This is a genomic window from Gemmatimonadota bacterium, assembly GCA_016720805.1.
Taxonomy (GTDB): Bacteria; Gemmatimonadota; Gemmatimonadetes; order Gemmatimonadales; family GWC2-71-9; genus Palsa-1233.
In genome coordinates this window covers 1-57,098 of record JADKJZ010000006.1, presented here as the reverse complement: position 1 = coordinate 57,098, position 57,098 = coordinate 1, and the positions used below count along the sequence as shown (strand labels likewise).

Below are 57,098 nucleotides of genomic sequence, written 5' to 3'. Positions count from 1 at the left end.
GCTCCCGGCAGCAGCACCAGAACGGTACGCGGGGCGCCCCGCAGGAGTCAGAGGGACCATGGCGAAGACCAGCTGGATCGAGCGCAACGAGAAGCGGAAGACGCTCACCGCACGGCACCGCGAACAGCGGACCAAGCTCAAGGCCGTCATCCGGTCGTTGACCGCGAACGAGGCCGAGAAGGATGCGGCGATGCGCAAGCTGCAGGCGCTGCCGCGCAACTCGTCGCCGGTCCGCATCAAGAACCGGTGCCAGGTGTCGGGCCGCGCGCACGCCTTCGTGCGTCGCTTCGGGCTGTCGCGCATTGCATTCCGTGAGATGGCGCTCGAGGGGAAGATCCCCGGCGTCCGCAAGGCCTCCTGGTAAGGCCGAGGAGACGACACCATGGCGAAGAAGGGACGTGTGCAGGTCAAGCTCCGCAGCAGCGAGAGCGCCTACATGTACGTGACGACGAAGAACCCGAAGAAGCACCCTGAGCGCATGGAGCTGCGGAAGTACGATCCGATGCTCAAGCGCCACGCGAACTTCAAGGAAGAGAAGTAGTCGTCGCTGCACTGTGGATGTGAAGCAACTGGACGGGCCGCCGAGTTGATGTAGACTTCGGCGGCCCGTCGTGCGTTCGGGCTGGTCCCCCCAATCCCCATCCGAGGTTCCCCGCGATGCGCTCTGCCCTCGTCCGCCTGCTGCTGCCCGCCCTCGTCCTGACCGCGGCCGCCCCGCTGGCAGCCCAGATCAGCTCGCCCGGCGGACCGGTGCCGGTCGAACTGCTCCAGAAGCGTCGTGCCGCCTTCCTGGCGACGATGCCGAAGGGCGTGGCCGTGATCGAGTCGAGCAAGATCAAGAGCATCGATCGGGGGGAGTACCCGCAGGACGCCGACTATCGCGAGAACGCCAACTTTTTCTACTTCACCGGCGTCGAGAGCCCCGGCGGTCGGCTCGTCTTCATCCAGCCCGACTCGGGGAGCGCGCAGGGAAGCATGACGCTCTACCTCCCCGCGCCGCCGGCCGTCCGCGATGCGTGGAGCGCCGCGCGCGTGTATGCCGACACGATGGCCGTGCGTGTCACCGGCCTCCCGATGGCGTCGATCAAGCCGCTGCCGACCCCGGTGCGCGCTGCCCGCGTCGCCGGTGCGCCCATTCCGACCACGCCGCCCGACGCCTTCGCGCCGACGGTCGATTCGCTGCTCACCGCCACCGGGCTGACGCGGATCAACGAGCGACGCACCCTGGCGCCGCTGCGCTGGGTCAAGGATGCCGACGAGATCCGCCGGCTGCGGCTCGCCTCGTCGATCACCGCCGAGGCGCACAGCGCCGCCATGCAGCAGAGCCGGCCTGGGATGTGGGAATACGAGATCGAAGGGATCGTCGAATACACCTTCCGTCGGCGCGGCGCCGAGCGCGTCGGCTATCCGAGCATCGTCGGCTCGGGACCGAACAGCACCATCCTGCACTACGACATCTCGCGTCGGCAGAGCAAGCCGGGTGAAGTGGTCCTGATCGATGCCGCCGCCGAGTTCGGCTACTACAGCACCGACCTGACGCGCACCTTCCCGATTAGCGGGAAGTTCACGCCGCGGCAGAAGGCGGTCTACGAGCTCGTCCTCGGCGCGCAGCAGGCGGCGATCGACTCGGTGAAGCCGGGGACGACGTTGGCACGGCTGGAGCAGATTGCGCGCGGCTGGATGAAGGAGCACTCGGGGACGATCTGCGACCCGACCATCACCTGCGAGAATTGGAAGTTCTTCATTCACGGGCTCTCGCACCCCGTCGGTCTGGACGTGCACGACCTCAATCCGCAGTTCGCCACGCTGCAGCCGGGGGTGACCTTCACGATCGAGCCCGGCATCTATCTCCCGGCGGAGTCGCTCGGCGTGCGGATCGAGGACGTCGTGCTGGTGACCGACAACGGCTACGAGATCCTGACCAAGGGCGCCCCGCGCACCGTCGCCGACATCGAGAAGTTGATGGCGCAGGGACGGAGCGGCGTGGCCAAGCCGGCCGCGACCCGGACGCCTTGATGCAGCCGGAGGAATTCCGCCGGCACGGCCATGCCATCGTCGACTGGCTGGCGGATTACCTCCGCGACATCGAGCAGCAGCGCATCGTCCCGGACGTCATGCCGGGAGCGTTGCGTCGCGCGTTGCCGACCACCGCGCCCGAAGGCGGCGAGCCGTTCGACCAGATCCTCGACGATTTCCGCACGCAGATCGTCCCGGGGATGACCCACTGGGGTCACCCGGGGTGGTTCGCCTTCTTCCCGTCGAACGCATCGCCGCCGTCGATCCTCGGCGAATTCCTCACCGCCGGGCTCGCGGCGCAGTGCATGAGCTGGGTTACCTCGCCCGCCGCGACGGAACTCGAGCAGGTGGTGATGGCCTGGTACCGGCAGCTGCTCAGCCTGCCCGACGGCTTCACCGGCGTGATCCAGGACACGGCGTCGTCGTCGACGCTGGTGGCGTTCCTGACGGCACGGCAACGCGCGGGGGCCAACCTGTCGCGCTGCACCGCCTACTGGTCGAGCGAGGCCCACTCGTCCGTGGCGAAGGCGGCGCGATTGAGCGGGCTCGCCGACTCGCACTGCCGCGTGGTTGCGGTCGATGGCGACTTCGCGATGCGCCCCGAGGTACTCGCCATGATGATGGCGGATGATGTGGCCGCCGGGCTGGTGCCACTGATCGTCTGCGCGACGATGGGGACGACGTCGTCGACCGCGTGCGACCCGCTCCGCGCCATCGGGGAGATTGCCCAACGGCACGGCGCCTGGTATCACATCGACGCGGCGTATGGTGGGTCGGCCGCGATCGTCCCCGAGTTCCGTCCCTTGCTCGATGGGGTCGAGGTGGCCGACTCGATGGTCACGAACCCGCACAAGTGGTTGATGACCAACTTCGACTGCAGCGCGTATTTCGTGCGCGACGTCGATGCGCTGCTGGAGACCTTCGCGACGGCACCGGCCTACCTGCGCACGCGGCACGATGCCGACGTGGTGAACTATCGCGACTGGGGCATTCCCCTGGGCCGGCGCTTCCGCGCGCTCAAGCTCTGGTTCGTGCTGCGCAGCTACGGCGCCGAGGCGCTGCGTGCGATGATCCGGACGCACATCGCGCTGGGCCACGAGCTCGCGCGCTGGGTCGATGCCACGCCGGAGTGGGAGCGCCTCGCCCCTGCGCCACTCGGGCTGGTGGTGGTGCGCCACGTTCCGCCCGTGCTGGCCGGCGACGAGGCCGCGCTCAGCGCGCACAACGCGCAGATCGTCGCGCGCGTCAACGCCATTGGCACGGTGCAGGTGACGCAGACGACACTCGGCGGGCGGTATGCGATCCGCGTGGCCATCGGCGCGTTCAGGACCGAGGAAAGGCATGTGCGGGAAGTGTGGCGGGTGATGCAGGAAGCAGGGATGATGGATGATGGATGATGGATGATGGATGATCGATGATCGATGATGGATGATCGATGATCGATGATCGAGTACACCTCACATTACGGGAGTACCCATGCGTCGTCGAAGCTTGCTCCTCCTCCTCCTCCTCACGCTGATCGGCAACACCGCGCTCACGGCGCAAGGCACTCGCCCCGCCACCTCGTGGAACCCGGCGCTGATGCAGCGCCCCGACATGAAGGCGGCACTGGCGCAGCTGGACCGCGGCTTTCCGGCGCAGGTGGAGGAGTGGATCGCGTTGACCCAGATGCCGGGTCTGTCGCGCCATGAGGAGGTGCGCGGGGCGTACGTCCGGAAGGTGATGGAGGCGGAGGGGCTCGAGGTCCGCACCGATTCGATCGGCAACGTGACCGGCGTGCGTCGGGGGCGCGGTGGCGGTCCCTCGGTGGTGATCGCGGTCCACATGGATGTGGTGCACGATCCCTCGGTGGTCGGCACCGTCCGGCGGATGGGTGATAGCCTGCATGCGCCCGGCATCTTCGACAACACCGCCGGCGTGGCCAACATGCTGGCGATGATCCGGGCGATGAATGCGGCGAAGGTGGTGACGCGTGGTGACATCGTCTTCGTCGCCACGACGCAGGAGGAGATCGGCCTCAAGGGGATGGAGTATTGGCTGCAGCATAACGCCCGTCCCGACCTGCTGATCGCCATCGACGGCGGGCTTGGCCCGGTCAACTATGGCGCGCTCGGCATCTACTGGACCCGCTATGTCTACACCTCGCCCGGCTCGCACACCCTCTTCTCGCGCGGACGCGCCACGCCGGTGAAGGCTATGGCCACGGCCATCCGCGACATCTACGCCCTCGAGTTCGGCCCGCTGCCCGATGGCGCCGTGATCAATGTCGGCCAGGTGCACGGTGGCGTGATCTACAACGGAATTCCGCAGGAGATGGCGTTCACGGTCGATCTGCGCTCGCCCGATCCGGTGCTGCTCGATTCCCTCGACAAGCGCATCGAGCGGATCGCGCGCGAGGCGGCCACGAAGGAAGGGGTCGGGTTCCGGATGGAAGCAGAAGTGCGGAATGGGGCAGGGGGCACCGCGGCGATGCTGGCGGGCGCCCGGGCGCATCCGCTGGTGCAGACGGCGATCGACATCCACCATGCCCTCGGCATCACGATGGCGATGCCCGGCGCCGAGGAGGCCATCCCGACGGGCAGCACCGACGCCAACCTGGGCGTGGTCCGGAAAATTCCCAGCATCTCGATCGGGCGGGCCGCCGGCACCGGCCAACACACGCTGACGGAATCGGCGCAGTGGCCGAGCGCCCTGCCGGCGACGAAGATGGCGATGCTGCTGGCGGTCACCATGGCCGACATGGCGCGCGCCGTGCCCTGAACTCAGCTCTCGACGAGAACGTCCTTCAGGTAGCGCCCCGTGATGCTCCCCTTGGTCTGCGCCACCTCTTCGGGAGTGCCCATCGCGACGACGCGACCGCCGGCGGGTCCGGCCTCGGGGCCGAGATCGATGACCCAGTCGGCGCGCTTGATCACATCGAGGTGGTGTTCGATGACCACCACGGTGTGACCGGCGTCGACCAGCTTGTCGAGCACGGCGATCAACACGCGCACGTCCTCGAGATGGAGGCCGGTGGTCGGTTCGTCGAGCAGATAGAGCTTCCGGCCGCCGCGCTTCTGCGCGGCGAGCAGTTCGCGCGCGATCTTGAGCCGCTGCGCCTCGCCGCCGGAGAGGGTCGTGGCGGGCTGGCCGAGGCGGAGGTAGCCGAGACCGACCTGCTGCAGTTGCCAGAGCGCGGCGCCGAGCTTCGGCTGGTGGCGGAAGCGCAGCATCGCCTCGTCGACCGACCAGTCGAGGACGTCCCGCACCGACATCCCCTGGATCTTGACCTCGAGCACTTCGCGCTTGAAGCGCGCGCCATTGCAGACTTCGCAGGGGACGAAGACGTCGGCGAGGAAGACCATCTCGACCTGCACCTGCCCGGCGCCGTCGCATGCCTCACACCGCCCGCCGGCGAGGTTGAAGGAGAAGGTCGCCGGCGTGTATTTCCGTTGCCGTGACAGCGGTTGCGAGGCGAAGAGTTCGCGCACCTCGTCCCACGCCTTGATGTAGGTCACCGGATTCGAGCGCGGCGACCTGCCGATCGGACTCTGATCGACCAGCACCACGTCACTGAGCAACTCCCAACCGGTCATCGCGTCGACTTCGCCGACGGCCTCGCCGAGGTGGAGCTTGGCCGAATGTTCGCCGCTCAGGCGCCGTTCGAGCTGCCGGTGGAGGACATCGTACGCGAGCGTGCTCTTGCCAGAGCCGGAGACGCCGGTGATCACCGTCAGCGTCCCGAGCGGGATCTTCGCGTCGATCCCCTGCAGGTTGTGCAGGCGGGCGCCCTTGATCTCCAGCCAGCGGGGGCCGAGGTCGCGCCGGGCACTCGGGATGCCGATCCGCCTGGTGCCGTGGAGGTACGCCGCCGTGAGCGTGTCCTTCGCCTCGTCGACCGGACCGCTGTGCACCAGATAGCCGCCTTTCTCGCCGGCGCCGGGCCCGAGTTCGATCATGTGGTCGGCGCCGCGAATCGCGGCCGGATCGTGCTCGACGACCACCAGCGTGTTGCCGAGGTCGCGCAGGCGGCGCAGGAGGCCGAGGAGGCGGTCGGTGTCGCGCGGATGGAGGCCGATCGACGGCTCGTCCAGGACGTAGAGGGCGTCGACAAGGCGCGAGCCGAGCGCATTCGAGAGCGCGATGCGCTGCGCCTCGCCGCCGGAGAGTGTCCGCGTCTGCCGATCGAAGGTGAGGTAGCCGAGGCCGACGTCGCGGAGGTAATCGACGCGGGCCATCACCTCGATCATCACCAGGTCGGCGACGATGCGCGCGGTCTCGCCGAGCTCGAGGCCACCGAGCCAGGTGGCGAGATCGTCGACGGTGAGGGTGGTGACGTCGGCGATCGAGCGGCCATTGAGCTTCACCGCGAGCGCTTCGGGGCGGAGTCGGGCGCCACCGCAACTGGTGCACGTCTTGGCCAGTTGGTACTGTCGCAGGAAGACGCGGATGTACTGCTTGTAGCGCTTCTCTTCCAGTCCCACGAGGAACGGAAAGATTCCCTGGTACCGGCCGCTCTTGCCGTGCAGCAGCACCTCGCGGACGTCGGCGGGGAGGGATTCCCACGGGGCGTCGGCAGAGACGCCGAGCTTCTTCGCGGTGCTGACCAGCAGCGAGCGACGCGCCTCGTAGCGCGGCTTGGTCCACGGGTCGATCGCGCCATCGCGCAGCGAACGCGTCGGGTCGGGAACGACCAGCGAGAGGTCGTACTCAAGCGTGGCGCCGAAGCCGTTGCAGGTGGGGCAGGCGCCGCGCGGATTGTTGAACGAGAAGAGCGCCGGCGAGACGGTGGTGCCCGGCGTGTCGCAGAGGCTGCACGACGGGAACTCGGTGAAGCGGCGCCGCGAGCCATCGCGCAATGCCAGCGCGACGCCTTCCCCTTCGGCAAACGCCATCGACAACGCCTCGGCGAATCGACCGCGTTGCGCCTCGGTGGCCACCAGCCGATCGACGATCACCAGCACTTCGTCGGCGGTGGTGAGGTCGAGTGCGGGGGGGAGCTCGTCGAGGTGGTGCGTGGTGCCGTCGACCTCGAGGCGGAGGAAACCGAGGGCGCGGAGATTGTCGACCGTGACCGCCTGCGCGCGACGGCTCCCCGGCGGCAGCGGGAAGGCGATCCGCAACCGGCCCTCACCATCGGCGAGGATGGTACTCGCGGCGGATTGCGGCGTGTCGCGCGCGACCGGACCGCCGCAGACCACACAGCGCGGCTCGCCGATGCGCGCCCAGAGGAGGCGGAGGTAGTCGTAGACCTCCGTCGCTGTTCCAACGGTGGAACGCGACGACATCGCCGGTGCACGTTGCTCGATGGCGACGGCCGGGGCGATCCCCTCGATCCGGTCGACCAGCGGCTTCGGCATCCGGTCGAGGAACTGCTTGGCGTACGTGGAGAGCGACTCGATGTAGCGCCGCTGCCCCTCGGCGTAGAGCGTGTCGAAGGCGAGCGAGCTCTTGCCGCAGCCTGACGGCCCGGTGACCACGGTCAGCGCGCGGCGCGGGATCTCGACCGTGATCCCCTTCAGGTTGTGTTGGCGCGCGTTGATGACGCGAATGACGGGGCGAGGCACGGGGGAAAGGTAAGGGGGGGCGGAGTTGGGGGCGTGAAACGTGAGACGTGAGACGGGGGGCGTTCAGCGACACCCGTTTCACCTCTTACGTCTCACGGGCCGCCTCCCTCGCCCAATCCCCGCTCCGCTCTTAGTTTTGGACCCCAATGGCCTCCCTCCTCACCCCCACCACCCTGCGACGCGGCTTCGGGTTGTTCGTCGCCGTCTCGGTGGTCAGCTACGTCGGCGTGCTCGTCTATGGCAACGACGCCTCGGCGTTCCTGCCGTCACTGGCGCGACTCCACTGGGGGTGGGTGCTGGTCGGGGCGGGGCTCGCGTCGCTCGACTGGATCGGCGGTGGCCTCCGCCTCTGGGTGCTCACCCGGGAAATCCATCCGAATCCCTCGCTCCCCGGGATGATGATCGCCGGCGGAATGGGGGCGTGGGGATCCTACGTCACGCCGCTGCAGGCCGGTTCGTCGCCGATGACGGTCTACTCGATGAAGCGGACCGGCGTGCCGGTGCCGAAAGCGATCACCGCGACGATCATGTCGTTCATCGCGACGGTCGTCTTCTTCGCGATCGGCGGCCCGCTCGCGCTGCTGTTCGGCGCGGGGAAGGCCCTCGGGACGCGCGGGGATGTCCTCGGCCTCTCCCTGCTGGACCTGTTCAAGGGGAGCATGGGGATCTTCGCGATCCTCGGCGTCCTGCTGATCACGGTGATGGTGGCACCGAAGTTCATGTCGCGGGGCATTCACAAACTGGCCGAGGCCCTCGGCCGGCGGAGCCGTCGAGTCGGTGCACGGATCGAGGGGCTGCGCGCGGGGATCGATCAGGCGAGCGAGAGCATGAACGCCTTCAACACCCCGCGCGGCTGGATCGCGCTCGGCTGGGCCACGCTGATCTCCGGACCAAGTCATGCGAACAAGCTGCTGGCCGGGTATGTCGCGCTGCGCGCGGTCGGGATCGAGGCCAACTTCGTCGACGTGCTGCTGGTGCAGACGCTGATCACCTTCCTGCTCTACTTCGCGCCGACGCCTGGGGCGAGCGGTGTGGCGGAGGTCCTCTCGGCGGCGGTGATGAGCGTGTACGTGCCTCGTGGCATGGTCCCGGTGTACACGATCGTCTGGCGCTGCATCCTCTCGTGGTTCACGATCGCGTTCGGCTTCGTGGTGTTCTCCGGCTGGGTGCGCAAGGGACTCAAGGGGATCGAGGTCGAGTCGCCGTGAGCGCGGTGGCGACGGATGATGTCGCCGCCAGCGGAGGCGATCGCGGTCTGGGCCGCCGCCTGCTGGCCTATGTGCGGCCGTATCGACTCGGCGTCGCCGGGGCGGTCGCGCTCCTCCTGCTCGAAGCCGGCCTGGCCCTGGTCGGCCCCCTGCTCACCCAGCGCACGATCGACGTGGCCATCCCCGCCCGCGACGCCGATCTCCTGCTCCGACTCGGCCTCTGGTTTCTGGCGGCGCTGCTGCTCTCCTTCGTGGCGGAGTACGCGCAGACCGTCTTGACCGCGTGGGTCGGGCAGCGGGTGATGTCGGACCTGCGCCGGCAGATCTTCGAGCGGCTGCAGCGTCTCTCGATTCCGTTCTTTGATCGGCAACCGGTGGGCCGCCTGGTGACGCGCGTCACCTCCGACGTCGAGACCCTCAACGAGCTCTTCTCGTCGGGCGTGGTGACGGTGATCGGCGACCTCGCCACCCTGCTGGCCATCAGCGCGATGATGCTCGCGATCGACTGGCGCCTGGCGCTGGTGGCGTTCGCAGTGCTGCCGGCGATGGGGCTGGTGGTCGCGATCTTCCGGCGTGCCATGCGCGAGGCCTTCCGCGACATCCGCGGTGCGGTCGCGCGGATGAACGGCGACCTGCAGGAGTATCTCTCCGGCGTGCGCGTGGTGCAGCTCTTTCATCGCGAGGCGGCGGTGGGGACGGCGTTCGACGCGGTCAACCGCGCGCATCGCGACGCGCAGTTGCGCTCGATCACCCTGTACGCCCTCTTCTTTCCCGTGGTCGAAGTGCTCACCGCGACGGCGGTCGCGCTGCTGCTCTGGTACGGCGGGTTGCAGCATCTCGGCGGCACGCTGACGGTCGGCGTGTTGGCCGCGTTCATCCAGCTGGTACGACGGTTCTTCCAGCCGCTGCAGGACCTCGCCGAAAAGTTCAACCTGCTGCAGAGCGCGATGGCGAGCGGCGAGCGGATTTTCCTGTTGCTCGACACCCCGGTCGAGGTGCCGGAGCCCAGCGCGCCCATGACGTTGCCACTCCCGGCTCGCGGCGAGGTGGTCTTCGAGGATGTCTGGTTCCGCTATGCCGACGATGCGCCCTGGGCGCTTCGCGGGGTGTCGTTCCGGGCCGCGCCGGGGGAGACGATCGCGCTGGTCGGGCACACCGGGGCGGGGAAGAGCACGGTCCTCTCCCTGCTCCTCCGCTTCTACGCGCCGACCCGTGGCCGGATTCTGGTCGACGGCGTCGACCTGGCCGAACTGGCCCACGATGACCTCCGCGGGCGGATCGGGCTGGTGCCGCAGGATCTCTTCCTCTTTCGGGGTGACCTCTCCCGGAATCTGGTGCTGGACCGGGCCATTCCCCCCGCCCAGCTGGACCGGGCGCTGGCCGCCGTCGGGGCCGACACGCTCCTCGAGCGGCTCCCGGGGGGGCTCGCCCACCAGCTCAGCGAACGGGGGCGGTCGCTCTCGGTCGGGGAACGGCAGATCCTCTCCTTTGCCAGGGCGCTCGCTGGCGAGCCCACGATCCTCCTGCTGGACGAGGCGACCTCCGCGGTGGACCCGGAGTCGGAGACGCGGCTCCAACGCGCCCTGGGCCGCCTCAGGGCCGGCAGAACCGCCCTGGTGGTGGCCCATCGCCTCGGTACCATCGTCGACGCCGACCGGATCCTCGTGTTCCACCATGGGGAACTACTGGAGACCGGCAGTCATCGGGAGCTGTTGCGGCAGGGCGGACTCTACGAGCGACTGGTGCGGCTGCAAGGCGGGGAGCCACGCCGGGCCGTCGGCGCCTGAATTCGCTTGCCCCCGGGCCATCCCGACGGATAGCTTTCCCGGTCACCTTTCGTCCCATGTCACCGACGGAGTCTCCCCTGATCGGACCGCACGCGAGCGACCCGATGTCCAGCGCCGCGACCCTGCCATTTGGCGGGGTGCCGGCGCAGGAGGGCGCGTTGCTGGCGGTGCTGATCCTGCGGGGTGGTGGCGGCGCTGCGGGGCACATCAGCGTACGGCAGCCGACGGTTCGGATCGGGCGCGAGGCGGGCAACGACGTGGTGCTCTCGGCGGCCAGTCTGAGCGCGACGCATGCCGAGTTGCGGTTGCGTGGCGGCGTGTGGACGCTCACCGATCTCGGCTCCATGCATGGCAGCTGGGTCGACGGGGAGCCCGTCTACGGCGCGGTCCCGCTGGGCCCCGGCTCGACGATCCGGCTCGGCGATGTCGAGGCGGTCTTCTCGCCAAAGGATCGCTGGGAGGATTCGCCCAGCACCCTGATCGTCGAAGCGGCACCACTCGACCCCACGCCGGGTCCGCCGTTGCCGGACGCGGCACCGGCCGTCGTGGTGCGGCCGCCGCGGGGCCGCTTTCTTGATGACGACGTCCCGACGTTCGTGCTCCCGGACACCAGTCGACGTCCCGGACCCTTGCTCTTCATTGCGATCGCGTTGGCCATCGCCGCGGTCGCCTACTTCCTCCGCCAGGTTTCCTGAATGCGCTTCTCCTGCGCCGCGCGCACCGATGTCGGAGTGGTCCGGTCCGGCAACGAGGACATGTATCTGATGGCGGCCGAGCGTGGGCTTTTCATCGTCGCTGACGGGATGGGTGGCCACGCCGCGGGCGAAGTCGCCAGCGAGATGGCGACCCAGTTGATCGCGCAGGAATTCCGGCCGGTCCGTGGGATGAGCGACGACGAGTTGATGGCCCAGATGGTCGGCGCCATTCGCGCCTCGAACGCGGCGATCTTCCAGCGGACGATGTCGGAGCACGACAAGCGGGGGATGGGCACGACGACGACCGTCCTGTCGCTGCTGCCCCGCCGCTACCTGATCGGCCAGGTCGGGGACTCACGGGCCTACTTGCTGCGCGGCACCGTGCTCTCCCAGCTCACCAAGGACCACAGCTACGTGCAGGAACAGGTGGACGCCGGACGCCTCTCGCCGGAAGAGGCCCGGGTCCACCCATATGCCAACGTGATCACGCGCTGCGTCGGCTCCAGCGGCGACGTCGTCCCCGACCTCTACCTCGGCACGCTCGAAGTCGGCGACCTGATCCTGCTCGCGTCGGATGGGCTCACCGGCATGCTCGAGGATGAGCAGGTGCGCGACGTGCTGACGATGGATGGCGACCTGGAGCAGATGGTGGATCGACTGATTGCCGACGCGAATCGCCGCGGCGGGCTCGACAACATCACCGTCATCCTGATCAAGATCGAGGAAGTGTCGCCGCCGACGGGGGAGATTCCGGCGCTTCGCGCCTGAGTCGTTAGCTGTTAGTCGTTGGTCGTTAGGCCTCGTAGGGCACCACCGCCCCTAACGACTAACGACTAATGACTAACGACCTAGGAGAGCAACATCTCCGGCACCCTCTCCAACCGCACCCCACCCACCGCAAAGATCCGCAGCCGCCGCGCGCTCCGATAGAGCTCCGCGGCGATGCGCGGCAGGCCCAGCTGTCCGGCGCGGCCTTCGTCCGTCAACTGCTCCACCGTGCCGCCCCGTGTCAGCAGGGGCAGGTCCACCGACAGCATCGATGAACGGGCCGGGAAGTCGATCAGCGCGCCGCCGGGTGGCAGCCCGAGGTCCGCCGCGAGGGCGTCCTCGGCGCGTTCGAGGGCGTCGGGGTCGTCCCAGATCCACGAGGGCAGCTCCGGCACCTCACTCGCGGGGAGATCGAGCGCGCGCTTGTGTAGCTGACGGCGCTGGAGCGCCGCCGTGAGCCCGGTGGAGTCGTGCGCCTGCATCGCGGTGGTAAGTGAGCCATCGGTGGCGTCGGCCACGCTCGCGGGATCGAGCTGGCCGCTGGCGACCGCCGTGCGCACGGCCCGCTTGAACATGCACGTCGCGCTGCGCACGGCGTGGTGCCAGTAGACATTGCGGTACATCTGGTACTTGGCGAAGAGCAGTGATTCGAGCGCCGAGACGCCCTTCTCGTGGACGCCCACGGCACGATGGCCTGCGCCATCGGTCACCAGGCAGAGCGAGGCCAGCAGCCGGTCGACGTCGACGGTGCCGTAGGGGACACCGCACTGCCGCGCGTCGCGCGAGAGGTAATCGATCTTGTCGAGGTCGAGCGAGCCGGAAATCAGCCCGCCAAGCGGTGAGACATGATCCCCCTGAATGATGCCCGCGATGCGGGCGATGAACGCGTCGCCCCCGATGCCACGCAGGAGCACGCCGAGCTCCCCTTCGCCCAGCCGACGGACACCAAGGGCCTCGTGCGAGGGAAAGCCCGCCTCCTCCAGGGCATGCGAGAAGGGATAGTGGCCGATGTCGTGAAGCAGCGCCGCGAGGCGCACCGCGAGCCGCTCCTCTTCGGGGACGGCGGCGAGGTCGCCGCGTTCCTCGAGGGTCGCGAGGGCGCGGCGCGTCAGGTGATAGGCACCGAGGGCGTGTTCGAAGCGCGAGTGCGTCGCGCCGGGATAGACCAGGAAGGCGTGGCCGAGCTGGCGCACGTACCGCAGCCGCTGCACCGCCGGCGTATCCATGGCAGCGGCGGCGGCTGGCTCGAGGCGGATGTTGTCCCAGAGAGGGTCGCGGATGACTTCAAACTGAGTCATGAGTCGTTAGTCATTAGTCGTTAGAGGGACCTGTCGACTTCACTTGCATCCTGAAGCGGTTCCAACCGCCACGAACACCGAGAGCTCCGCTGGCACCCTAACGACCAATGACTAACGACAAACGACTAACGGCAGTTACGCCTCCGCTTCCAACCGCCAGTGCTCCGGACTCCGCCACAACGCCGAGAGAATCAGCTCACGCATGTACATGAACTCCTGCGGCAGTCGGTCGTAGAGCTTCTCGAACAGTTCGCGATGGCCGAGGAGCTCGGCCTTCCACTGTTCGCGATCGACCTCCATCAACTCCAGGAAGGTCTCCTTCGGGAAGGACATTCCGTCCCAGCGGAGATCTTCATAGCGCGGCATCCAGCCGATCGGCGACTCGATCCCCGAGGCGCGGCCGCGGACCCGGCCGACGATCCACTCGAGCACGCGCATGTTCTGCCCGAACCCGGGCCAGATGAACTTCCCGTTGGCGTCCTTGCGGAACCAGTTGACGCAGAAGATCCGCGGCGGGTCGGAGAGGCCGCGGCCCATCTGCAGCCAATGGTTGAAGTAGTCACCCATGTGATAGCCGCAGAACGGCAGCATCGCGAACGGGTCGCGGCGCACCTGTCCGGTGGCACCCGCCGCGGCCGCCGTGGTCTCGGAGCCGATGGTGGCGCCGAGGTAGACGCCGAAGCTCCAGTTGAAGGCCTGGTGCACCAGCGGGACGGTGGTGGCGCGACGGCCGCCGAAGATGAAGGCGGAAATCGGCACGCCGGCCGGGTCCTCCCACGCGGGGTCGATCGACGGGCACTGCGACGCCGGCGCGGTGAAGCGCGCGTTCGGGTGCGCCGCGGGCGTCTTCGACTCCGGCGTCCAGCGATTGCCGCGCCAATCGGTGAGCGTGGCGGGCGGGGTGTCGGTCATTCCCTCCCACCAGACATCGCCGTCATCGGTGAGGCCGACGTTGGTGAAGATCGCGTTCGCGCGGCAGGACGCCATCGCGTTCGGGTTGGTGGATTCGGAAGTGCCCGGCGCGACGCCGAAGTAGCCCGCCTCGGGATTGATTGCGTGCAAGCGCCCGTCCTCACCGGGACGGATCCAGGCAATGTCATCGCCGACGGTGGTGACCTTCCAACCGGCGTAGACCTCGGGCGGGATCAGCATGGCGAAGTTGGTCTTGCCGCAGGCGCTCGGGAAGCCGGCCGCCACGTAGGTCTTTTGCCCCTGCGGATCTTCCACGCCAAGGATGAGCGTGTGCTCCGCCATCCAGCCGTCGTCGCGCCCCATCACCGAGGCAATGCGCAGCGCGAAGCACTTCTTGCCGAGCAGCGCGTTGCCGCCGTAGCCCGAGCCGTACGACCAGATCTCCCGGTCCTCGGGGAAGTGGACGATGTACTTCTCGGGATTGCAGGGCCACTTCGTGTCGGCCTGGCCGGCGGTGAGCGGCGCGCCGACCGAGTGCATCGCGGGAATGAAGTCGTCCTCGCCGAGCGCCTCGAGCACCGCGCGGCCCATGCGGGTCATGATCCGCATGTTGACGACGACGTACGGGGAGTCGGAGAGTTCCACGCCGATGTGCGAGAGGGGCGAGCCGATCGGTCCCATCGAGAAGGGCACCACGTACATCGTGCGGCCGCGCATCGAACCCGCGAACAATCCCTTCAGCGTCGCCCGCATCTCGCGCGGCTCGACCCAGTTGTTGGTCGGGCCGGCGTCGCCCTTGCGCTCGCTGCAGATGAAGGTGCGGTCCTCGACGCGGGCCACATCGCTCGGGTCGGAGAGCGCCAGGAAGGAATTGGGGCGCTTGACCGGATCGAGGCGCACCAACATGCCGGACGCGACCATCTGCTCGCAGAGCGCGTCGTACTCCGCCTGCGAACCGTCGCACCAATGGATCTGGTCAGGTTGAGTCAGGGCGGCCATCTCGGCGACCCAGGCCTTCAGGCGGGGGTGCCGGACCCAATCCGGCGCGGCGACAGCAAGCGGCGTGGCGGTGGTGTGCATCTGCTCTCCCTAAGGGGCGGTCACGCTGCCCGGGGGAGGGCGGCGAGGCCCGAAAAATGGCCGCGCCGGCCCCCCCGAGCAAACCCGGAGGGACCGTCGCGGCCTCGCGGGCTACGGCCGGGGGGCCGCGATCAATGAGGTGGGGCTGTGGTAGAGGCGCTCGATCGTGCTCACGTCGCGCTCACTCAACCCATCGAGCACTGGGTCGCGGTACATCACATCGCTCGGCGTCGCCCCGGTGTGGCCAGGCGAAATGATCCCGAGCGCGTGGCCGAGCTCGTGCGTGACGGTGATCGAGTAGCAGGTCTCGATGCCCGGGGCGGTCGACGAGGACGCCGGCCAGACGTAGATCCGCCACGGCAGCTGGAGGGTGCCGGGCGCGGTGCCGAGCTCGAAGTTGGTCTCGCCGATGCACTGCGGTGCGAATGCGTTCAGCGCGCGCGCCGCGCCGTTCACGAAGGACGGCGTGTTGCGGACAATGATATCGGCGGCATTGGAATCGGCGACCAACGTGGCGCGGAACTCCCCATAGAGGAAGGCGCGTTCCCAGCGATCGATCGCCGTGACCAGGTGCGGGCGGAGCGGTGAGTCGTCCGCGACGTAGATCTTCACCGGCAGGTCGCTCGGCCGCCACTTGAAGGTCAGCGAATCGAGGCCGTCGATCGCCGCGTACTCGTAGTTCGTGAGCACCGCGCGTGGCGGCACGATGTCGGCACACCCGACGAGGGCGAGCAGGGCGATGGCGGGCGCGACGCGGCGCATCAGAAGCCTCGCTCGATGCCGATGGTGAGGGCGACGCGGTGGATCCGCTGCGCCAGCGACCAGCCGCGCCGCTCGAGCGCCGCGGTGGTGAATTCGTGCAGATCCCAGCGCGCCGAGGCGCTGAGGTCGAGTCCCGGCCGGAGCGCCTTCACCCAACCCAGGCCGGCCGTGGCCATCGGCTTCATCGGCGCGTCGTCGGCGAAGACGCCGGTCGCCTCCGACGGCGAATACTTGATCATCCCCCCGCCCACCTGAAAGCGGAGGTGGTACGGCAGCGGGCCCTCGGCGAGCAACGCCACGGTGACCGTGCGGAGCGTCCCCAGGTCGTTGCTGCCTGCGTTGCTCGTGGCCGTCATGCTGCTGCTCGCGACGCGCGCCTCCGCGACGAGTCGGTACCTCGGCGCAATCGGGTAGCCGAGCCCAACCACGAGGGTCGGCGCGGTGCCGGTCTTGAGCGACACCAGATCGTCGTAGAGCGTCGCCTGCGACACCAGGCTGTGGCCAAGGGTGGCACCGGCACCGAGCCGCACGGAGAGTTGGGCCGTTGCCGGAAGGGGAGACGCGGCAACGGCGAGGCCGACCAGGAGGGGGAGTCGCATCCGACGAAGATGCCGCCTCGGGGTGGCGGCGGTCAATTCGGTTCCCGGAAGGAACGGAGCAGCCCCAGCATGCGGCGATCGTTGGTGACCTCGTCGTCATCGCCCTTGGGTGTCTCCAGCAGCTTGGGGATCGCCACGAAGCGGCGGTCCGTCATGATTCGCCGGAAGGGCTCGGTGCCGAGCGAGCCGTCGCCAATCAGTTCGTGCCGGTCCTTCTTCGAGGCGAAGGGATTCTTCGAGTCGTTCAGGTGCAGGCAGCGGAGGTGTGCCAGGCCGATGATCCGGTCCCAGGCCGCCCAGACCCCGTCGAAGTCGTTCACCAGGTCGTACCCGGCGCTGTACAGGTGGCAGGTGTCGGCGCAGAAGGCGACGCGATCGCGGACATCCGACCCGATCAAAGCCCGAATGTCCCTCAGCTCCTCGAATGACCGTCCCAATACCGTCCCGGTGCCGGCCGTGGTCTCCAGGAAGACCATGACCTCGCCGGGGACGGCACGGAGGGCTTCCGTGATCGCTGCCGCATTCCGCTCCAGTCCGGCGTCGTGGTCGTCGATGTAGTTCCCCGGGTGGGAGACGATCCCCTCAAGGCCAAGTGCTTGGGAACGCGTCAGTTCACCGGAAAACGCCGCCAGGGACTTGGCCCGGAGGTCGGGGTCTGGGGAGGCGAGGTTGATCAGGTACGAATCGTGCGAAACGATCGCCCCGACAGGATGCTCAGCCCTCGCACGCTGGAACGCGGCGGCAATCTCCGGCGTCACCACAGGTTCCCGCCACATGTTCGGGGTCTTGGTGAAGAGCTGGAGTGCCGTGGCCCCGATCGCCGCCCCGCGGCCCGGGGCAGTGGCTGGGCCGCCTTGGGTCGAGACGTGGGCGCCCAGCAATTCCCCTGGGCGGCCCACGGCCTCGGCCACCATCCCTTCGGTACGAGGTTCCGTGTCGGATATCTTGCGCATTGATCCCTTGCCTCAGCTGTTGGCGGGTGTGGCCCGGAGTACCGGACCGCGGCCGTTGGTGGTGCTGGTCGGCTCGCCCGACGAGCGTCCCATCGGGCTCGAAGGCGAGTTGGTGCGGGCCGGCTTCCAGGTGGCGGAGGCGGCCGATGTCCGCGCGCTGCCGGAAGACCGTCCCGCCCTTGTCCTCGCGACCTGCCGCTCGCTCGCGCTCGGTGGCCGCGAAATGATCGATGCGCTCGGCTCGGCTCGCCGCAGCGGTGCCCAGATCATCTGCCTCATTTCCAGCGACGATCCGACCGACCTGGTGCGCGCGGCGGAGGCGGGTGCCGACGAGGCGATCCTGCTTCCGCTCGAGGGACGGCAGTTGGTCGCCCGACTGCGCGCCCGCCTGGTGGCGCCGCGCGGGAGCGAATCCCAGGGCCGTGGCCACGATCTCCGGCTCTTCGAACTGCTGCAGCTCGTCGCGACCGAACTCTATCGCGAAGATATGCTGCACGCCCTCGTCCACGGCCTGGCACGGTCACTGGACCTCGCCTCGGTCAGCTGCCTGCTCCACCATCCCGAGGCGGCCGGTGGGCGGCTGATCGCGGCGACGGACTTGCCGAAACTTCGCGACGCCGACGTGGAACTCGAGAAGTGGCCGGAAGCCGTCGCCGCGGCGGCGTCCGGGCTGACCTGCTACCTGCGCGACGTTCGCGAGAGCCCGCTATTCCGGAGCACGCCGCGGCCCGGGGTGATCGCGCCGCCGACCGATCTCATCAGCACGGCGGCGATCCCGCTCCGCCCGATGGGACGCAGTGTCGGTTCGGTCGTCCTGCGCGCGCGGCATGGCGCGCCTCCGCTCACGCCAGGGCAGGTGGAATTTACCGAACTGGCCGTCGCGGCGACCGCCCGCCTCCTCGAGACCGAGGAGCGACGCGGCGCGATCGTGCGCCGGCAGGCGATCACGGCCCACGTCGATCCGCTCACCGGCTGCGGCACCCTCGATGCGCTCGATCGACGGATTCGGGAGGAGTTCGATCGCGCGCGCCGCTACGATGTCACCTTCGCGCTGGTGCTGCTCGACGTCGACGGCATGCGCGTGATCAACGAGCGCCTCGGCCGCGACGGCGGCCACCGCGTCCTGGCCGACCTCGGCCGCTTGCTCCAGCGCGAACTGCGCGCTCCCGACTTCGTCGCCCGCTATGGCGGCGAAGAATTCCTGCTGTTGCTGCCCGAGACCGATCTGGTCGGGGCGCGGGACACGGTGCATCGGATCCGGGAACGCCTCGATTCGGCCGGACTCGGCGAACTCCAGCTCGGCGTGCGTTGCCGCCTCACGGCTGGCGTTGCCGTCTATCCGCACCCCGGAGTCCATCGGCCGGAAGATCTCTTTGCCCGGGTCGAAGCGGCGCTGCTCGAGGGGAAGGGACAGGACGTCGACCGGATCGGCAGCGCCGCCTGAGCGCGGCGACTATCGCCTCCGGCGGAGCCAGACGAGCGGATCGAGCGCGATCTGCTGCTCCCCGCGAATCTCGAAGTAGAGGTGCGGCCCCCGATCCGAATTCGCGCCACCCACCGCGCCGATCACCTGCCCCCGCGTCACCTGCTGCCCCTCCGTCACCGACGCGCTCTGCAACTGCATGTAGAGCGAGTAGTAGCCGTCACCGTGCTGCACGAAGACCGAGAGGCCGTAGGTCGACAGGCGGCGCACCAACACCGCGGTCCCCGCTTCGACGGCTTTCACCGGCGTCCCCACCGGCGCACCGATCCCGATCCCCTGATTCCGCACGACCCCGCCGTTCTTCAGCGTGTCCCGCCCGAATTCGAAGAGGATGTTGCCTTCCACCGGCCACTCGAGCTTGCCGAGGTCGGCGGTCGAGAGGTTGCGGCCGGATGGCACCGGCGCGACGGCGCCGGGGCGCGCGGCACGATTGGCTTCCGTCGTGCGCCGGGTGCGTTCCAGCGAGGCGAGCAGGTCGTTGACGCGGGCCTCGTCGCGCTCGAGGGTGGTCAGCCGTTGCTGAGTCTGCGCCGAGGAGCGCTGCAGCGTCTTGAGCTGGGCCTGTCGCTCGTCGGCGAGATTCGCGAAACGCTCGAGCTCGGCCTCGCGCTCGTCGCGACGGCGGTCCAGCTCGGTGCGGATGCCGAGCAGCTCGCTGCGCTGCCCACTGACCCGCTTGGTCAGTCGCTCGACGTCGCCGACGAGGGCGCGGTCCTGGCGCGAGGTGAGGTAGAGATACTTGTAGCGGGTGAGGAGGTCGCCGAACGACTCCGCGGCGAGCAGCACCTGGAAGGTGTAGAGCGGGCCGCGTTTGTAGATGTCGGCGAGCCGGCGCCGCAATACGGCCTTCCGGTCGGCCAGGTTGTCCTGGGCCAGCGTCATCTCGGCGGCGGAGCGTTCCAGCTGCGAGCCGAGTCCGCCGATCTGTTTCTCGATCTCGCTCACCAGCCGCGTGGTGGCGTCGCGCTGCCGTTCGATGTTGCGGAGCGCCGCCCCGACGTCGCTTACCTGGCCGGTGATGCGTTGCTGCTGCCGCTGGAGCTGCTCGCGCTCCTGCCGGATCTGGTCAAGGCGGCGGCGGGAGGCTTCGAGGTCGGGGTTGGCCTGGGCGGCGAGCGAAGCCGAGCACAGCACCATGAACGCGAGTACGTACGCGAGGATGATCGATGATCGATGATCGATGACCGATACGCGGGAGGCGCGATCACCTTGCGCACCGCGGCCGGGTTGATCGATCATCGACCATCGATCATCGATCATCGTTCTCACACCTTCTTCAGGTGCCGACCCACGCTCACGAGCGAGCCCGTGAGCCCGAGCAGCATCCCGAAGAGCAGGAGGAGCACCACGTCGAGCGGGCCGAAGAAGGTCAGGCCCATGCCGAGGCCGAACTGGCCCGCTGCGAAGGCGCCGAAGACCGCCCCACAGAGGATGGAGGCGATGATCCCGCCGACGAGACCCTTGATGATCCCCTCGAGCAGGAAGGGGCCGCGGATGAACCAGTCGGTGGCACCGACGAGCCGCATGATCCGGATCTCGCGGGCACGGTGGAGCACCGTCATCCGGATGGTGACGCCGATGATCACGATGCTCACGAGCGCGAAGGCCAGCCCGATCGCGAGGCCGACGAAGGCCGCGATTTGGCGCAGGGCGTCGAGGCGTTCGACCCAGTCGCGACCATAGCGCACGTCCTCGACGAACTCGAAGCCGCGCAGCCGCTCGGCCACCTCGCCTGCGTGCTCCGCATCGCGGAACTCGGGTCGGAGTCGGATTTCGAGCGAGGGCGGGAGCGGGTTGATCTCGAGGTCCTGATAGGCCTCCTGGAACTCGACCAGGTCACGCCGGGCGGCGCTGAGGGCCTCCTCCTCGGAGACGTAGCGGACCTCGAGGACCTCGGGGAACGCGGCGATGTCGGAACTGGCCACCGTCAGCTGCTGCGACGGCGTGCCGCGATAGACGAACGCGACCACCTCGACGCGTTCGGCGACGTTGCGCAGCGCCGACCGGAGGTTCAGGGCCACGAGGCCGAAGAGGCCGGTGACGAAGAGGGCAAAGGCAATGGTGGTGATGGACAGCACCGAGAGGGTGCGGGTCCGCTGGAAGGCCAGCAGCGCTTCGCGCCAGAGCAGCTTCATCCCGGGCCCCCGTCCCTGCCGGAGTCGAAGACCAGCTTGCCGTCGCGCAGTTCGAGGGTGCGTTGCCCACCCATCCGGACCAGGTCGAGGTCGTGGGTCGCCATCACCACCACGGTGCCCTGCGCATTGATGTCGGTGAGGAGCTGGAAGACGCCGCGCGTCGCGCGCTCGTCGAGGTTGCCGGTGGGCTCGTCGGCGAGGAGGACCGGCGGGTCGTTGACCAGCGCCCGGGCGATGGCGATGCGCTGCTGCTCGCCGCCGGAGAGTTCGCGCGGGAACGCCTCGGCCTTGTGGAGCAGGCCGACCTGCGCGAGCACCTTGGTGACGCGCGCGGGAATCACGTCGGCGCGCGTCCCCGTCACTTCGAGCGCGAAGGCGATGTTCTCGCTGGCGGTCCGGTCCTCCAGCAGGCCGAAGTCCTGGAAGATGATCCCGAGGCGCCGGCGCAGGCGCGGGACTTCATCGCGCTTGAGCGCCCCGATGTGGAAGCCCGAGACGCGGACATCGCCGCTGCTCGGCTGCTCGCCACCGTACATGAGCTTCAGCAGCGTCGACTTGCCGGCGCCGGAATGCCCGGTGAGGAAGACGAATTCACCGCGCGCGACGTGAAAGGTCACGTCCGCGAGGGCGGGCCCGGTCCCGTTGGGATAATTCTTGGCGACCTTCGTGAAGCGGATCACGAGGGAAAGATAGTGGGCACCCTACAGGGCGCCGGCAAGGTCGGCCAGTAGATCATCGGTGTCCTCGCAGCCGCAGGAGAGGCGCAGGAAGCCATCCGGAATGCCCAGCGCGGCGCGCTCTTCGGCACCAAGGGCCTTGTGGGAGGTGAGGCGCGGTTCGGAGACGAGCGATTCGACGCCCGCCAATGACGGGGCGTGCGTGACCAGGCGGAGATGGGAGAGGAATCGTTGCGTGGCCGCCGTGCCGCCCTCGAGCACCAGCCCGACCATGCCGCCGTACCCCTGAAAGAGCCGCGTCGCGAGCTCATGGTCGGGGTGCGTCACCAGCCCGGGGTGGTGCACCGCGCTGAACTCCGGCCTGCCGGCGGCCCACTGGGCCACCGCCAGCGCGTTGGTGTGGTGGCGCTCGATGCGGAGCCCGAGCGTCTTGAGTCCGCGCTCCGTCAGCCAGGCCGCGTGCGGGTCGATCGCCGGTCCCCACAACCGCATCAACCGGGTAACCTCTTCGATCACGGCCGACGTGCCGGCGATCGCGCCCGCAATGATGTCGCTGTGGCCATTGAGGTACTTGGTGGCGCTGGTGATCACGATGTCGGCGCCGTGCTCCAGCGGCCGGAACATGACCGGCGAGCAGAAGGTCGCGTCGACGAGCAACGCGAGGCCGTGTTCGCTGGTGATCTTGGCGATCGCCGGGACGTCGACGACGCGCATCAGCGGATTGGTCAGCGCCTCGACGAAGATCGCGCGAGTCGTGGGGCGGATCGCCTTGCGCCATTCGCGCGGCTTGTCGGGATCGATGTAGGTCACCTCGATGCCGAGGCGGGCGAACTCGGTGTCGTACAGGACCCGGGTGCCGCCGTAGATCCAGCGCGAGGCGAGGAGGTGGTCGCCGGGGCGCAGGACGGCGAGGTGGGCCAAGGCCGTCGCCGCCATGCCGCTGGCCAGGAAGAGCGCATCCTCGGCGCCTTCCAGGGCGGCGTACCGCGCGGCCAGTTCGAGCTGATTGGGGTTGTTGCCGTAGCGCGTGTAGAGCACCTCCGCGTCGCTGCCGAGCGGATTGCGAAAGGTGGCGCTCTGATAGATCGGCGTCACGGCCGGGGTCCAGTCGGCACCGCGATGCGGCTTGCCCCCGTGGATCGCGATCGTGGACGGCCCCAAGCGTGGCGTGGTCATGCGACGGCTCCCAGTTCGTACGTGTCGTCGGGGTGCGCGAGGAGGCAGCCCCGTTGGGCGAGCGCGGCCAGTGCGTCGTGGGCGCGGGCCGCCGGCCAGGCCAACCGCTCGGCCACCGGCGGGGGCGCGGCGCGACCGAGATCGCCCAGCACGGCGAAGACCTCGCGCCAGTCGTCCGGGACGCGGCCAAGCAGTCGTGGGCGAGGCGAGTCGGCAAAGAGCGCCACCACCGCGAGGCCGTGGCAGTGCAACGCATTCTCGATCGCCTCGGCGTGGTCCTCGCGCAGGCCGCGCAGTCCCAGTCGGAGGATCGGCAATTGTGCCAACTGATTGAGCAGCTTGGCCACCACTTCGTCGGCGCAGGAGAAATCGACCAGCCCGACCGCTGAGAAGTCGAGCTGGGCGTCCTGCCCTGCGGCTTCACGCAGCGCGTCGAACACGCGCTGGCGCACGGCAGCCCCGGTGGGGCGCGTGACGAGGTCGGAGTACGGCGTGGCGATCGTCTCGTGCAACAGCCGCTCGAGGTGGATGACCGCGCTCATCCTGCCATCTCGCGGGCCGGGATGATGATGGTGACCTGCGAGCCGGGGAACCACGCGAGCCCTTCCGACATCGGCGGTTCATCATCCCACGGCTGCGGGATGCAGACGCGCGCGGTGCCGGAACGGATCGAGATCTTTCCCTGCCAGCGCGCGAGGTAGCGCTTGGTGCCGGCAAGTCCTTGTCCGCGGCCCGGATCGCGGAAGCGGGAGATGTTGTGGATCAGCGCCGTCTCGATCGCGAGGCCGTCGCCCCAGCGATCGCCGAAGCGCTTGGCCTGTGTGGCCTCGAGCGACCGGCGGAAGCCGATGCCGGCATCGCTCACGGCGATGACGACCGCTTTGCGGCCGAGTCGCTTGCGGAAGTTGTAGACGTGCACCGCCACCCAGCCGCCGGTGCCGGCGTGCTCGGTGATGTTCTGGCAGGTCTCCGAGAGCGACTGCCCGAAGCCGCCGACGACGCTGGCCTCGAGGTCGAGCTCGCGCTTGAGGATCTGGGTCGAGCGCTCGTTGATCCGTCCCACCACTTCGTGGACATCCTTCGATTCGCGAATCGGCGTCACATCGAGCAGCGTCTCGCTCGCATCATCGGGACGGCGGCGCGGCACCTTGCCGTGCAGCTCGAAGAGGGCATCGGCGTGATGGAGAAAGCCGGCCTTGGCCCAATAGGAGGCGACGCTGTCGTTGCCCGGCAGCGTGAGTCGCGGCTTCGGCGCTCCGAGCTCGGCCAGCGACTGCCCCAGCGTCAGGAGGGCGGTGAAGCCGGCCGGTGACGACCATTCAGTCGCGTGGGCGTCGACCAGCAGTCGGCCCTCGGGTGGCCACGGCGGCAACTGCGCCGCGAGGTGATCGAGGCTGCGATCATCGAGAAAGGCGGGTACCGGGACGACATGCATCAGGCGAGCACCAGGTCGCCGCGCAGCTGGCGGGCCAGGAAGGTGGCGCCGCGGAAGGCGGCGTTGCGCGCAGCAGCGCGATTGGCTGCCGTCACCGCGCCGGCAACATCGTCGCCGGCCAGGAGATGGGCGAAGCAGGTCGCACCGAACACATCGCCGCATCCGGTCGGGTCGATGGCATCGACCGCTGGCGGGGCGAGCAGCGCCGTGCGCACGGCACCGCCGGCCGCAGCAAGCGACGCGTTGCCGAGGTCGGCGAGCCGATCGAACCCCGGCCGCGCCACGTAGATCGCACCACGCGGGCCGACCGTGACCGTCAGCAGCGACACGCCCGCACGCAGCGCCTCGGCCGACACGACCAGCGGATCGGCGGCGAGCTGCAGCATCTCATCCTCATTGAGCTGCACGCAATCGAAACAGCCCAGCCACGCCGCGGCATCGGGCAACGGTTGCAGCGAGCGCATGCCGTCACTGCCCTTGGCAAGAAAGAGCGAGTGCAGGTCTGCGTAGATGGGCCCCGTGAAGCCGTGCCCCAGTTGTTGCGCCGTGAAGAGGCAGCACTCGAATCCGGAAATGAAGTTGACGTACAGCGCGTCGAGGTCGGCGACCATCGGGCCGAGCTCGGGCCAGGTCCAACCGGGGACGCCGCCGGCCATCTGCTCGCAGCGTCGGTCGGTCGACTCGTAGCGCAGGGTGACGCGATTGTTCGGCACCGGCACCTCAATCGGACGCGTGCCGGGGGCGAGCCGCTGCAGCGAGCGGTAGAACTCGGCAGCCTTCGGTGCGAGATCGGCACCCACCTTGATGAGCGGCACCATCTCCCAGTCCGCCGGGAGCGCGGCGTCCATCGCAGCCAGCGCGTAGGCGATCCCGCCCCACTCCTCGACTGGCGCGGCGAGTGGGTCTCGGCCGTGGATCTCGTCCCAGACGAGGGAACCGAGCACACCGACGCGTGGCATCAGAGCAGTCCCTGCTCGCGCTGGTTCAGGAAGGCGCGCGCGGCACCATAGACCCCGGCCAACCCGCCCAGTTCACCCGGGACGATTCGGCAGGCCTGGACCGCCGGCTTGAAGGCGCGGCGCGCCACCTCGCGGCGGAGCGGCTCGAAGAGATTCTCGCCGGCCTGGGTGACGCCGCCGACGATCACGACCAGGTCGGGATTGAAGATGTTCAGCAGGTTGGCCACGCCGGTCCCGAGATAGCGTGCCGTGGTGCGGACGACCTCGTCGGCGACGGCATCGCCCTGCTTCGCCGCCTCGTACACCGTGGCGGCAGTGACCTTGCTCAGGTCGCCCCCGACCAACTCGGAGAGGATGCTCTCGGAACCCGATTCGACCTGCTCGACGGCTCGGCGGGCAATCGCCGGACCCGAGGCATACGCCTCGAGGCAGCCGTAGTTGCCGCAGCCGCAGCGTCGGCCGTCGAGGTCGATGGTCACGTGGCCGATCTCGCCCGCGCAATCGGACGCGCCGTGATGGAGCTTGCCGTTGAGGACGATCCCGCCGCCGATCCCCGTCCCGATGGTCATGCCGATCACGTGCGTGCCGCCGCGCGCCGCGCCGACCCACGCTTCGCCGAGGACGGCACAGTTGGCGTCGTTGTCGAGCGCGGTGACGAGGCCCAGCCCCTCGGCCAGCCTGGCCCGCAGCGGCATGTTCACCCAGCCGAGGTTTGGCGTGAGCAGGACCACGCCGGCGCGCGTGTCGAGTGGTCCGGGGGCACCGACGCCGATGCCGAGCACCTCGGCGCCGGGCACGGCGGCCTCGAGCGCGGCAAAGGTCTGGCGTCCCATTTCGGTCAGATCCTGGACGATCGCGTCCGGGCCCCGACTCGGATCGGTCGGCCGCGCGTGGTCGCCGATGACTCGCGAGCCATCGGCGGCGACGGCCCCGACGACGAGATTGGTGCCACCAATGTCAATGCCGAGAACCCACTTCACAGGGTGGTCTCCAACGGGGGTCTGGGGGTGGCAGCCGGCAGGTGCGTGTCGGGTCCGTCCGGGAGCGGACCGCCCGAGACTACTGCATCGTAGACCGAGAGGAGCCGTCGCGCCAGCGCGGGCGTGTCGAAAGTCGCAGCATGCCGCGTCCCGGCGCCGATGGCCGCGCTCCGGTGGTCGCTGGATTCGAGCAGCCCGAGGATCGCGGCAGCCAGCGCCGCCGGGTCGTCCGGGGCGACCGGGACCGCCGCATCGCCGCCCGCGTCCCGGAGGTGCGGGCCATTGGCGATGACCACCGGCACGCCCGCGCTCATCGCCTCGACCACCGGCATGCCGAATCCCTCGGCGCGGGAGAGGTAAAGCGCCAGCGTCGCCCCCTGGAGCAGCGACGGGAGCTCATCCGCGGTGACGTCGGTGAGGAATCGCACCCGACTCGCCACCCCGAGCGTGCGCGCCTCCTCGCGGAGGGCGGACTCGCTGCCACCGTCGCGACCCACCAGCACCAGCGGCGGGGCGTCCGTCGGCAATGCCGCGAGGGCTTGCAGCGCGAGCCGCTGGTTCTTCCGGGGCTCGAAGGTGCCGACCGCGATCAGATACTCTGTCGGCACGCCGTGGCGCGCGCGCGTCGCGGCTCGATCGGCGTCCGAGGCACGCACGGCGAAGCGGGGTCACGGGCCGGCGGGACCACCGCGATCCGCGCTTGGGGACGCCGAGCAGTTGCTGGAGCTCATCCCGCGTGTGGGTCGAGACGGCCAGCAGTGCCGTCGCGTGTTCGATGCTCCAGCGATAGCGCCAGGCATAGCTGCGCCGATCAATCGCGGAAAAGAGCTCGGGGTGCGTGTGGAAGAGCAGGTCGTGGATCGTGACGACGGACGGGACGCCGGTCGCGGGAAGGTCGCGCGGGATCTCGTGGGTCAGGCCGTGGTAGAGCGCGATACCATCCCGCGCCGCCGTCCGTCCGAGGCGCGTGGTTCGCCAGATCGCCCGCAACCCGATCGGCTGCCACGGCGCCGGCGGCAGGTGGAGCGTGGCGCCCAGTTCGGCGGACAGTCCCGCGAATGGGGGCCGTGCCGGACGCGGGGCGTAGAGGTGCAGCGCCAGCTGGGGTGCCGCGTCGTGCAGGCCGCGGAGCAGGTGACGGGCGTAGTTGCCGAGTCCGGTGCTGTTCCGGAGCGCGCGAACCGCGTCGAAGCCGATGCGCGCCGTCGCCGGGAGACCGGACAATCGCTACTCGACCTGAAGGACCGCGAGGAAGGCTTCCTGCGGGATCTCGACGCTGCCGACCTGCTTCATCCGCTTCTTCCCCTCCTTCTGCTTCTCAAGGAGCTTCCGCTTCCGGGTGATGTCGCCGCCGTAGCACTTCGCGAGGACGTCCTTCCGCATCGGCGAGATCGTCTCGCGCGCGACGACCTTCTGCCCGATCGCCGCCTGGATCGCCACGGCGAAGAGCTGCCGCGGAATCAGTTCCTTCAACTTCTCGGCGAGCTTGCGGCCCCACTCGTACGCCTTGTCCTTGTGGATGATCACCGAGAAGGCGTCGATCGGGTCGCCATTGATCAGCATGTCGAGGCGCACCAGGGGCGAGGCGCGGAAGCCGTCCATCTCGTAGTCGAGCGAGGCGTAGCCGCGGGAGACCGACTTCAGCTTGTCGTAGAAGTCGAGCACGATCTCGCCGAGCGGGAAGGAGAAGGAGAACTCCACGCGCGCGGTGTCGAGATAGGTCATGCCGTGGTAGTCGCCGCGCCGCTCCTGCCCGAGCTTCATGATGCCGCCGATGTACTCGGTCGGTGCCATGATGCGCGCCTTCACGTACGGCTCCTCGATGCGGCTGATGTTGGCCACGTCGGGGAGGTCGCTCGGATTCTCGACCGCGACCATGTCGCCATCGGTCTTGAAGACGTGGTACTCCACCGTCGGGACGGTGGTGATCAGGTCGAGGTTGAACTCGCGCTCGAGGCGTTCCTGCACGATCTCGAGGTGGAGCAGGCCGAGGAAGCCGCAGCGGAAGCCGAAGCCCAGGGCCGTCGAGCTTTCCGGCTCGTATTGCAGCGAGGCGTCGTTGAGGCAGAGCTTCTCGAGCGCGTCGCGCAGGTCCTCGTACTGGGCAGCGTCGGCGGGGTAGACGCCGGCGAAGACCATCGAGCGGACCTCGCGATAGCCTGCCAGCAGCTCGGACGCCTTGCGCGTCGCGTCGAGCACGGTGTCGCCGACGCGGGCATCGCGGACGTTGCGAAGGTTGGCGATGAAGTAGCCGACCTCGCCGGCCTGCAGCACCGGTGCCGTGCGCTGGCCGAGCGCGAGGTGGCCGACCGAGTCGATCTCGTAGACGTCGTCGGGGTGGGCGCCGAAGGCGATCTTCATCCCGCTCTTGAGTTCACCGTCGACCACGCGGATCGAGGGGATCGCGCCGCGGTAGCGGTCGTAGTACGAATCGAAGATCAGCGCGCGGAACGGCGCGGTGGTGTCGCCACGCGGCCGCGGAATGCGCGCGACGATCGCCTCGAGGAGTTCGGGGACGCCGGTGCCGTCCTTGGCCGAGACGGCGAGGATCTCCTCGCGCTTGGACCCGATCAGCGCCATGATCTCCTGGGCGCGCTTCTCGGGCTCGGCGCCGGGGAGGTCGATCTTGTTCAGCACCGGGATGATCTCGAGCCCCGCGTCGAGTGCGAGGAAGAGATTGGAGAGCGTCTGCGCCTGGATCCCCTGCGAGGCATCGACCACCAGGATGGCGCCCTCGCAGGCGGCCAGTGATCGCGACACCTCGTAGGTGAAGTCGACGTGGCCCGGGGTGTCGATCAGGTTCAGGGCGTACTCCGCCCCGTCGGCGGCGTCGTACATCATCCGCACGGCGTTGAGCTTGATGGTGATCCCGCGCTCGCGCTCGAGGTCCATCGTGTCGGTGAGTTGCTCGCGCATCTCCCGCTTCGAAACGGTGCCCGTGAGTTCGATCAGCCGGTCCGCCAGCGTGGACTTGCCGTGGTCGATGTGGGCGACGATGCAGAAATTGCGGATATGAGACTGGTCCATGCGGCAATATAAGAGAGGGGGGGCCAAGATCGATGATCGATGATCGATGATCGATCATCGATTCCGGCCTATATTCGGGGCCATGACCACCCCCCGCCTCTCCCCCTCCGCCGGCATGCTGCTGGTGACCCTCTTCTGGGGCGGGAACTTCACCGCCACGAAGCTGGCGTTCGCCCAGATCGAACCGCTGGCCTTCACGGCACTCCGGTTCCTGCTGGCCACGGCGGTCCTCTGGGCGATCCTGCGGGTGGTGGAACCGGCCCCGGCGCCCCTCCCGCCGGGGGCGGCGAAGAAGCTCGTCTGGCTCGGTGTGGTCGGGAACACCTTCTACCAGCTCTGCTTCATCGAGGGGCTGGCCCGCACCTCCGCCACCAAGAGCTCGCTGATTCTCGCCGGGATGCCGGCGATCGTGATCCTCGCGACCTGGCTCCTGGGGATCGAGACCACCACCGTCCGCCAGCGCCTCGCCGTGCTGCTCGCCACGATTGGCGTGGTGATCGTGGTCACGGCGCGCGGCGGCACGCTCGGCGAGGGCTTCACGGCCGGCGACGCCATGCTCCTCGGTGCCATCGTCACCTGGGCCGTGTACACGCTGCTGCTCCGGCACTGGCAGATCCCCATCTCCTCCCTCCGCCTCACCGCCTGGACCATGTACACCGGCACGCCGGGCCTCGTCCTCCTCGGCATCCCGCAGCTGCTGCGCACCGACTGGGCGCGCGTCTCGTGGGCCGGGTGGGGCGGCATCCTCTACGCGGCGCTCCTCTCGCTGGTCGCCGCCTACATCCTCTGGAACCGCGGCGTCGCCAAGCTCGGCGCCGCGCGCACCGTGGTCTTCAATTGCCTGGTGCCGCTGGTCGCGACGGCGATCGCGATCGTCGGCCTCGGCGAACGCCCCGGCTTGATCCACCTGGCCGGCGGCGTGCTGATCGTGTCGGGCGTGCTGATGACGCGGCAGGGCGGGGTACCGGCGGAGGGATAACAGCCGATGATCGATGATCGATCATCGATGATCGATCATCGGTCATCGGAGTCTGGTGCTACGACAACGCTTCCAGCTTCTCCATCGCTCTCCGCAGGTGCGGAATCACGATGCTCCCGCCGACGACCAATCCCACCGAGAAGATCTCGAGGAACTCCTCCCGCGTGACGCCCTCTTCGTGGCAGCGGACCACGTGGTAGGTGATGCAGTCGTCACAGCGGAGGACCATCGACGCCACGAGGCCGAGCATCTCCTTCTGCTTGGTCCCGAGGGCCCCCGCTTCGTACGCGCGATTGTCGAGCGCGAAGAAGCGGTTGATGGTCAGGTTCCCCGCGCCGAGGATGACGTCGTTCATCCTCGTGCGGAAGGCGTTGAATTCGTCGATCGAGCTGCTCACGGCGTGGGGCGCTTCGTGGCCGGCGGGGTCTTCTGCTCGACGACGATCAGCTGGTACGAGTCGGGGTTCCACTTCGGACGCGCCACCGTGTTGGCGATGTTGACGCCGAAGTAGAAGCCGAGCTGCGCCACGCGGGCCAGCTTGCTCGTGTCGATCAGCGGCACTTCGTCGTTCGGGCGGTGGTACTGCGGGTGGGTCCCGTTGAAGAAGAAGAGGACCGGCACGCCCTTCCGCGCGAAGTTGAAGTGGTCGGAGCGGCTGTAGAAACGCTCATCCGGCCAGATGTCGTCGGCCGCGACCAGCTTGAGCTCCGGGTGCGCCTTCTGCACGCCGGCGAGCGTCACGCCGAGGTCCGAATGCTCCTTGCCGATCACGACGATCGAGTCAGTGGCGTTGCGGCCGATCATGTCCATGTTCACGTTCGCCACGATCTGCGCCTCCGGGACGGTCGGATGGTCGGCGTACCACGCCGAGCCGAGCAGCCCCTTCTCTTCGCCCGAGACGTTCAGGATGACCAGCGAGCGCTTCGGCTTGACCTTCAGCTTGGCCCAGGCCTCGGCGACCATCAGCAGCCCGGTGGTGCCGGAGGCATCGTCGTCGGCACCGTTGCAGATGTTGTCCATTGATCCATCCTGCCGCTTGATCGGGACGCAATCATTCGCGCCACCGACACCGTCGCCTGCGGTGCCAACATGGTCCATGTGCCCCGAGAAGACGACGTACTCGGCCTTCAACTTCGGGTCCGACCCTTCGACCATGGCCACGACGTTCGGCACCATCACCCGCTCCTGCACCTCTTCCTTGAGATTCACCGTCACGGAGATCTCGGCCGGCGCCGGGAGGAACACCGGGCCCGGGGACTGACGCATCTCGTTCCAGTCGGGGCGATTGGCGCCGCCGGTGGCGTTGAAGGCGGAGTCGTGGATCACGATCGTCGGGATCACCGGCCGCGGGTTGGAGGTCTCGACGGAATAGCGGCCGGCACTCGCCGCCGTGCGCCGGGCGGCGAAGGCGGCCGCGTCCGCGTTGGTCAGCTGCACGATGGCCGCCGGCTGCTTCGCCAAGACGGCGCGGTTCACGTTGTTCCAGGCGACGGCCTTGGCGTTGTCCATCACCAGGACGACCACGGCACCCTTCAGCAGCGTCGACGCCTCGATGTCGGCCGGCGTCACCGTGCCGGCGACGATCACCACGTTCGCCGTGACCGGTGCCGCAGTGGCGCCGGTCCCGTAGACGAGCGGCCCGAACGGATAGCGGGTGACCTGACCGCCCTCGTTGGCCTCGAAGTACGAGGCCGCCGGATCGATCCGCTTCTTCACCATCGGATAGCGCTGGAAGTAGGTGCCGTTGTCGCCGGCGGGCTTGAGGCCCCACGCCTTGTAGTTGTCGGCAAGGAACTGCGCCGTCTTCTCGAGCCCGGTGCTCGGCGTGTTGCGGCCGCCCATCGAGTCATCGGCGATCACCGAGATGCGCTGCAGCACCTTGGCCGGGGTGATCAACTTCCCCGCCTCGGCGATCTGCTTGGGCGACTGGGCGGTGAGCAGGGCGGGGATCAGCGCCGCGAGCGCGGCCATGCGGATCGACAAACGGTGCATGCTGGAAACTCCACGCGAGGGTTCAACGTCGGGAACGGATTCTCAACAGTGACGAGCGATCGGCGATGAAGATATCACCACGGACAGCGCCCCTACGGCCGCGGCCGGCTTTGGGTGCCAGTGTGGCCCGTGCGTTGACGCCCCTTGCGGCCAGTCCTACGTTCCGCTTCGGATGAAGCCTCCCGCCGGTACGTTGCGCGCTCCCCGCCCTGATCTCCTGCAGCCTGCCGAGGTGGCCCGCCTCGGTGGGCTTGAAGTGGTCACGGAAGGGATCGTCGAGGGCTACCTCGCCGGCCTCCACCGCTCACCGCGGCGCGGCTTCTCGGTCGAGTTCGCCGAGCATCGGCAGTATCAGCCGGGCGACGACCCGCGGTATGTCGACTGGAAGCTGCTCGGCCGGACCGATCGCCTCTACCTCAAGCAATTCGAAGAAGAGACCAATCTTCGCGCCATGCTGGTCGTCGATGCCTCCGCCTCGATGGCGTGGCGCGGCGACCCCCTGCGGTTGACCAAGCTCGATTACGCCACGCGGCTCGCGGCGGCGCTGGCGATGGTGTTGCTCCGGCAACGCGACGCGACGGGACTGGTCACCTTCGACGAAGCGGTGCGCACGATGCTGCCGGCACGCGTCCGCGCGGGGCAGTGGCCGATGCTTGCGAATGCGCTCGCCGCGACGGCACCGGGGCAGGGGACGGCGGCCGATGTCGCGCTCACCCAAGTGGTTGGCGCACTGCGCCGTCGCGGGATGGTGGTGCTGATCTCCGACTTGTTGCTCGATCGCGATCTGACGCTGAAGGCGTTGCGATTCCTCCGGCATCGCGGCCACCAGGTGCTGGTGATCCACGTGGCCGATCCCGCCGAGCTCGATCTCGCGCGTGGTGATGAGACCCGCTTTCGCGATCCGGAGAGTGGCAAGGCCGTGACGCTGGCGCCGAGTGACTGGGGCGACGCCTACCGCGAAACGGTGCGTGGCGTGGTGCGCGCGTGGGGCACCGCCTGTCGTGCGGCTGGCGTGCGGTACGCGTTGGTGCCGACGGACCTTCCCTTCGGCCCCGCGTTGCAGCGCGCGCTCTCGGCATGATCGGATTCGCAGCGCCGTGGTTCCTGCTGGCGCTCCCCGCCGCGGCCCTCCCGATCCTCTTGCACCTCGTGCGGCGGCATGAGCCGCCAGAAGTTGCCTTCCCCGCGGTGCAGTACCTGGCCGACGCCACCCGCGATCATCGTCGCCGCGCCGAGCTGCGTCACCTGTTGCTGCTGATCGCGCGGACGCTGCTCATCCTCGCCACGGTCCTCGCGGCGGCGGGGATGCGGCTTACCCGCGGTGCCTTCGGGAGCCACGCCCCCAGCGCGCTGGTGCTGGTGGTCGACAACTCGGCGAGCAGTGGCGTCGTGGTCGATGGTGAACCGCTGCTGACTGCATTGCGCGCCGCCGCCGACGCCGTGCTCGATCGGGCGACGCCGACCGATCGACTCTGGCTGCGCACCGCCACCGGCCCGGCGATCCCCGGCTCACCGGCGCAACTGCGGGAACGCCTCGCCGCGTTGCGCTCGACCGCGAGCCGCCTCGATCTCGGTGCTGCGGTTCGCGAGGCGCGCGAGTTGGTGGCTCGCTCCGAGCGGCCGGGCGAGGTCGTGGTGGTCAGCGACCTGCAACAGAACGCGGTGACGGCCGACGTCGGCGACGTCCCGGTGCTCGTGCTGCACCCGGAAACCGCCCCGCCGCGCAATCGTCGCCTCGCGATGCTCGGGGCGAGCGCCCAGCCGTGGGGCCCCGATGGTGGGGTCGTCACGCTCTCGGTGAGCGGCAGCGACACGGCCGCGGTGCCACTGGCGTTCACCGTCGGCAACCGCGCACCGCGCGACCTCCTGGTGGTACCGGGCATTCCCGTGGCGGAACGCGTGGTGGGCGTGGCGACCGGTTGGACCACGCTCCGGGCGGCGCTGCCGCCGGATGAATTCCGTGCCGACGACGAGCGCACCGCGTCGTTGCGCGTGGCCCCGCCGGCCTCGGTGCGATGGACGGCGGGCGATCGCTTCCTCGACGCGGCGCTCGCCGTGCTGGTTGCCGATCGACGAGTGACCGTCGGGGGCGGTGTCGTCGTCGGTGAGTTGGGGGCCGGACCGAGTGTGGTGACGCCGCCGGCCGATCTGGCGATGCTCGGGGCCCTCAATCGTCGCCTCGCCGCCCGCGGTGCCGCGTGGCGGTATGGTGGTACCGTCCAGGGGGAGGAACGGAGCGACAGCGGGATGCTCCTCCCCAGCCGCGAGGCGATCACACAGCGCGTCCGACTCGAACCCGCCGCCCCGGGGGGCGAAGTGCTGGCCACGGTGGCTGGCGAGCCCTGGGTGGTGCGCTCCGGCGACCTGCTGCTGTTGGGCTCCCGGCTGGAGCCGAGTTGGACCACGCTCCCGCTGGGAACGGCGTTCGTCCCGTTCCTCGATGCCCTGTTGAGCCGGGCCATCCGCGGCGAATTCCTGCTGCCCGACGCCGTGGCGGGGGTGCCGATTCGGGTCCCCGATCGGGTCACCGCGGTGACGCGGGCGGGGCGCCTGGAGCGAGTCGAGGGGGGCGCCTTCTGGAGCCCGGAAATGGCTGGGGTGTACCACCTGCTCGTCGGCGAGGATACCTTGGGCGCCGTATCGGTTGTCCTCGACCCGCGAGAATCGGATCTCGCGCGGGCCGTCGATGGTTCGGTGCGCTCGCTCTGGGGAGCTACCACGGTCAGCGGATTGACCGACGGTCCCTCGCGAGCTTTCGCCGCCGGAGGGCGAGGGGACCTGCGTGGTGCCCTGCTCCTCCTTGCGCTTCTCTGTGTCTGCGCGGAAGTCGGCTTGGCCAGCCGCGCCGGCCAACGGAACTGAATGTCGCTTCGTCCGATCCTCGATGCCTTTGACCGCTGCGCCACGGTTCGTGCCCTGGCGGAGCGGCTTCCTGCGCGCGGCAAAGCCGTCCGTCTCGGTGGCCTCCCCGGCTCCAGCGGCGCGGTGCTCGCGACGTGGCTGACGGAGCGCGTCGGCGCCGGTCGCCTCGTCGTCATCATGGCGACGACTCCCTCCGATGCCGAACGCTGGGTCACTGACCTCACGGCACTGACCGGCGCCGGTGTGGCGCTCTACCCGCAGCGCGAAGCGCTCGGCGAGGACGAGCCCCACTACGAAATCGCCGGCGAACGGATCGAGACGCTCGCCTCACTGCTCCGCGGCGAACTGGGTGTCCTGGTCACGACGGCGCGCGCGTCGGCCGAGCGGACCGCCGTGCCCGCCGCGCTCGCGGCGATGCGCCTGCAGCTGGTGCAGGGCGCCACGGAACCGATGGGGACGCTGGTCGAGTCGCTCGAGGCGATGGGATACCGCCGGGTGCCGACGGTCGCCGAGGTGGCGGAGTTCTCGGTGCGGGGCGGCATCGTCGACCTCTACGGCTTCGGCATGGCGTCGCCGGCCCGCCTCGAATGGTGGGGCGACGAGATCGCATCACTGCGTGCGTTCGACCTGACCACGCAGCGCTCCGGCGCCGAGTTGCCCGACCTCACCGTCTTGCCGATTTCGTCGGCCGCGATGCGCATTCCGCTGGTGGACACGGGGCCGGTCGAACGGAAGTCGCTGCTCGACCTGCTCCCCTCCGACGCGCTGCTGATCGAGGATGCCTCGCACCCCGACGAGGAAGAAGTCGAGCGCGCCTGGCGCGAGGCGGAGCACCATCTGGAGATCGCGCGGCGCCTCGGCGAGGAGACGCCGCCGCGGAGCGATCTCTTCCTCGACCCGGCCGCGTGGAAGACGCGCCGCGAGTCGTTCGCGCGGTTGCTCCTCCGCGACGATCCCGCCGATGTGCAGCTCGGCTTCTTCCCGCCGGAGCGCGTCGACCGCGACCTCGGTCGCCTGCGCGGCCTCCTCGGCCACGGCACGCCCACGCTGATCCTCTGCGACAACGAAGGGCAGCGCGAGCGACTCGACGAGCTCCTCGAAGAGAATGGCTTCCGGCCCTCGGGATGCACGCTGGTGGTCGGCGCACTCGACGGTGGCTTCGTGATGCCGACGCTGCGCGTGTTGACCGATCACGAAATCTTCCGCCGCGCGCGCCGCCTCCGCCGCACGCGCCGGTATCGGCAGGCCGCGCCGAACACCGTCACCGGGGCGCTCTCGCTCGGCGATTACGTGGTGCACCTCGAACACGGCATCGGGGTCTACCGCGGCATCCAGACGCTGACGGTCGATGGCGGGATGATCGAGGTCGCGATCCTCGAGTACGAAGGTGGCGACCGCCTGAACGTGCCGCTGTATCGGCTCGATCAGGTGGAGCGCTACCGTGCGGCCGGCGACGACGGCGACCGCCCACCACCGAAGATCCATCGACTCGGTGGCACGATCTGGAAGAAGGTGCGCGAGAAGACGCGCCACGCGATTCAGGCGATGGCCGCCGACCTGCTCGACCTCTACGCCCGCCGCACGGTGCACGCCGGCTATCCGGCGCCGCCGGACACCCGCTGGCAACGCGAGCTCGAGTCCTCCTTCCTGTACGAGGACACGCCCGACCAGCGGAAGGCCACCGAGGACATCAAGCGCGACATGGAGCGGCCGCTCCCGATGGACCGGCTGCTGGTGGGCGACGTCGGCTACGGCAAGACGGAAGTCGCGGTGCGCGCCGCGTTCAAGGCGGTGCAGGGTGGCAAGCAGGTCGCGGTGCTGGTCCCCACCACCATTCTCGCCGAACAGCATTTCCGGACCTTTGCCGATCGTCTCGCCGACTATCCCGTCACGGTCGAGGCGCTCTCGCGTTTCCGCACCGCCAAGGAGCAGAAGGAGACGGTGCTCAAGCTCGCCGAGGGCGGGCTCGATATCGTGATCGGGACGCACCGACTGCTGTCGAAGGATGTGCTCTTCAAGGACCTCGGCTTGTTGATCGTCGACGAGGAGCATCGCTTCGGCGTCAAGCACAAGGAACGGCTCAAGCAGCTGCGCCTCGCCGTCGACGTGCTCACGCTCACCGCGACGCCGATTCCGCGGACGCTCCACCTCTCGCTCGCCGGCCTGCGCGACATGACGGTCATCGAGACGCCGCCGCGCGACCGCTCGCCGATCCTGACCTTCGTCGAGCCGTGGGACGACGGGCTGCTCGAAGAGGCGATGGCGCGCGAGCTGGACCGCGGCGGGCAGGTCTTCGTGGTGCACAACCGGATCGAGACGATCGAGACGATCGCCGCGCGCATCCGGGCGCTGGCCCCCCGCGCCACGGTGGCGGTCGGGCACGGTCAGATGGCCGCCGATGAACTCGAAGACGTCATGCAGCAGTTTGTGGTGGGAAAAGTGGACATCCTCGTCTCCACGATGATCGTCGAGTCGGGGCTGGACGTGCCGAACGCGAACACGATGATCGTCCACGACGCCCATCGTTTCGGATTGGCACAACTCTACCAGCTTCGCGGGCGGGTCGGCCGGTCGCACCGCCGGGCGTATTGCTATCTGGTGGTCCCGGATACGATCGATTCCTCGGCCGAGGAACGATTGAAGGTGCTGGAGCATCATACCGATCTGGGGGCCGGGTACCGGATCGCCCTGAAGGACCTGGAGCTGCGCGGGGCGGGCAATCTCCTGGGGTCCGAGCAGTCCGGGCATGCCCACGCCGTCGGCTTTGACCTCTACATGCGCTGGCTCGAGGAAACGGTCACCGCGATGCGGGGCCGGGGTGGGGGCGACGCGCCCCAGCCGCCGGATGTGGTCCTGGACGTCCCGGCGCACCTCCCGGACGCCTTTATTCCGGACGACGAGACCAAGCTGGACCTCTACCGCCGACTGGCGCGGGCGTCGGCTCCGGGCGACATTGATGAGTTGCGGGCGGAACTGCGCGAGCGGTTCGGCCCCCTTCCCCCGGAGGCCGACGCGCTGCTCGACATGGGCCGGTTGCGGGCCATCGGCGCGGTGCTGGGGCTCCAGCACGTGCTGGTCCGCGGGGATGAAGCTCGACTCACCTTCCGGCAGGGGGCGACCCCGCGGATGGCCGGGCTTACGCAGGCGCTGGACGATGTCCAGCTGGCCGCCGAGGTGCGCCGCACGGTGCCCCTGTCGTTGCGGCTTGTTCGGCTCGGCGGGGAGGGGTTGGTGCCCTCCCTCGTCCGCGCTTTGCGTCAGGTGGCGGTGTAAGTCACCGACGATCTTCCACAAGATGAGGAGTCCGATGCGTCGTTCAATGGTGCTGGTGGCGGCAGTCGCCATCCTGGGTAGCGGGTGCGGAGATGGCGGGGCGTTCACCGCGCACCCGGACGTGGTGGCAAAGGCGGCTGGTCAGGAACTCGCGGCCACGCGCGTGTCCGACATTCTTGCCACCGCGAAGGGGCAGGCGCCGACCGCTGAGGCGGCCGATTTCATCGCCGGGCTCTGGGTCGACTACACCCTGTTCGCACAGCGGGTCGCGAAGGACAACTTCGCCGTCGACTCGACCTTCATCGCGTCGGCGCTCTGGCCGGAGATCTCTTCGCTCCGCGCCTCGCACTACCACGACTCGCTCGTCGCGCGTCGGACGAAGGTCGACCCGAAGGTCGCCGACTCGATCTACAAGGCCGGCGTCACGCGCGTGCACCAGCACATCCTGATCCTCACGCAGGACTCGAGCGACGCCTACAAGGCGAAGGCGAAGAAGCGGATCGAGGCGTTGCTGGCGCAGGCCAAGGGTGGCGCCAACTTCGCCGCACTGGCCAAGGCCAACTCGCAGGACCCGGTCTCGGCGCAGGATGACGGCTACCTGCCGCCCGCGGAGCGGACGGCCTGGGCGCCGGAATTCAGCGAGGCAGGCTGGAAGCTGAAGCCGGGCGAGATCAGCGGCGTGGTCACCACGAACTATGGCTACCACATCCTGCGCTACCCGACCGCCGAGGAGGCGACACCGCGGTTGGCGTCGTCGGCGCAGCAGCTGCAGATGCGCTCGATGGACTCGACCTACTTTGCCGATCTGAACAAGGAGTTCAAGCTCGAGGTGGCGCCGGATGCCGCTGCGAAGATGCGGGCTGCTCTCGACGCGATGGACGCACAGCGCGCCGACAAGGGGAAGCTCGTCAGTTACAAGGGCGGCAGTTTCACCGTCGGTGATTTCCTCCACTGGACGATGGGCGCGTCGGCCGATCCGACCATGGGCCGGCAGTTGATCGGGCAGATGAAGGCGGCGCAGGATAGCCAGTTGGTGCAGTTCGTGAAGAGCCTCACCGAGAGCTCGCTGCTGCTGAAGGACGCCGAGAAGAACAAGATTGAAATCACCAGTGCGGAGTGGACCGATCTCAAGAGCCGCTTCACGGCCGGGATCGATTCGATGCGCGCTGCCATGCAGTTGACGCCCGACATGATCGATCCGAAGGCGAGTGAGTCGGATCGTTCCAAGGCCGCGGCGCTCAAGGTCGACCAGTTCTTCGATCGGATGACCTCGAACCAGACGCCGCTTCGCATCCTGCCGGGGATGGTCACCTGGACGCTCCGCGGGGAGGCGAAGTACGGCATCAATGAGGTCGGCGTGAAGCGGGCCGTTGAGCTCGCCATCGCCAAGATCGGACCGATGCCTGGCGGGCCGTTGCCGGGTGCCACCCCGCCGGGCGCGGTGCAGCCCGCGCCGGGTCCTGCGCCGGTGCCGGGCAGCACGCCCGCCCCGAAGACGCCGTGAGGCGCTGGCTCCCTGCCATCACGCTCGCCGCATCCCTCGTTGGGGGTGCGGTGAGCGGGCTGTCCGCCCAGGCGGGCGAGCCGATCGATCGGATCGTCGCCGTCGTTGGTACGGCGCCGATCCTCTTCTCCATGGTGGAGGAGCGTTTCTTCCAGAACCAGGCCAATCGGGCCCCGGGGATTCCCCGGGACTCCTTGGGTGTGGCGGCCTACAAGCGCGCGCTGGTCGACACGCTCATCAACGAAGAGTTGCTGTATCAGGAAGCGATCACCGACACCACCATCCAGGTGACCGACCAGGAAGTCGCCGAGGCGGTTGACGGCGTCCTCACGCAGCAACGGCGGCAGTACAAGACGCAGCCCGAGTTCGAGGCCGAGATGCGCGGTATCGGCTTCAACACCGTCGACGATTACCGGAAGTGGCTGATCGAGCAGCAGCGGAAGCAGTTCTACCGCGAGCGCTTCTCGCTGGCCCTCCGGCAGAAGGGCACCCTGAAGGACTTGATGCCGACCGAGAAGGAAGTCCGGGCGTACTACGACGCCTTTGCGGCGGCGGGGATGCTCGGGATGCGGCCGGCCGCGGTGTCGTTGCGGCAGATCATCGTCTCGCCGAAGCCGACGCCCGAGGCCGACGCCAAGGCGTTGGCGCTGGTCGACTCGATCATCGTCGAACTGCGGAAGGGTGCCGACTTCGCCACGGCGGCCAAGCGCTTCGGCATGGACGGGACCCGCGAGACCGGCGGCGACCTCGGCTTCTTCCGTCGTGGTGCCATGGTGCGCGAGTTCGAAGAGGTCGCCTTCCAGCTCAAGCCGGGCGTGATCTCCAACGCCGTGAAGTCGCCGTTCGGCTACCACGTGATCCAGGTGACCCGCGCGCAGCCGACCGAAGTGCAGGCGCGCCACATCCTGATCATCCCCGAGATCGACTCGACCGGCGCCCTCGCGGCGAAGGTCAAGGTCGACAACATTGCCGCGCTCGTTGCTGCCGGGGCGTCGTTCGACTCGCTGCAGCGGATCTTCCACGATCAGTCCGAGGAGCGCGACATCGTCGGGATCTACGTCGACTCGCTCCCGCCGGCCTATGCCGGGGCGCTGGTCGGGGTCGACTCAGGGAAGGTGTCGCGGGTCTTCTCGCTGGAAGTGCAGGGCCAGCCGCTCCGCACCAAGTGGGGCATCGCGAAGGTGACCGAGCGGACCCCCGAGGGACCGGCGACTTACGACGCCGTACGCGAGAACATCCGCCTCCGCCTCTCCCGCGAACTCGGCCTCGGCGCCTACATGAGCGAGCTGCGCCGCCGCACCTTCGTCGACATTCGCTGGCCGTGACGCGCCGGCCCCGGCTCGCCGTCACCCTTGGTGACCCGCGCGGGATCGGGCCGGAAATCGTCGCCGCGGCGCTTGCCGATGGCGTCGACGCCGAGATCACCCTCCTCGGCGCGCGGGAGCAGGTCGAAGCCATCCCCGCCGATCATCGCATCGCCACCGGCCCCTGGCACCCAGGGAAGGGGCCGGCGCGCGCGGGCGCCGTCGAGGCGGGGCTGATCACCGGGCGGGCCGTGGAACAGGCGGCCAAGCTCGCCATGAGCGGCGCCGTCGATGCGATCGTCACCGGCCCGGCGGAGAAGCACGCGCTTCATCTGGCCGGTTTTCCATTTCCCGGACACACCGAATGGCTGGCGCAACTCGCCGGCGGCGTCGAGGTCGCGATGATGCTCGCCTCCGATCGGCTCCGCGTGGTCCTGGTGACGACGCACGTGCCGCTGCGCGATGTGCCGCTGCTGCTCACCACCGAGAAGATCGTCCGCACGGGTGAGGTCACCAAGCGCGCGCTGCGGGAGCAATTCGGCATCGCCGAGCCGCGGCTCGCACTCTGCGCCCTCAATCCGCACGCCGGCGAGCAGGGGCTCTTCGGCGACGAGGAGCCGCGCATCCTGGTGCCGGCCGCCGAGCGGCTCGGCGCGACGGGCCCGTTGCCGGCCGACACGGTGTTTGTCCGTGCCATGCGCGGGGAGTTCGACGCCGTGCTGGCGCCGTATCACGATGTCGGCATGACGGCGATCAAGGTCGCCTCCTTCGGCAACGCCGTGAACGTCACCCTCGGTCTGCCCTTCGTGCGCACCTCGCCCGATCACGGAACCGCGATCGACATCGCCGGGACCGGCCGCGCGGATGCCGGCAGCATGCGGGCGGCGATCGCCCTCGCCCTTTCTCTTGCCCCACGGAGCCAGCCTCGATGACGCTGCGCGTGTCGATCCTGATCCCGGTCTACAACGAGGCCCGGACCCTGGAGACGCTGATCGAGAAGGTCCGCGCCGTGCCCGTCGACAAGGAGATCGTCTGCGTCAACGACTGCTCCACCGACGGCTCGCGCGAGATCCTCGACCGACTGCTCGCCGAGGGCCGGGTGGATGCGGTGCGACACCACGAGGTGAACCGGGGCAAGGGCGCGGCGATCCGCACCGCGATCGAGGCGGCGACGGGTGACGTGATCGTGGTGCAGGACGCCGACCTCGAGTACGACCCCGCCGAGATCCCGACGCTGCTCCACCCGATCGAGGAACGCGACGCCGATGCCGTCTTCGGATCGCGCTTCCTCGGCGGCCCGCACCGCGTGCTCTACTTCTGGCACTCGGTCGGCAACGGCCTGCTGACGCTGCTGTCGAACATGTTCACCGACCTGAACCTGACCGACATGGAGACCTGCTACAAGGTCGTCCGCGCGCCGCTGATGAAGAAGTTGATCCTCACCACCGATCGCTTCGGCTTCGAACCGGAACTCACGGCGCGGCTGTCACAGGCCCACGCCAAGATCTGGGAACTGCCGATCTCCTACAGCGGCCGGACCTACGAGGAAGGGAAGAAGATCGGCTGGAAGGACGGCGTGGCGGCGTTCTGGCACATCATCAAGTTCAATCTCTTCCCGCCGCGCAACACCGGGGTGCGGAAGAAGTATCGGAGCATGTACGATGTGGTGGGGAGGCCCTGACGGCCGATGATCGATGATCGATCATCGATGATCGATCATCCTCATCAGCTGAAGATGGGCCTCGAGCTTCAGCTTCTGCGACGCCCGATTCGCCACCAGGACTGCGCTGCTCTGCAGGATGACTTCACGCTCGGTCAGGTCGTTGGCCTTGAGCGTGTTGCCGGTGTCGACCAGGTCGACGATCCAGTCGGAGAGGCCCAACAGCGGCGCCACTTCGACCGATCCCCCCACCATGATCACTTCCACCGCGCGGCCCATGCCGGCGAAGTGCTGCCGCGCGAGTCGCGGGTATTTGGTCGCGACGCGCGGGGTGCGGCCGTGCGGCAGGCTCGGATACGACGTGGCGATCGGCGCGGCGACGACGAGTCGGCAGGCCCCGAAGCCCAGGTCGAGCGGTTCGAGTACGTCGGCGTCCGATTCACGTAACACGTCGGTGCCGGTGACGCCGAGGTCGGCGGCACCGCTCTCGACGTAGACCGGGACGTCGCCCGGCTTCACCACGATGATTTCGAGCGAGGGATCGCTGGTCGGAATCAGCAGGCGGCGGCCGGCATCGGTCGCCACCGTGATGCCGGCGTGCGTGAGGCGTTCCACCGCGCCGTCGTAGAGGCGCCCCTTGGCCAGTGCCAATCGGAGGATGCCGCTCACGGGACCAACTCCGCCAGCGCGTCGACATCGAGCGAGACGCCAACGGCCGGCATCGGCCGCCCGAAGCGCCCCATCAAGTCGTCGTAGCGACCGCCGGCGCCGACCGCGTGACCAGCCCCGCTCACGAAGACCTCGAAGTGGATCCCGGTGTAGTAGTCGAGCCCGCGCACCTCGCCGAGGTCGTACACGACGTGCTTGCGCTCGTCGTCGGTGAGCGCCGCATCGAGGGCGAGGAGCTGCTGCAACCCGGGGCGCACCGCCGCCGGCGCCGTCGGCAGCGCCGCCTCGAGCGCGTCGCGGCGGCCGATGATGAACGGCAGCGAGGCGAGCTCGCGCGCGGGCGAGTCGAGTCCGGCGAGATGGCGGGCCAGCGACGCGCGATCCTTCCGATCGACCCAGCGGCGCACTTCGCTCCGCCGTTCCGGCGGCAGCGCGGCAAAGCCGGGCGCGAGCACCCCGACGTGGCCGATGTTGACCTGGTAGTCGGCCGGTGCCAGCGCGGCGAGCAGCGTGAGCGTGAGTCGAATCAGCTCGACGTCGCTCGCCGCCCCGGCCATCCCCAGCATCTCGGCACCGACCTGCAGGATCTCGCGTGGGCGCCCCACCCGGTCGGGCTCCTGCCGATAGACCTTGCCCGAATAGCAGAGGCGGAGCGGCGGCGCGACATCGGCGAACGACGTCGCTGCCACGCGCGCCACCGCGGCCGTGAAGTCGTAGCGGAGGGCGAGGAGGCGGCCGTCATGATCGGGGAAGCGCAGCAGCCGCTCGGCGATCTCGGGGCCACCGGCGCGGAGGAAGACTTCGTCGTACTCGAAGGTCGGCGGAATGCATTCCTCGAAGCCGGCCGATTCGAGCACGGTCGTGGCCGCGCGCTGCAACGTCCTGCGGCGACGGACGGCGGGGCCGGTCAGGTCGAGGGTCCCCGGCGGGACCGGGGCGATGGACGAGCGAGTCATCATGCGGTCAATATGACCCGAACGCGCTCCACTCGCCTCCCCGCCATCTCGGCGATCTCGAATCCGTGACTGCCGATGGTCACCCGATCGCCCACCTTGGGGAGCCGGCCGAGCTGTCCGAAGAGGAAGCCGCCGACCGTGGTGTAGTCGCTGTCGTCGAGGTCGGTCTCGAAGCGATTGTTGAAGTCGCCGATGGTGGTGCTTCCCTCGATGACGACCGAGCCATCGGCGGTCGCGGCCAGGGCGGCGGCCTGCACCGGATCGTACTCGTCGAAGATCTCGCCGACGATCTCCTCGAGCAGATCCTCCATGGTGACCAGGCCGGCGGTGCCGCCATACTCGTCGAGCACCACCGCCAAGTGGGTCTTGAGCTTCTTCATGTCGGAGAGCACATCCTCGACCTCGCGCGTCCCCGGGACGAAGAGCGGTGCCCGCATGATGGTGCGGAGCGACGTCCCCGGCGCCTGCCGGACGGCGCGGAGGATGTCCTTGGCCAGCACGACGCCGACGATCTCGTCGAGCGATTCCGTGTAGACCGGGTAGCGGGAGCGGCCCGCGACGGCGACCTCGTCGGCTGCCGCCTCGACGGAGCAATCGGCCTCAAGGGCACTCATCTCGGTCCGCGGGGTCATCACCTCTTCGGCGGTCTTCTCGCTGAACTCGAAGACCCCCTCGAGCAGGCGAGCCGGCTCCTTGCCGAGCGAGCCGCCCTCGCCGGACTGCTCGACCAGCATCCGGATCTCGTCGGAGGAGTGGAGCCGCTCGTGGCCGTCGACCGGGGCGACCCCACCCAGGCGGAGCAGGCGGTTCGCCGTCCCGTTCAGGACATGGATCGGGCCGTGCATCACCCACGCAAAGCCGATCAGCGGCGCGGTCACCCACCGGGAGACGTCCTCCGGGAACCGAATCGCCAGCGATTTCGGTACCAGTTCACCGAGGACGATGTGCAGGGTGCTGATCAGCGAGAAGGCGATCGCCACCGCCACCGTGTGGGTGGCAATGGCGGCCAGGTCGGCCGGAAGGACGCTGAAGAAGCGCTCCAGCAGCCCCGCCAGCGCCGGCTCGCCGATCATGCCGAGGCCGAGGGAGGCCAGGGTGATCCCCAGCTGGGTGGCGGAGACGTAGCGGTCGAGGGATTGGACCGCCTTGAGGGCCAGCGTAGCTTTGCCGTCGCCGGCCTCGGCCATCTCTTCGAGGCGCGTGCGGCGGGCGCCCACCAGGGCGAATTCGGCCGCGACGAAGAAGGCGTTGAGGGCCACGAGGGCGATCACCGACAGCAGCCCGACGGCGATCGAGGTCCAGCTTGTGGAGGGTTCCATTCTGCCGAAGGTTAGCGCGTCCGGGCATCCGGAGCGAGATGGGGCGGTGATCCGCCGATACGACGCCACCACCGCCCCCCTCGGGTTGGCGGGGCTGTCGGCGTACCTCCCCTCCTTCGCCACGACCGATCGGATCACCCAGGAGGCCGTCGCGGCGATCGTCGCCGATGTGGCCACCCGGGGCGACACCGCGCTCCTGGAATACACCCAGCGGTTCGACGGCTCCTCCCTCGGCCCGACCGAATGGGAGCTGCCCCTGACCGCTTGTCATGAGGCGCTGGCGCGGATTCCGGACGGGGTCCGTGCCGCCCTGGAACGGGCGGCCGAGCAGGTCCGGCGCTATCACCTGCAGCAGCGCGATACCGGCTTCCGCGAGGAACGTCCCGACGGCACCCTGCTCGGGATGCGGGTGACCCCCGTGGACGCCGCCGGGCTGTACGTGCCTGGCGGGAAGGCGGCCTACCCCTCCTCGGTCCTGATGAACGCCATTCCAGCCGTCGTGGCGGGGGTCAAGGAGCTGGTGGCCGTCACCCCGCCGAACGGGATCAACGACACCGTCCTCGCCGCCCTCGCCATCAGTGGCGTCACCCGGGTCTTCAAGATCGGCGGCGCGCACGCCGTGGCGGCACTGGCCTATGGCACCGCAACTGTCCCCCGGGTCGACAAGATCGTCGGCCCCGGCAACAAGTGGGTCGCCGAGGCGAAGCGGCAGGTGTTCGGGCAGGTGGGGATCGACATGGTCGCGGGCCCGACCGAGGTGCTGATCCTCGCCGACGAGACGGCCCAAGCCGACCTGATTGCGGCAGACCTGATTGCCCAGGCGGAGCACGACGAAGACGCCGCCTCGTGGCTGGCGACGACATCGCGCGAGTTGGCCGATGCGATCCCCGCAGCACTCGAGGCGGCACTTGCCACAGCCCCCCGGGCCGACGTCGCGCGTGCCTCACTGATGCGCAACGGATTGGTGGTGCTGGTGGCTGACCGCGCCGCGCTCGCCGAGGTCGCCAACATTCGCGCGGCGGAGCATCTCGAGATTGTCACGCGTGACGCGGACGAGCTGGCGGCACTGGTGCGCCACGCCGGCGCGATCTTCATTGGCGACTCAACGCCGGAGCCGGTGGGCGACTACATCGCCGGGCCCAGCCACGTCTTGCCGACCGGCGGCACCGCGCGTTACGCCTCGCCGCTCGGCGTCTACGACTTCGTGAAGCGCACGTCGCTCATTCGCTACTCGCGGGCGCAGTTGCTGGCCGATGCGCCGCACGTCATGGCGCTCGCCGAGGCGGAAGGACTCTTCGGACATGCCGAGGCGGTGCGGCGGCGGGTGGCCGGATGACCAGTCGCAAGCTGGCCACGGTGCTCGCGCTCACGGCGGGGTTCCTGCTGATCGAGATCATCGGCGGCGTGATCAGCAATTCGCTGGCGCTGCTCGCCGATGCCGGCCACATGGCGACCGACGTGGCCGCGCTGGCCCTGGCGTGGTTCGGTGCGCGCGTGGCCCAGCGGCGGCAGGGATCGGCGCATGAGTTCGGCAATCTCCGCTGGGAGGTGCTCGCGGCGCTGGTGAATGGGCTGGCGCTGTTCGGGATCGGGATCGGCATCACCCTCGAGGCGTGGGACCGGCTGCATCAGCCGCGGGAGATCGATGCCGTCCTCTTTGGGTGGGTCGCCACCGTCGGGCTGATCGTCAACCTGATCTCGCTCCGGGTGTTGCATGGGCATCACCACCACGACCTGAACGTCCGTGGCGCCTATCTCCATATCATGGGCGACGTGCTCGGCTCGGTCGGGGCCATCGTGGCGGCGCTGGTGATCCACTTCTTCGGCTGGCTTCCGGCCGACGCGATCATCTCGGTGCTGGTCTCGGTGCTGATCTTCCGGAGCGCGTGGCGGCTGGTCAGCGAGAGCGGGACGATCCTGCTGGATCGGGTCCCCGAGCACATGCAGGTCTCCCAGGTCGAGGAGCGGCTGCTGGCGGTGGCGGGCGTCTCCCGCGTGCACGACGTCCACGTCTGGACCGTCACCAAGGGGTTGGTGGCGATGAGCGCCCACGCGGTGGCGATCGACCTCGAGGGGCATCCGGCGGTGCTCAAGCAGATGGAAGGGGCGATGGCCGAGCTGGGTATCGGCCACGTCACGATCCAGCTCGAGACGGGGGAGGCCTGTGGCGCCGAGGCGTGCGGCCACGAGCACCACGCCGCATCCCCCCTCCGGGGCGGCATGGCGCATCGTCACTGATCGCCTTGCGGCCCCCACCCTCGTCGGGTATATATGGCGCCCTGAGGTAACCTGACGGGCTCGTGGACAGGATTTGTCGTGGATATTCGTAACCTTGCCATCATCGCGCACGTGGACCACCGGGAAGACCACCCTCGTGGACCAGATGCTTCGCCAGGCTGGGGCCTTCCGGGCCAACCAGCACGTCGAAGAGCGCGTGATGGATTCCAACCCGCTCGAGAAAGAGCGGGGGATCACCATTCTCGCCAAGAACACCGCCATCACCTGGCACAACGTGAAGATGAACATCGTCGACACGCCGGGGCACGCGGATTTCGGGGGCGAGGTCGAACGTATCTTGCGCATGGTCAACGGCGTGCTGATCCTGGTGGACGCGGCCGAAGGGCCGATGCCGCAGACGCGCTTCGTGACCCGGAAGGCGCTGGCGCTGGGCTTGCAGCCGATCGTCGCGATCAACAAGATCGACCGGCAGGACGCCGAGCCGATGCGCGTGCACGACGAAGTGCTGTCGCTGTTCATGGACCTCGACGCCACGGAGGCGCAGCTCGACTGCCCCTTCCTGTACACGTCGAGCCGCGCCGGAACGGCCACCCTGGAGCTCGACCAGCCCGGCACCACGCTGGAGCCGCTGTTCGAGACCATCCTCAAGACCGTGCCGCCGCCGTCGGGCGACCCGGAGAAGCCGTTCCAGATGCTGGTCTCGACCCTGGACTTCTCGTCGTTCATCGGTCGGATCGCGATCGGCCGGATCGAGCGGGGCCGCATCAACGTTGGCGACCAGGTCTCCCTGCTGCCCCTGGGCGAGCCCGGGATGGTGGCCGATGAGCCGGGCGTCGAAAAGGGCCGCATCACCAAGCTGTACACCTTCGACGGACTGAACCGGATCGAAACGCCGCACAGGCGGGTGAGATCGTGGCGCTGTCGGGCTTCGAGACGCTCGGAAATCGGCAAGACGTTCACCTCGGTCGAGCTACCCGGAGCGGATGGCCGGCATCGCCGTGGAGGAGCCGACGATCTCGGTCGACTTCATGGTCAACAACTCGCCCTTCGCCGGGCGCGAAGGCAAGTACGTCACGTCCCGGCAGCTGCGCGACCGGCTCTTCGAAGGAACTGGAGCGGAACGTCGCCCTCCGGGTCGAGCCGACCGATTCGCCGGACACCCACTCCGGTGGCCGGACGCGGTGAGCTCCACCTGGGCATCTTGATGGAGACGATGCGGCGCGGGGCTACGAGTTCCAGGTTTCCCGGCCGCGCGTCATCCTGAAGGACGGCCCCAATGGCGAGCGCCTGGAGCCGTACGAGGAGTTGACGATCGACGTCCCCGAGGAGTACATGGGCGTCGTGATGGAGAAGCTCGGCCCCCGGAAGACCGAGATGACCGAGATGCGAAACCCGGGGCAGGGAATGGTCCGGCTCACCTTCCGGATCCCGTCGCGCGGCCTCTTCGGCTACCGCTCGGAGTTCCTCACCGACACCCGCGGCACCGGGATGATGCACCATCGTTTCCTGGAGTACGGGCTGTGGGCGGGTCCGCTGGCGGGTCGCAAGCGCGGCGTGCTGGTGGCCGACCGTGAGGCGCCGGTGGTCGGCTTCGCACTGGCCAACCTGCAGGAGCGGGCGCAGATGTTCGTCGCCCCGGGCGAGCTGGTCTACGAGGGGATGATCGTCGGCGAGAATTCGCGTCCGGACGACATGGACGTGAACGTCGGCAAGGAGAGAAGCTCTCCAACATGCGGACGACGTCGACCGACGAGAACATCCAGCTCGAGCCGCCGCGCCGATCACGCTGGAGTACGCCCTCGAGTACATCGAAGAGGACGAGCTGATCGAGGTCACGCCGGAGAACATCCGGTTCCGCAAGCGGAGCCTGCGGCCACCGAACGGAAGAAGGTGCAGCGTGCGGCGAACCGGGGCGTCGACGTCTCGTAAATGGTAGCCACCCGGCCCAACTGGTCATCACCCGGAACTGGTCACGTGGAGGAGCACATCATGTCGTCGTGGGAGACGTCCTGGAGGCGTCGCTGGACACTGCGATGCGCCGCCGGTTTGACGAAGATGGCGAGGAAATTTTCGACGTGGACGATCTCGACCTCGAGGATGAGGACGACGAACTCGACGGCGAAGAGGGCGAAGATGATGACGATGACGACGAGGATGATCTCGACGAGGACTTCTGACGAGGACTTCTCGTTTGATGATGATGAAGAGGAGTCGTTAGACGTTGTCGTTAGTCGTTGGTCGTTGGTCGTAGGAAAGAGGGGCCTAAGTGTGCCAACCCTTTTCGTCTAACGCCTCGCCTACGACCTACGCCTCGCCCAATCAACGGCGAATCCGTCCTCTTCCGCGTCGCCTTGACGAGTTGTTCGGCCCGCACATCGGATAGGTGATCGCGGGCCTGGGTGGCCGGGTTCTCACGCTGATCAGCTGCGGCGCCTGGCGGTCGGGTCCTTGTCGGCCAGGTAGGTCAGCATGGCGACGAGCGTCGCGTTGTTCTTCAGGTCGGCGATCACGATCTTGTCGTAGGTGTCGCGGTTGGTGTGCCAGGTGGTGTTGCAGTAGTCCCACCCGAGGGCGCCTATCCCGTGCACCGGCGCGCCGCGGCACTGGAAGGCCAGCCGTCGGTGCCGCCGCCGCCCGCGCGACCGGCGAGGCGTTCGCGCCGAGGCGGACCCAGCCGCTGATCGACGACGGCACCGCGCGCAGCCACGAGATCAGGTTGTCGGTCGCGTTGGTGAGCAGGCCGGCACCGAGCGAGGTGATGCGCCCGGTGCCGTTGTCCTGGTTCCAGCCGGCGCGGATCCCCTTGACGATCTCCGGGTGATCTTCGGCGAACGCCTGCGAGCCGTTGAGGCCCTGCTCCTCGCTGCCCCAGTTCCCGATCAGGATGGTGCGCTTCGGGTTCGGGTACACCTGCCGCAGGATGCGCAGCGCCTCCATCATCGTGATCGTGCCGGTGCCGTTGTCGGTCGCGCCCGACGCGGCCGCCCACGAGTCGAAATGCGCCGAGAGCACGACGTACTCGTTCGGCCGCTCGGTGCCCTTGATCATCCGGACGACGTTGTACATCGGCGCTCACCGAGGAACTCCGGCGTCGGCGTTCAGCCGGACCTTCGGGCCCTGATTGTTCTGCGCCAGGCGGAAGAGCAGGTTGTAGTCTTCGCAACTGGCATCGAGCGTCAGCACCTGCTGCTTCGGCGAGCCGAAGATCTTGTTGACGCCGGGGTACTGTGACCAGTTGAGGCCGATCACGCCGGCGACGCCATAGGCCTTGGTCCAGACGTTGATGTTGCCGCCCCGCTTGGTGCGCGTCGGCCCATGCAGCCCGTTGGTCTGGCTTGAGCGCGGCGAGCTGCTGGAGGCGCCCGGCTGGCCGAACTCAGTCCACTGCGCCGCCTGCGGCAGGAGGCGAGTGGCGCCGAGATCAGCACGAACTTCCCCTTGGCCTTGGCCTTGGCCCACGCGGCGAACTCGTCCGGCGACTTCGTCTCCGGGAAGAGGATCACATCGCCGATGACGTCCTTGCCACCGGTGCCCGGGCCCAACCGCGGCATCGTCCCCTCGAGCGAACGGACGCGCGGGCAATCATGTCGACGTGGGTGTGCCCGCGCTGCCACGAGTTCCAGGTGCCGTACTGCTCGCTTCTCGGCCGGGATCCCCCACGAGGCGTAGGGCTTGACCGCCCAGTTGGCGGCGTTCTGGCGCGGCGAGCCGGTGAGGCGCGGCCCGATCGAGTCCATCAGCACCTGCGCCAGCTTGCCGGCCTGGCCGTTGGTCATCCCTTCGTCAAACATCTTCTGGATCATCGGATCGTCCGGGCGGCGTGGTGCGCGTACTTGGTGCTGTCCACCGACGGGCCACCGCGGCCACCGCCGGCACGACCGCCCGCGGCACCGGCGCGCCCGCGTCACGCCCACTGGCGCCCGGCGCGGCAGTGGGCGCCGGGGCCCTGCGGCAGCGGGGCCGCGGCGGGACGCGCGCAGGAGCGGGGTGGTGGCTGGGGCCTTGGCCGCCGCCGCACGCGGCGATCCCCGGAGAACCAGGCCGAGGCCGACCGTCAAACGGGCCATGGGGACTTCTCCGCTGGGTTGGAACTGGGGGAGGAAGGGGGGCAACTTATTCCGGCGATCATACGTAACATAGCCAATTGGCTGTTGTTGCGAATTGGTTCTCAGAGAGGCCCTCGATGCTCGTGTCCTCGCTCGGCTTGCCCTCGGTGACGGCCTTTGCCCGGCGCGCGTGCCCCGATCGTCTTCACCGGCTCGCCCGCCGCCGTGGCCGCCGGGGACGTTCGCGACCGACCTGGTCCTGGTCGACTGGCGGATTCTGGGGGCCTCGACCTCAACACCGGCAAGGCCCCGGCATCCCTCGAGGCGCTCGACGGCAAGCTGGTCAAGATCGCCGCGTTCATCGTCCCGCTCGAAGACAACATGCAGGAATCCGACGAGTTCCTCCTGGTGCCGTACTTCGGTGCCTGCGTCCACACCGCCGCCGCCGCCGAACCAGATGGTCTACGTCAAGATGAAGGGCGGCAAGACCGTCAAGATCGGCTGGTGGGATCCGGTGATGTTCGAGGGCGTGCTGCACCTGCGCCAGACCGAATCGGTCTACGGCGCCAGCTACTACGAAATGGAAGGGATCGACAGCAAGCCGTACGCTCCGCCCGCCAAGAAGTGAGCGATCGCCCCTCGGCGGTCGCCATCAGGACCTCGTCTTCAGGTACCCCCCGGACGCGAGGTCCTTCGGCTTGCCGACCTCACCATCGCCCCCGGAGAACGCCTCTTCCTCCACGGCCCCAGCGGCTCAGGCAAGACGACGCTCCTCGGCCTCATCGCCGGGGTGCTGAGCCCCTCCCTAAGGGCGGGGTGCGCATCCGGCGCAGGACCTCGCCGTGCTGCACGTCGCATCGCGACGCCTTCCGCGGCAGCCATATCGGCTACCTCTTCCAGCTCTTCAACCTGATCCCGTACCTCTCGGTGCTCGAGAATATCGCGCTGCCGTCCCGGCTGCACGCTCCGCTGCGATCGCCATGAGCGACTTGGCGGCGCACCATCGTAGGTGAGGCGCGCCGCCTCGCCGAGCGGCTCGAACTGGGCGCTTCATCGCCACCCCGGTGACCGAGTTGAGCGTCGGCCAGCAGCAGCGGGTGGCCGCCGCGCTCGCGCGCATCATCGGCTCGCCCGAGCTCGTGATCGCCGACGAGCCGACCTCGGCGCTCGACACCGACCTGCGCGACCGCTTCCTGGAGCTGTTGTTCGAATGCTGCGCCGAGGCGAAGGCGACGCTGCTCTTCGTGTCGCACGACCTCTCGCTCGGCGCCCGCTTCGACCGGGTGCTCTCGCTGCCGACCTCAACCTGGCCGGAGGGCGCTGAGAGTGCTCACCTCAACTCGCCCTCCGCTCGCTCCGCAACCGGCGGCTCACCACCGTCCTCACCGTGCTCTCGATCGCCCTCTCGGTGGCGCTCCTGGTCGGGGTCGAGACGGTGCGCCGCGGCATTCGGCGAACCCTTCGCGGGGACGATCCGCGGCACCGACCTGATCGTCGGCGCGCGGCTGGCTCCCAGCAGCTGCTGCTCCGTCGATCTTCGGCCTCGGCGCGCCGGCGGGACGGTCGAGTGGAGCACCTACCAGCGCTGGGCGCAGTCATCCGGCGGTGGCGTTGGACGATCCCGATCTCGCTGGGCGATTCCCTACTACGGCTATCGGGTGGTGGGCACCACCGCCGCCTTCTTCGAGCACCAAGTACAGGAACGATGGCCGGGTGACGGCCGCGGGAGGCCAGCTGCTCGAGGGTGATCGCGACGTGGTGATCGGCGCCGAGGTGGCGACGCCGCACCAGCTCGTGCATCGGCAGCCAGGTGGTGTTCACGCACGGGCTCCGTGGCACCGGCATCAGCGATCACGAGGAGCATCCTTCAAGGTGGTCGGCGTCTGGCGCGCACGTCGACGCCGGTGGACCGCTCGTTGTTTATCACCCTCGAAGGGATCGAGGGGATGCACGAGGATGGCGCCGGAATCCGCCGACGGCTGGGCCAGCCGAAGTTCGCGCCGCTACAGTTGCCCGGCCCCCGGCACCAGCCGCGGCCGCCCCACCCGCGGCGACGCCGCGGACCGCCATGCCGGCGGAACCGCCGCCTCACCTGGGGCGCAGGCGATCCGGCGCTCAGCCATCGGCGGCGGCGCCGAGGCACACGCCACCGGCTCTGCCTTCCTGCTGGGGGCGAAGGCGCGCGGCTGCGTCGCTGATGTTGCAGCGACAGATGAACACTGAGCGGTCGAGCCGCTCACCGCGATCTTGCCGGCGGTGGCGCTGACCGAATTGTGGCACGCCATTGGGTACGCCGAGGACGGGGCGCGGATCATCACGGGGGCGGTGTTGCTCGTGGGGTTGTTGGGGATGCTGGTTGCGCTGTACAGCACGTTGCAGGAGCGGCGTCGGGAGATGGCCATTTTCCGTTCGCTGGGGGCGGGCCGGGGCGGATTGCGGCGCTGCTGGTGCTCGAGTCGGGGCTGCTGGCGTTCGTGGGGGGCGGTGGTAGGGGTGGCGCTGGTGTTGCGCGCTGTTCGGTGGGGCAGGGGCTTCGCAGGAGCACTTCGGCGTCTACATCCGATCACGGCGCCGCAGCCGCTGGAGTGGTTCTACCTGGTGGGGGTGGTGGTTGCAGGGGTTGCTGGTCAGGCGCCGCCGCGTGGCGGGCTTACCGCAATACGCCGCAGGATGGCTGACCATCCGATCAACGCGAGCATCGGCGCGGGGCATCTGCCCTGCCGTGCGGTGGACCTGCATTCTCCAGTCTCCTCGCGGTCATGCGCCGCCGAGGAGTTCCTTCATGATGCGGTCCGTCAGCAAGCATCGCCAAGGTTGGCGGTGCTCTCGTACTGACCCTCGGCGATCTTCTTTGGTGATCTCCCGGAGATGGATGGCCTGGATCTCTGCCTTGGGGATCTCGGCGCCGGCCAGCGCGATCGCTTCGGGGACAACTGCACTGTGTCGGCTGCGGCCGTATCGGCGCGGACTTCACTCGATGCCGGCGGGCGGTGGTTGCCACTGCGGCGCCCCGGGCGGCGAAGTCCGCGCGGCGTGGGTCAGCCCGGTGTCCTGGAGCGGCCAAGACTGTCGATCGTCATTGCGTCCTCCTTTCCTGGCGGAAGCGCCCTGGCCTAGTCCCGGTTCCGACCACCAGAGTAACTGGTCGGTGCGGGAGCAGCCATTGAATACACTATCGGCCAAGTCCCTGAGAGTCTGAGCAGCTACCCCGTACGGTCAATCATGACGGGGGCGGCGGAGTCGCCGGCGCCCTGATAGGCGCTGCTGCTGGTGCGGTCGAGTTGGCCGGTCACGTCGGCGATTTCATGGGCGATCCAGACCGCCTCCCGCCCCATCTGGGCGGCCAGATCCCAAGCCGCCGCCGAGGCCAGGGCCTGCTCTCGCCTCGACCCGGGCAGTGCAGCTCGGCCATGTACCGGATGGCCTGCTGCCACATGGGCCGCCGGGGCTGCCTGGACGGCGGCCTGCAGACGGCTGGCAACTGGACTTCGCGGGCCGGAGATGTCGGCGATGATGCCGTCGGCCTCGCTGGCGAAGATCCCCAGCAACCCCGCATCGCCCATCCTCAGCACCGCGCGCTGCGCCTGCACGACATGGCGGTAGCGCCAGGTCATTCAGCTGGGCTGCCAGCAACGTGGCGGCGCGTTCGCTCGGTGCAAAACGGCATCAGGCTGCCGCGTTTCCGCCGGCGAGTTGCGCGGCGGCTGCTTGCCAGTGCACCGCGGAGTTCGGTGACGATCGCCACCACCGCGTCGAGCTGGGCCAGGTTCGGCTTGGCCTGAATCGTCGCGAACTGGCCCAGCATCCAGCCGTAGAGGGCGGGAGGCGATCGGCGAACCTGCCGCCGGCGTCGCGATCCAGCGAGCAGAGCAGTTCGTGGACGAGCTCCTCGGCCTTGATGAGCCGCTCTCGCCGCGCCGCGATCTCCCCGCCTCGATGGGACCGCGCGCTCGCCGCAGTGCCACCAGGAGGTGGGTGTAGAGCGCCGCCTAACCGCTGGGCGTGTGGGCGACATCGCCCGCACTTCCATCTCGCGGTACCGATCGCTCGATCCGGTAACTCATCGTCACTGCCTCCGGAGCTGCTGTTGGAGCTGCCGGTCGAGCCAAGCAGCGAGGTCGACTGTTGCTTGAGCCGAGCGATGGCGGTTTCCATCTGGCGGAAATTCGCCAGCAGGACGGCGCGGCGCCGTTCGAGCTGGGCATCCAGCGCGGACACGCGAGTCGCCAGCCGGGCGGTGCTGCAGTCCAGCGCGTAAAAACCTTGCTGTCGATCAGCCCGTTGCCGGTATTGAGGAACCGGTCGAGCAAGCGCTCGATCCGAGCCCCGGCGCTGAGCGAGAGATTGACGCTGCCGGCCGCGCTGATCGTCAGGCCGGTGTACTGATCGTGAGCCCAAGTTGCGTCGGTACCGCTGGTGCCGACCAGCAACTGCCCGTGCCGGTGGGCCGCGAAGTTGCCGATCGTCCCCGCGACGTCGGTGCCGGCAGCGGAGGTGTCGGTGGACGGTGGCGCCTCGCCCGCGCCATCACTCCAGCCCGGTGAAGACCAGGCTGATACCGCGGCGCTGCCGCCAAAGTTGAGCTGGTCGAGCTGCTGGATCTCGTTCCCGACCTGGGTGGCGGTGAGGTTGAGGCCGTCGGTGTCGAAACGCCGTCTGCAGCGCCTGCACGATATCGGCGGTGGTCATTCCGGTGGTCAGTGCCACCGTGGTGGTCCGACCCGGAATTCGTGTCGGTCACGGTGACGCCATCGGCCGTGCCTGCGTCGGTAGGTACCCGCGAAGCCGCTGGTCACCAAC

Annotated in this window: 51 protein-coding genes and 3 pseudogenes; 27 read left to right on the top strand and 27 right to left on the bottom strand. The window is 68.8% G+C overall.

Features of this window, described 5'->3' with window-relative positions:
- The first annotated feature begins 58 nt into the window (after positions 1-58).
- From rpsN to IPP98_07050, 5 genes are all read left to right on the top strand, one after another.
- On the top strand, positions 59-364 hold the full coding sequence (gene rpsN / locus IPP98_07070; protein ID MBL0178873.1) for a 30S ribosomal protein S14: 306 nt from the start codon (positions 59-61) through the stop codon (positions 362-364).
- Between the two features lie 18 nt (positions 365-382).
- On the top strand, positions 383-541 hold the full coding sequence (gene rpmG / locus IPP98_07065; protein MBL0178872.1) for a 50S ribosomal protein L33: 159 nt from the start codon (positions 383-385) through the stop codon (positions 539-541).
- A gap of 116 nt (positions 542-657) precedes the next feature.
- The gene (locus IPP98_07060; GenBank protein MBL0178871.1) at positions 658-2,016 is read left to right on the top strand and encodes an aminopeptidase P N-terminal domain-containing protein; all 1,359 of its coding nucleotides are present in this window, start codon (positions 658-660) and stop codon (positions 2,014-2,016) included.
- A complete protein-coding gene (locus IPP98_07055) occupies positions 2,016-3,413 on the top strand; it encodes an aspartate aminotransferase family protein (GenBank protein MBL0178870.1) in 1,398 nt (465 codons plus the stop codon). The genes IPP98_07060 and IPP98_07055 overlap by 1 nt, the downstream gene beginning before the upstream one ends.
- A 79-nt stretch (positions 3,414-3,492) precedes the next feature.
- Entirely contained in the window at positions 3,493-4,776 is a 1,284-nt protein-coding gene (locus IPP98_07050) for a M20/M25/M40 family metallo-hydrolase (GenBank protein MBL0178869.1), read from the top strand.
- 2 nt (positions 4,777-4,778) lie between these two features.
- Here the strand turns inward: IPP98_07050 and uvrA are convergent, their stop codons facing one another.
- Positions 4,779-7,562 carry an excinuclease ABC subunit UvrA gene (gene uvrA / locus IPP98_07045; GenBank protein ID MBL0178868.1) on the bottom strand — a complete coding sequence of 928 codons (2,784 nt, stop codon included), beginning with the start codon at positions 7,560-7,562 and terminating at the stop codon, positions 4,779-4,781.
- Between the two features lie 146 nt (positions 7,563-7,708).
- Between uvrA and IPP98_07040 the strand changes: the two genes are divergently transcribed.
- The 4 genes from IPP98_07040 to IPP98_07025 all read left to right on the top strand — a co-directional run bounded on the left by IPP98_07040 (position 7,709) and on the right by IPP98_07025 (position 12,020).
- The gene (locus IPP98_07040; GenBank protein ID MBL0178867.1) at positions 7,709-8,770 is read left to right on the top strand and encodes a flippase-like domain-containing protein; all 1,062 of its coding nucleotides are present in this window, start codon (positions 7,709-7,711) and stop codon (positions 8,768-8,770) included.
- 5 nt (positions 8,771-8,775) lie between these two features.
- The gene (locus tag IPP98_07035; protein ID MBL0178866.1) at positions 8,776-10,557 is read left to right on the top strand and encodes an ABC transporter ATP-binding protein; all 1,782 of its coding nucleotides are present in this window, start codon (positions 8,776-8,778) and stop codon (positions 10,555-10,557) included.
- Between the two features lie 104 nt (positions 10,558-10,661).
- Entirely contained in the window at positions 10,662-11,252 is a 591-nt protein-coding gene (locus IPP98_07030) for an FHA domain-containing protein (GenBank protein MBL0178865.1), read from the top strand.
- A complete protein-coding gene (locus tag IPP98_07025) occupies positions 11,253-12,020 on the top strand; it encodes a Stp1/IreP family PP2C-type Ser/Thr phosphatase (GenBank protein MBL0178864.1) in 768 nt (255 codons plus the stop codon).
- Positions 12,021-12,100: 80 nt separating this feature from the next.
- Here IPP98_07025 and IPP98_07020 read toward each other — a convergent pair whose 3' ends face one another.
- The 5 genes from IPP98_07020 to IPP98_07000 form a co-directional block, all read right to left on the bottom strand.
- The gene (locus IPP98_07020; protein MBL0178863.1) at positions 12,101-13,318 is read right to left on the bottom strand and encodes an HD domain-containing protein; all 1,218 of its coding nucleotides are present in this window, start codon (positions 13,316-13,318) and stop codon (positions 12,101-12,103) included.
- Positions 13,319-13,453: 135 nt separating this feature from the next.
- Positions 13,454-15,310 (bottom strand): phosphoenolpyruvate carboxykinase (GTP), encoded by a 1,857-nt coding sequence (locus IPP98_07015; protein MBL0178862.1) that lies wholly within the window; start codon positions 15,308-15,310, stop codon positions 13,454-13,456.
- 111 nt (positions 15,311-15,421) lie between these two features.
- Positions 15,422-16,072 carry a hypothetical protein gene (locus tag IPP98_07010; GenBank protein MBL0178861.1) on the bottom strand — a complete coding sequence of 217 codons (651 nt, stop codon included), beginning with the start codon at positions 16,070-16,072 and terminating at the stop codon, positions 15,422-15,424.
- Positions 16,072-16,671 (bottom strand): hypothetical protein, encoded by a 600-nt coding sequence (locus tag IPP98_07005; GenBank protein ID MBL0178860.1) that lies wholly within the window; start codon positions 16,669-16,671, stop codon positions 16,072-16,074. Before IPP98_07005 ends, IPP98_07010 begins: the two co-directional genes overlap by 1 nt.
- A gap of 32 nt (positions 16,672-16,703) precedes the next feature.
- Positions 16,704-17,624 carry a deoxyribonuclease IV gene (locus tag IPP98_07000; protein ID MBL0178859.1) on the bottom strand — a complete coding sequence of 307 codons (921 nt, stop codon included), beginning with the start codon at positions 17,622-17,624 and terminating at the stop codon, positions 16,704-16,706.
- A 7-nt stretch (positions 17,625-17,631) separates the two neighbouring features.
- On the opposite strand from IPP98_07000, the gene IPP98_06995 reads away from it, so the two are divergent.
- Positions 17,632-19,068 (top strand): diguanylate cyclase, encoded by a 1,437-nt coding sequence (locus tag IPP98_06995; GenBank protein ID MBL0178858.1) that lies wholly within the window; start codon positions 17,632-17,634, stop codon positions 19,066-19,068.
- Between the two features lie 9 nt (positions 19,069-19,077).
- Here IPP98_06995 and IPP98_06990 read toward each other — a convergent pair whose 3' ends face one another.
- The 11 genes from IPP98_06990 to lepA are packed head-to-tail and all read right to left on the bottom strand — an operon-like array spanning position 19,078 to position 29,496.
- Complete coding sequence (locus tag IPP98_06990; GenBank protein MBL0178857.1) at positions 19,078-20,346, bottom strand: peptidoglycan DD-metalloendopeptidase family protein; 1,269 nt, start codon at positions 20,344-20,346, stop codon at positions 19,078-19,080.
- Positions 20,347-20,372: 26 nt separating this feature from the next.
- On the bottom strand, positions 20,373-21,242 hold the full coding sequence (locus IPP98_06985) for an ABC transporter permease (protein MBL0178856.1): 870 nt from the start codon (positions 21,240-21,242) through the stop codon (positions 20,373-20,375).
- Positions 21,239-21,922 (bottom strand): cell division ATP-binding protein FtsE, encoded by a 684-nt coding sequence (gene ftsE, locus IPP98_06980; GenBank protein MBL0178855.1) that lies wholly within the window; start codon positions 21,920-21,922, stop codon positions 21,239-21,241. The genes IPP98_06985 and ftsE overlap by 4 nt, the downstream gene beginning before the upstream one ends.
- 21 nt (positions 21,923-21,943) lie before the next feature.
- Positions 21,944-23,095 carry a PLP-dependent transferase gene (locus IPP98_06975; protein ID MBL0178854.1) on the bottom strand — a complete coding sequence of 384 codons (1,152 nt, stop codon included), beginning with the start codon at positions 23,093-23,095 and terminating at the stop codon, positions 21,944-21,946.
- Positions 23,092-23,637 (bottom strand): hypothetical protein, encoded by a 546-nt coding sequence (locus IPP98_06970; protein ID MBL0178853.1) that lies wholly within the window; start codon positions 23,635-23,637, stop codon positions 23,092-23,094. The genes IPP98_06975 and IPP98_06970 overlap by 4 nt, the downstream gene beginning before the upstream one ends.
- Positions 23,634-24,530, bottom strand: a complete 897-nt coding sequence (locus IPP98_06965) for a hypothetical protein (protein ID MBL0178852.1) — start codon at positions 24,528-24,530, stop codon at positions 23,634-23,636. The genes IPP98_06970 and IPP98_06965 overlap by 4 nt, the downstream gene beginning before the upstream one ends.
- Entirely contained in the window at positions 24,530-25,489 is a 960-nt protein-coding gene (locus IPP98_06960; GenBank protein MBL0178851.1) for a carbohydrate kinase family protein, read from the bottom strand. The genes IPP98_06965 and IPP98_06960 overlap by 1 nt, the downstream gene beginning before the upstream one ends.
- Positions 25,489-26,469, bottom strand: coding sequence for an ROK family protein (locus IPP98_06955; protein MBL0178850.1), 981 nt, complete (start codon positions 26,467-26,469; stop codon positions 25,489-25,491). Before IPP98_06955 ends, IPP98_06960 begins: the two co-directional genes overlap by 1 nt.
- On the bottom strand, positions 26,466-26,897 hold the full coding sequence (locus tag IPP98_06950; protein MBL0178849.1) for a glycosyltransferase: 432 nt from the start codon (positions 26,895-26,897) through the stop codon (positions 26,466-26,468). The genes IPP98_06955 and IPP98_06950 overlap by 4 nt, the downstream gene beginning before the upstream one ends.
- Complete coding sequence (locus IPP98_06945) at positions 26,866-27,693, bottom strand: glycosyltransferase (GenBank protein ID MBL0178848.1); 828 nt, start codon at positions 27,691-27,693, stop codon at positions 26,866-26,868. The genes IPP98_06950 and IPP98_06945 overlap by 32 nt, the downstream gene beginning before the upstream one ends.
- 3 nt (positions 27,694-27,696) lie before the next feature.
- Complete coding sequence (lepA, locus tag IPP98_06940) at positions 27,697-29,496, bottom strand: elongation factor 4 (protein MBL0178847.1); 1,800 nt, start codon at positions 29,494-29,496, stop codon at positions 27,697-27,699.
- A gap of 82 nt (positions 29,497-29,578) precedes the next feature.
- Here lepA and IPP98_06935 point away from each other — a divergent pair, with 82 nt between their 5' ends.
- Positions 29,579-30,475, top strand: a complete 897-nt coding sequence (locus IPP98_06935) for a DMT family transporter (protein ID MBL0178846.1) — start codon at positions 29,579-29,581, stop codon at positions 30,473-30,475.
- Positions 30,476-30,533: 58 nt separating this feature from the next.
- Here the strand turns inward: IPP98_06935 and IPP98_06930 are convergent, their stop codons facing one another.
- Together IPP98_06930 and IPP98_06925 are read right to left on the bottom strand one after the other, a co-directional pair.
- Positions 30,534-30,830: a carboxymuconolactone decarboxylase family protein gene (locus tag IPP98_06930; GenBank protein MBL0178845.1), complete on the bottom strand. Its 297-nt coding sequence runs from the start codon at positions 30,828-30,830 to the stop codon at positions 30,534-30,536.
- Positions 30,831-30,868: 38 nt separating this feature from the next.
- Complete coding sequence (locus tag IPP98_06925) at positions 30,869-32,467, bottom strand: M20/M25/M40 family metallo-hydrolase (GenBank protein ID MBL0178844.1); 1,599 nt, start codon at positions 32,465-32,467, stop codon at positions 30,869-30,871.
- Positions 32,468-32,639: 172 nt separating this feature from the next.
- Between IPP98_06925 and IPP98_06920 the strand changes: the two genes are divergently transcribed.
- Genes IPP98_06920 through IPP98_06890 form a run of 7 tightly spaced genes read left to right on the top strand, consistent with a single transcriptional unit; the run spans position 32,640 to position 43,091 of the window.
- Positions 32,640-33,548: a DUF58 domain-containing protein gene (locus tag IPP98_06920; protein ID MBL0178843.1), complete on the top strand. Its 909-nt coding sequence runs from the start codon at positions 32,640-32,642 to the stop codon at positions 33,546-33,548.
- Complete coding sequence (locus IPP98_06915) at positions 33,545-35,329, top strand: VWA domain-containing protein (GenBank protein MBL0178842.1); 1,785 nt, start codon at positions 33,545-33,547, stop codon at positions 35,327-35,329. Before IPP98_06920 ends, IPP98_06915 begins: the two co-directional genes overlap by 4 nt.
- Positions 35,330-38,602: a transcription-repair coupling factor gene (gene mfd, locus IPP98_06910; GenBank protein MBL0178841.1), complete on the top strand. Its 3,273-nt coding sequence runs from the start codon at positions 35,330-35,332 to the stop codon at positions 38,600-38,602.
- Between the two features lie 34 nt (positions 38,603-38,636).
- On the top strand, positions 38,637-40,106 hold the full coding sequence (locus IPP98_06905) for a peptidylprolyl isomerase (GenBank protein ID MBL0178840.1): 1,470 nt from the start codon (positions 38,637-38,639) through the stop codon (positions 40,104-40,106).
- Positions 40,103-41,431 (top strand): peptidylprolyl isomerase, encoded by a 1,329-nt coding sequence (locus tag IPP98_06900; GenBank protein MBL0178839.1) that lies wholly within the window; start codon positions 40,103-40,105, stop codon positions 41,429-41,431. Before IPP98_06905 ends, IPP98_06900 begins: the two co-directional genes overlap by 4 nt.
- Complete coding sequence (gene pdxA, locus IPP98_06895; protein MBL0178838.1) at positions 41,422-42,342, top strand: 4-hydroxythreonine-4-phosphate dehydrogenase PdxA; 921 nt, start codon at positions 41,422-41,424, stop codon at positions 42,340-42,342. Before IPP98_06900 ends, pdxA begins: the two co-directional genes overlap by 10 nt.
- Positions 42,339-43,091, top strand: a complete 753-nt coding sequence (locus IPP98_06890) for a glycosyltransferase family 2 protein (GenBank protein MBL0178837.1) — start codon at positions 42,339-42,341, stop codon at positions 43,089-43,091. Before pdxA ends, IPP98_06890 begins: the two co-directional genes overlap by 4 nt.
- A gap of 21 nt (positions 43,092-43,112) precedes the next feature.
- Here IPP98_06890 and IPP98_06885 read toward each other — a convergent pair whose 3' ends face one another.
- From IPP98_06885 to IPP98_06875, 3 genes are read right to left on the bottom strand one after another with little or no spacing between them, the layout of a single operon-like run.
- A complete protein-coding gene (locus IPP98_06885; GenBank protein MBL0178836.1) occupies positions 43,113-43,739 on the bottom strand; it encodes an ATP phosphoribosyltransferase in 627 nt (208 codons plus the stop codon).
- Positions 43,736-44,698 carry an ATP phosphoribosyltransferase regulatory subunit gene (locus IPP98_06880; GenBank protein MBL0178835.1) on the bottom strand — a complete coding sequence of 321 codons (963 nt, stop codon included), beginning with the start codon at positions 44,696-44,698 and terminating at the stop codon, positions 43,736-43,738. Before IPP98_06880 ends, IPP98_06885 begins: the two co-directional genes overlap by 4 nt.
- Positions 44,695-46,014, bottom strand: a complete 1,320-nt coding sequence (locus IPP98_06875; protein MBL0178834.1) for an HlyC/CorC family transporter — start codon at positions 46,012-46,014, stop codon at positions 44,695-44,697. The genes IPP98_06880 and IPP98_06875 overlap by 4 nt, the downstream gene beginning before the upstream one ends.
- 46 nt (positions 46,015-46,060) lie before the next feature.
- On the opposite strand from IPP98_06875, the gene hisD reads away from it, so the two are divergent.
- From hisD to IPP98_06855, 4 genes and pseudogenes are all read left to right on the top strand, one after another.
- Complete coding sequence (hisD, locus tag IPP98_06870) at positions 46,061-47,350, top strand: histidinol dehydrogenase (GenBank protein MBL0178833.1); 1,290 nt, start codon at positions 46,061-46,063, stop codon at positions 47,348-47,350.
- Positions 47,347-48,252, top strand: a complete 906-nt coding sequence (locus IPP98_06865; protein MBL0178832.1) for a cation transporter — start codon at positions 47,347-47,349, stop codon at positions 48,250-48,252. The genes hisD and IPP98_06865 overlap by 4 nt, the downstream gene beginning before the upstream one ends.
- Positions 48,253-48,397: 145 nt before the next feature.
- A pseudogene (gene typA, locus IPP98_06860) lies at positions 48,398-50,188 on the top strand (translational GTPase TypA).
- A gap of 61 nt (positions 50,189-50,249) precedes the next feature.
- Positions 50,250-50,429, top strand: coding sequence for a hypothetical protein (locus tag IPP98_06855; protein MBL0178831.1), 180 nt, complete (start codon positions 50,250-50,252; stop codon positions 50,427-50,429).
- Between the two features lie 142 nt (positions 50,430-50,571).
- Here IPP98_06855 and IPP98_06850 read toward each other — a convergent pair whose 3' ends face one another.
- The 3 genes from IPP98_06850 to IPP98_06840 are packed head-to-tail and all read right to left on the bottom strand — an operon-like array spanning position 50,572 to position 52,055.
- Complete coding sequence (locus IPP98_06850) at positions 50,572-51,318, bottom strand: M20/M25/M40 family metallo-hydrolase (GenBank protein MBL0178830.1); 747 nt, start codon at positions 51,316-51,318, stop codon at positions 50,572-50,574.
- 6 nt (positions 51,319-51,324) lie between these two features.
- Positions 51,325-51,501: a hypothetical protein gene (locus IPP98_06845; protein ID MBL0178829.1), complete on the bottom strand. Its 177-nt coding sequence runs from the start codon at positions 51,499-51,501 to the stop codon at positions 51,325-51,327.
- Positions 51,498-52,055 carry a hypothetical protein gene (locus IPP98_06840; GenBank protein MBL0178828.1) on the bottom strand — a complete coding sequence of 186 codons (558 nt, stop codon included), beginning with the start codon at positions 52,053-52,055 and terminating at the stop codon, positions 51,498-51,500. Before IPP98_06840 ends, IPP98_06845 begins: the two co-directional genes overlap by 4 nt.
- Positions 52,056-52,475: 420 nt before the next feature.
- Between IPP98_06840 and IPP98_06835 the strand changes: the two are divergent.
- The 4 genes and pseudogenes from IPP98_06835 to IPP98_06820 all read left to right on the top strand — a co-directional run bounded on the left by IPP98_06835 (position 52,476) and on the right by IPP98_06820 (position 55,133).
- Positions 52,476-52,926, top strand: a pseudogene (locus IPP98_06835) (DUF3299 domain-containing protein).
- Between the two features lie 3 nt (positions 52,927-52,929).
- Positions 52,930-54,046, top strand: a pseudogene (locus tag IPP98_06830) (ATP-binding cassette domain-containing protein).
- A 208-nt stretch (positions 54,047-54,254) separates the two neighbouring features.
- Positions 54,255-54,521 carry a hypothetical protein gene (locus IPP98_06825; GenBank protein ID MBL0178827.1) on the top strand — a complete coding sequence of 89 codons (267 nt, stop codon included), beginning with the start codon at positions 54,255-54,257 and terminating at the stop codon, positions 54,519-54,521.
- Positions 54,522-54,554: 33 nt separating this feature from the next.
- Positions 54,555-55,133: a hypothetical protein gene (locus tag IPP98_06820; protein ID MBL0178826.1), complete on the top strand. Its 579-nt coding sequence runs from the start codon at positions 54,555-54,557 to the stop codon at positions 55,131-55,133.
- Positions 55,134-55,501: 368 nt separating this feature from the next.
- Here the strand turns inward: IPP98_06820 and IPP98_06815 are convergent, their stop codons facing one another.
- Together IPP98_06815 and IPP98_06810 are read right to left on the bottom strand one after the other, a co-directional pair.
- Positions 55,502-55,912 (bottom strand): hypothetical protein, encoded by a 411-nt coding sequence (locus IPP98_06815; protein MBL0178825.1) that lies wholly within the window; start codon positions 55,910-55,912, stop codon positions 55,502-55,504.
- Positions 55,909-56,103 carry a hypothetical protein gene (locus IPP98_06810; protein ID MBL0178824.1) on the bottom strand — a complete coding sequence of 65 codons (195 nt, stop codon included), beginning with the start codon at positions 56,101-56,103 and terminating at the stop codon, positions 55,909-55,911. Before IPP98_06810 ends, IPP98_06815 begins: the two co-directional genes overlap by 4 nt.
- Before the next feature lie 320 nt (positions 56,104-56,423).
- On the opposite strand from IPP98_06810, the gene IPP98_06805 reads away from it, so the two are divergent.
- Complete coding sequence (locus IPP98_06805; protein ID MBL0178823.1) at positions 56,424-56,684, top strand: hypothetical protein; 261 nt, start codon at positions 56,424-56,426, stop codon at positions 56,682-56,684.
- The last annotated feature ends 414 nt before the right edge of the window (positions 56,685-57,098 follow it).

What these genes read in the sequence shown, in the direction of transcription:
- rpsN (MBL0178873.1), top strand. Translation starts at nt 59, where the DNA reads ATGGCGAAGACCAGCTGGATCGAGCGCAACGAGAAGCGGAAGACGCTC.
- rpmG (MBL0178872.1), top strand. Translation starts at nt 383, where the DNA reads ATGGCGAAGAAGGGACGTGTGCAGGTCAAGCTCCGCAGCAGCGAGAGC.
- IPP98_07060 (MBL0178871.1), top strand. Translation starts at nt 658, where the DNA reads ATGCGCTCTGCCCTCGTCCGCCTGCTGCTGCCCGCCCTCGTCCTGACC.
- IPP98_07055 (MBL0178870.1), top strand. Translation starts at nt 2,016, where the DNA reads ATGCAGCCGGAGGAATTCCGCCGGCACGGCCATGCCATCGTCGACTGG.
- IPP98_07050 (MBL0178869.1), top strand. Translation starts at nt 3,493, where the DNA reads ATGCGTCGTCGAAGCTTGCTCCTCCTCCTCCTCCTCACGCTGATCGGC.
- IPP98_07040 (MBL0178867.1), top strand. Translation starts at nt 7,709, where the DNA reads ATGGCCTCCCTCCTCACCCCCACCACCCTGCGACGCGGCTTCGGGTTG.
- IPP98_07030 (MBL0178865.1), top strand. Translation starts at nt 10,662, where the DNA reads ATGTCCAGCGCCGCGACCCTGCCATTTGGCGGGGTGCCGGCGCAGGAG.
- IPP98_07025 (MBL0178864.1), top strand. Translation starts at nt 11,253, where the DNA reads ATGCGCTTCTCCTGCGCCGCGCGCACCGATGTCGGAGTGGTCCGGTCC.
- IPP98_07020 (MBL0178863.1), bottom strand. Translation starts at nt 13,318, where the DNA reads ATGACTCAGTTTGAAGTCATCCGCGACCCTCTCTGGGACAACATCCGC.
- IPP98_07015 (MBL0178862.1), bottom strand. Translation starts at nt 15,310, where the DNA reads ATGCACACCACCGCCACGCCGCTTGCTGTCGCCGCGCCGGATTGGGTC.
- IPP98_07010 (MBL0178861.1), bottom strand. Translation starts at nt 16,072, where the DNA reads ATGCGCCGCGTCGCGCCCGCCATCGCCCTGCTCGCCCTCGTCGGGTGT.
- IPP98_07005 (MBL0178860.1), bottom strand. Translation starts at nt 16,671, where the DNA reads ATGCGACTCCCCCTCCTGGTCGGCCTCGCCGTTGCCGCGTCTCCCCTT.
- IPP98_07000 (MBL0178859.1), bottom strand. Translation starts at nt 17,624, where the DNA reads ATGCGCAAGATATCCGACACGGAACCTCGTACCGAAGGGATGGTGGCC.
- IPP98_06990 (MBL0178857.1), bottom strand. Translation starts at nt 20,346, where the DNA reads ATGATCGATCAACCCGGCCGCGGTGCGCAAGGTGATCGCGCCTCCCGC.
- IPP98_06985 (MBL0178856.1), bottom strand. Translation starts at nt 21,242, where the DNA reads ATGAAGCTGCTCTGGCGCGAAGCGCTGCTGGCCTTCCAGCGGACCCGC.
- IPP98_06975 (MBL0178854.1), bottom strand. Translation starts at nt 23,095, where the DNA reads ATGACCACGCCACGCTTGGGGCCGTCCACGATCGCGATCCACGGGGGC.
- IPP98_06970 (MBL0178853.1), bottom strand. Translation starts at nt 23,637, where the DNA reads ATGAGCGCGGTCATCCACCTCGAGCGGCTGTTGCACGAGACGATCGCC.
- IPP98_06965 (MBL0178852.1), bottom strand. Translation starts at nt 24,530, where the DNA reads ATGCATGTCGTCCCGGTACCCGCCTTTCTCGATGATCGCAGCCTCGAT.
- IPP98_06960 (MBL0178851.1), bottom strand. Translation starts at nt 25,489, where the DNA reads ATGCCACGCGTCGGTGTGCTCGGTTCCCTCGTCTGGGACGAGATCCAC.
- lepA (MBL0178847.1), bottom strand. Translation starts at nt 29,496, where the DNA reads ATGGACCAGTCTCATATCCGCAATTTCTGCATCGTCGCCCACATCGAC.
- IPP98_06935 (MBL0178846.1), top strand. Translation starts at nt 29,579, where the DNA reads ATGACCACCCCCCGCCTCTCCCCCTCCGCCGGCATGCTGCTGGTGACC.
- IPP98_06930 (MBL0178845.1), bottom strand. Translation starts at nt 30,830, where the DNA reads ATGAACGACGTCATCCTCGGCGCGGGGAACCTGACCATCAACCGCTTC.
- IPP98_06925 (MBL0178844.1), bottom strand. Translation starts at nt 32,467, where the DNA reads ATGCACCGTTTGTCGATCCGCATGGCCGCGCTCGCGGCGCTGATCCCC.
- IPP98_06920 (MBL0178843.1), top strand. Translation starts at nt 32,640, where the DNA reads ATGAAGCCTCCCGCCGGTACGTTGCGCGCTCCCCGCCCTGATCTCCTG.
- IPP98_06915 (MBL0178842.1), top strand. Translation starts at nt 33,545, where the DNA reads ATGATCGGATTCGCAGCGCCGTGGTTCCTGCTGGCGCTCCCCGCCGCG.
- mfd (MBL0178841.1), top strand. Translation starts at nt 35,330, where the DNA reads ATGTCGCTTCGTCCGATCCTCGATGCCTTTGACCGCTGCGCCACGGTT.
- IPP98_06905 (MBL0178840.1), top strand. Translation starts at nt 38,637, where the DNA reads ATGCGTCGTTCAATGGTGCTGGTGGCGGCAGTCGCCATCCTGGGTAGC.
- IPP98_06890 (MBL0178837.1), top strand. Translation starts at nt 42,339, where the DNA reads ATGACGCTGCGCGTGTCGATCCTGATCCCGGTCTACAACGAGGCCCGG.
- IPP98_06880 (MBL0178835.1), bottom strand. Translation starts at nt 44,698, where the DNA reads ATGATGACTCGCTCGTCCATCGCCCCGGTCCCGCCGGGGACCCTCGAC.
- IPP98_06875 (MBL0178834.1), bottom strand. Translation starts at nt 46,014, where the DNA reads ATGGAACCCTCCACAAGCTGGACCTCGATCGCCGTCGGGCTGCTGTCG.
- IPP98_06865 (MBL0178832.1), top strand. Translation starts at nt 47,347, where the DNA reads ATGACCAGTCGCAAGCTGGCCACGGTGCTCGCGCTCACGGCGGGGTTC.
- IPP98_06850 (MBL0178830.1), bottom strand. Translation starts at nt 51,318, where the DNA reads ATGTACAACGTCGTCCGGATGATCAAGGGCACCGAGCGGCCGAACGAG.
- IPP98_06840 (MBL0178828.1), bottom strand. Translation starts at nt 52,055, where the DNA reads ATGATCCAGAAGATGTTTGACGAAGGGATGACCAACGGCCAGGCCGGC.
- IPP98_06825 (MBL0178827.1), top strand. Translation starts at nt 54,255, where the DNA reads ATGGCGCCGGAATCCGCCGACGGCTGGGCCAGCCGAAGTTCGCGCCGC.
- IPP98_06815 (MBL0178825.1), bottom strand. Translation starts at nt 55,912, where the DNA reads ATGACCTGGCGCTACCGCCATGTCGTGCAGGCGCAGCGCGCGGTGCTG.
- IPP98_06810 (MBL0178824.1), bottom strand. Translation starts at nt 56,103, where the DNA reads ATGCTGGGCCAGTTCGCGACGATTCAGGCCAAGCCGAACCTGGCCCAG.